Here is a 40900-nt window from a genome sequence, read left to right on the forward strand (position 1 = left end):
AGCACGTGCTGTGCGAAAAGCCGCTGGCGGAAAACTACGCCAAGGCGGCGGAAATGGCCGATGCCGCCGAGCGATCGGGGCTGGTGACCATGGTCAACCTGACCTATCGCAATGTCGCGCCGCTGCAGAAGGCGCGGGCGATGGTGCTGGCCGGCGACGTCGGCAAACTGCGTCATCTGGAGGCGTCCTATCTGCAGAGCTGGCTCGTCTCCAAGGCGTGGGGCGACTGGGCGACGGAATCGCAATGGCTCTGGCGGCTGTCGACCAAACACGGCTCGAACGGTGTGCTGGGCGATGTCGGCATCCATATCCTCGATTTTGCCGGTTATGGCGCCGGCACCGAGGCCGAGCGGATCTTCGCGCGGCTGAAGACCTTCGACAAGGCGCCGGGAAACCGCATCGGCGAATATGACCTCGACGCCAATGACAGCTTCGTCATGACGGCCGAGTTCGGCAACGGCGCCATGGGCGTGATCCATGCCAGCCGCTGGGCCACCGGCCATCTCAACGAGCTGCGGCTGCGGCTGCATGGCGACAAGGGGGCGCTCGAAGTGGTTCATACGCCCGATGGCTCGACGCTTCGCGCCTGCCTCGGCACGGATGTTGAAACGGCAACCTGGCGTGATGTCGATGCCGGCACGGTGCCGACCAACTACCAGCGCTTCGTCGCCGCGGTTCGGGATGCCAAGACGGTCGAGCCCGGCTTCCGCCATGCGGCAAACCTGCAGAAGGTGCTCGATCTGGCGATGGAGACCGAGGCGGAAAGGCGCGAACTCTCGGTCTGATAAACGCCTCAGCCGGCCGGCGGGGCGGTGGAGTTGCGCATGACCAGCTCCACCGGCCAGACCTCGTTGAGGTCGGCGGCCGGCGTGCCCTGAAGCAGATCCAGAACCATTTCGGCGATCCGCGTTCCCGCAGCGCGGATTGACGAGCGTGTGGTGGTGAGCGTTGGGATCAGGTTCTCGGGGCTGAGATACGGAAAGACGTCGTCGTGGGCGATCAGCGAGATATGTTCGCCGACCGTCATTCCGGCGCTGCGGATTGCCCGCATGGCGCCGAGTGCCGACATCATCGAGCCGGCCAGCACCGCCGTCGGCCGGTTCTCCTGAGCCAGAAACCCCTGCATCAGGCGAAAGCCCATCTCGTCGGTGAAATCGCCGTTGCCGAGCAGGTTGGGATCGATGCCGATGCCGCGAGCGCCAAGCGCCGCCGCATAGCCATCCTGGCGGTGTTCGGTAAAGGTATAGCCGCGATGGCCGTTGACGAGCGCGATGCGGCGATGACCGAGCGCGGTCAGTAGGTCGGTTGCCTGGCGGATCGCGCCGTAATTGTCGATGTCGAGAAAGGCGAAATTGCCTGCCGTCTCGGTTCGTCCGTGCAGGACGAAGGGCAGCCGCAGGTCTGTCAGCAGAGCGATGCGGGGATCGTCGACCGCGGGCGAATGCAGGATCACCGCATCGACGCGCTTGCTGGCTGCAAGCCGGCGATAGGTCGCAAGCTCCGCTTCCCGACTGTCGACGGTTGAAAGCAGGATATCGACGTCGGCCTGTTGCAGCCGGCTACCGAGCCCACCCATGAACTCGCTGGTGTGCGGGCCGAAATCGCCGCCGCCGCGAAAGACGATGCCGATGGTGCCGACGCGTCCGGTCGCAAGCCCAAGCGCGCTGGTGTTCGGTCGGTAACCAAGTTCGGCCGCCGCCTTCAGCACCCGTTCGCGCGTCGCCTTCTTGACTTCCGGATAGCCGCTGAGCGCGCGGCTGACCGTCGTTTGAGATAGCCCCAGCCGGCCTGCGAACTCCTTGAGATTCATTTCATTTTCCCGTTGCCGTGGAGATCATAGCCTACCGGGCTTTGCCCGTGCAACAAGGCATGGCGTCAGGGGGCAACAGTCGAGCCGACGGTATTTTCCACTGATTGGCCAAGACGACGGACCTGATTGCCGTAGTTGGCGCGGGTACGCGGGTCGAAGATCATGATCGGCGTGGACACCGCGATGCTGGCAGCACTGCCGACGGTCTGGGCGGTGCCCAGCGCCACCGCGCCGACGCGTTCGCCGAGGCCGACATCGGAATCGGTCACCGTCTGCCCGGCGATCAGCCGGTTGCCGAGCAGTTGCACAACCTCAGGGCTTTCGGCGAATTTTCCATGATTCAGCTTGTCGCCGCCCTTGAGTGCCGTCAGGTCGAGAACGGTGATACCGGCCTGTTCCAGCTGGGTGCGATAAGGCTCGACCGTCGGGTCGATCTGCCCGAGCCGATCGATATTGCCGGAGATCCGGCGCGAGAGGTTGAGCGCGCGGTCGTCGCGTGACACGAACAGCGTGAATTTCGGCCGTGCCTTGCCCATCGCCTGGATCTGCTTGCCGAACACGTCGACGTCGAGATCCGGCGAGGCGAGAATGACGTCGGTAATCTTCGGTGCAATGCGGCCGTCGCGGATTGCCATCTGTCTGAGCGCCTCGACCGTGACCCAGGATCCCATCGAGTGGGCCATGACGGTGATTTCGCCGACCTTCGGGTCGCGGGAAGCGCGGCGCAGCAAATCTTCCAGCGCATCGCGGGAATAGTTGGTGCTTTCCTTGTCGTAATTGTAGTCGAAGACGCTGGCGCGCGACGGCCAGGTGAAGATCACCGGCGCGACGTCCGTTCCTGAATCGTGGACGATCTGGGCATAACGATAGACCGCATCCTCATAACGGTTGTTGAAACCGTGAACGAAGATCAGCACGCGCCGGCTTTTCGGCAGGTTGCCCTTCAGCCAGGACTGCGCATCATCCTTGCCCTTGAGCGGCGTTACGCTGACCGTTGAAAACTCGCGTTCGGGATTGGCCGGCAGTTTCTTCGGCCATTGAACCTGACCGACCTCGCGGTTCTTGCCCGGCGGGATCGAGACGACGATTTCCGTCAATGAGAGTTCGTCCGAGCGCTCACCGCTGAAAAGCACGCCCGGCTCAGTAGAGGGCGCGCGGGTGGTGGCGACCAGCAGGTCGACCTCCGAAGCGCCGCCGGCCGTTCCCGAGGGAACGAGCACGCCGACGGGCCGGCTGGCGCAGGCTGCGAGAAAGGATGCCAGGAACAATATGCTGGCGACGCGGCTGATTTGGCCCGGTCGGCCAGCCAGAGAGAACAAACGCAGCAACAAAACCCCCAATGCCGCATCATGCGGCGTGCCGATCCGTCATCGGGACCAGGCAATTCTCTTGCCTGAGAAATGGCAGGATTTCTGCCCTCGGAATAGCTTTTCGGCCTGTTCGGGACCTTTCTGGCGTCGCACGTGCGGCAAACATGCAACATTTCGCGACAGGCGGCCCTGGGTAAAACCCCTCGATATTCATTGAAAAGGGTTTGACCTTTCAATAGCATCCGATCTTCCTTCTTTCGGTGCGGCATCGCATGCCTCATCTGATCTCCCTGAAAACATAAGGAAATCCGGAATGCAGGCGGTTTTCGATGGCCATAATGACGTGCTTCTGCGGCTGTGGCAGAACGCACGCAAGGGAAGCGACCCCGTTGCCGAGTTCGTCGAGGGTACCGATAAGGGGCATATCGATGCGCCACGTTCGAAAGCCGGCGGTCTCATTGGCGGTCTCTGCGCCATCTACGTGCCCTCCGGCGATCTGGTGCTGGCGGGGCCGGACGAGAACGGCCACTATGTCACGCCGCTCTCGGCACCGCTCGAGCATTTGCCGTCGCTCGGCGTTGCCGTCGAGATGGCCGATATTGCGGTTCGTCTCGACCGCGCCGGTGCCTGGAAGCTTTGCCGGTCGACGGCGGAGATCCGCGATGCAGCCGGGCAGGGCACTTTTGCATCCGTTCTGCACATGGAAGGCTGCGAAGCCATTGGTGCCGATCTGTCCGCACTCGAAACCTTCTACGCCGCTGGCCTGCGTTCGCTTGGACCGGTGTGGAGCCGCCACAACGTCTTTGCCCACGGCGTGCCCTTTGCCTTCCCGATGTCGCCCGATACGGCGCCTGGCCTGACCGAGGCCGGCTTCGAACTGGTGAAGGCGTGCAACCGCTTGGGCATCCTGATCGATCTCGCCCACATCACCGAGAAGGGCTTCTGGGATGTCGCCAAGACGAGCGACCAGCCGCTGGTTGTCAGCCATTCGAACGCCCATGCACTGACGGCGGTTGCGCGTAATCTCACAGACAAGCAGCTGGATGCCGTCAGCGAGAGCAAGGGGCTCGTCGGCCTCAACTACGCAACCACGATGCTGCGCGCCGACGCGCAGGAAAATGCGGCGACACCGCTTTCCGATATGGTCCGCCACATCGACTACATGGTCGAGCGCATGGGCATCGACTGCGTCGGGCTCGGTTCGGACTTCGACGGCGCGACGATACCGGAAGACATCGCCGACGCTGCGGGCAGCCAGAAGCTCGTTGCCGCGCTTAGTGGCGCCGGATATGGTGACGCCGAACTGGCAAAGATATGCCGGGAGAACTGGCTGAGAGTTCTGGGGCAGGCTTGGCACGAGGCCGCCTGATCCATGAAGAAGAGCCCCCAAAGGGCACAAACGAGGGAACTGCAAAAAAATGATGCACAAGCTCAATGGACGTCTTCGTCTTCTGACCGCTTCGGCAGCGCTGGCCATGGTGATGGCCGCGACCGCACCGGCCTTTGCCGAAACGCCGAAGGACACGCTGGTCGAAGCCTTTGCGATCGACGACGTTATTTCCATGGATCCGGGCGAAGCCTTCGAGCTGACCGCGGCCGAAATCACCGGCAACACCTACAGCATGCTGGTGCGCCTCGACATCAACGACACCACCAAGATTGTCGGCGATCTCGCCGACAGCTGGACGGTTTCCGATGATGGTCTGACCTATACGTTCAAGCTGAAGTCCGGCCTGAAGTTCGCCTCCGGCAACCCGGTAACCGCTGCTGATGTCGCCTGGTCGTTCGAGCGCGCTGTCAAGCTCGACAAGAGCCCCGCCTTCATCCTCACCCAGTTCGGCCTTACCGGCGACAACGTGACGGAAAAGGCCAAGGCCGCAGACGATACGACCTTCGTCTTCACCGTCGACCAACCCTATGCGCCGAGCTTTGTCTTGAACTGCCTGACGGCGACCGTTGGTGCCGTGCTCGACAAGAAGCTGGTGCTCGAAAACGTCAAGCCGGTCACGCCAACGGATGACTACAAGTACGACAACGACTTCGGCAACGAATGGCTGAAGACCGGCTATGCCGGTTCGGGTCCGTTCAAGCTGCGCGAATGGCGCGCCAACGAAGTCATCGTTCTCGAGCGCAACGACAACTACTATGGCGAACAGGCCAAGCTCGCCCGCGTCATCTATCGTCACATGAAGGAAAGCTCGGGCCAGCGCCTGGCGCTGGAAGCCGGCGACATCGACATCGCGCGCAACCTGGAGCCGGGCGATTTCGACGCCGTTGCGAAGAATGCCGACCTCGGCACGACCAATGCGCCGAAGGGCACGGTCTATTACATCAGCCTCAACCAGAAGAATGCCAACCTTGCCAAGCCCGAGGTGCGCGAGGCCTTCAAGTATCTGGTCGATTACGATGCGATCGGCTCGACGATCATCAAGGGCATCGGCGAGATCCACCAGAGCTTCCTGCCGAAGGGCGTGCTGGGTGCCCTCGACGAGAACCCCTACAAGTTCGACGTCGCCAAGGCGAAGGAACTCTTGGCCAAGGCCGGTCTCGCTGACGGCTTCACCGTCACCATGGACGTGCGCAACGGCCAGCCGGTCACCGGCATTGCCGAATCCTTCCAGCAGACACTCGGCCAGGCCGGCGTGAAGCTGGAGATCATCCCCGGCGACGGCAAGCAGACGCTGACGAAGTACCGTGCCCGCAACCACGACATGTATATCGGTCAGTGGGGCATGGACTATTTCGACCCGAACTCGAATGCCGAAACCTTCACCAGCAACCCGGACAACTCCGACGAAGGCAAGAACAAGACGCTTGCCTGGCGCAATGCCTGGGACGTTCCGGAACTGACGAAGAAGACCAAGGATGCCCTGCTCGAGCGTGACAGCGCCAAGCGTGCGGAAACCTACAAGGAACTGCAGAAGACCGTTCTCGGCGAAAGCCCGTTCGTGATCATCTTCCAGCAGACCGAAGTTGCCGGCTACCGCGGCAACGTCAAGGGCCTGAAGCTCGGCCCGAGCTTCGACACCAACTTCGTTGCTGGCATCTCGAAGGAATAACCCGAAAGGATAGTTCCCTTGAGCATGAGCGGAACAGAACGGATGGGCGGGCGCCGACGCGCCCGTCCGGCGAAGATCATGGGCGCCGTGTTGCGCTTCCTCGTGATCGTCGTCACCACCTATCTCGGCCTTCTGGCCGTGACCTTCTTCATCGGCCGGGTGATCCCGATCGACCCGGTGCTCGCCGTCCTCGGCGACCGGGCGCCGACGCATGTCGTCGAAAGGACGCGCGAGGCGATGGGGCTGAACCTGCCCCTGTACCAACAATTCTTGATCTATGTGCGCCAGGCGCTGACCGGCGACTTCGGTATTTCAGTGCTGACGACCAACCCTGTGATGACCGATATCCGCCGCGTGTTCCCGGCGACCATGGAGCTTGCGACGCTCGGCACCCTGCTCGGCGCCATCTTCGGCGTGCCGCTCGGTGTTCTCGCTGCCGTCAAGCGCGGCAGCATCGCCGACCAGATCGTGCGCATTATCGGCCTTGTCGGCTATTCCGTGCCGATCTTCTGGCTGGCGCTGCTGTCGCTCCTCGTGTTCTACGCCCGGCTGAAGTGGGTCGCCTATCCCGGCCGTATCGATATCGTTTTCGAATACACCTTCACGCCGATCACCGGCTTCTACCTGTTCGACGCGCTCTGGCAACGTCAGTGGGATGTGCTGTGGGACGTCTTCCGCCACATCATCCTGCCGGCATCGCTGCTCGGCTATTTCTCGCTGGCCTATATCAGCCGCATGACGCGCAGCTTCATGCTCAATGAGTTGCAGCAGGAATACATCGTTGCCGCCCGCGCCAAGGGGCTCTCGGAATCCCGCATCATCTGGGGCCATGCGCTGCGAAATGCCGCCGTGCCGCTCGTGACCGTGATTGCGCTTTCCTATGCCGGGCTGCTCGAAGGTTCGGTCTTGACCGAAACCGTCTTCGCCTGGCCGGGCCTTGGCCTCTACATCACCAATTCGCTGCAGAATGCCGACATGAATGCCGTTCTCGGTGGCACCATCGTCATCGGTTCGGTCTTCATCGGCATCAATCTGCTGTCCGATCTTCTCTATCGGACGCTTGACCCAAGGACGCGCCAGCGATGAGCACCGTCACTGAAACACGCCCGATGACACGCCGCGAATGGCTGTTGTCCGACCGGCCGCAATCGCGCACCCAGGCGCGCCTCGGCCGCGCCTACATGACCTGGCAGCGCTTTTCCGCCAACAAGCTGGCCGTTCTCGGCCTGTTGATCCTGCTGGCATTGGTGTTCGTCGCCGCTTTCGCCAACGTGCTGGCACCGCATTCGCCCTATATCGGCGACCTCGCCAATGCCCGCTTGCTGCCGCCCGGCACCCAGGGTTATCTGCTCGGCACCGATGATCTCGGAAGAGACATTCTCTCTCGGCTCATCCACGGCTCGCGGCTGACGCTTGCCGTCGTGCTTTTGGTCGCGATCATCGCCGCACCCGTCGGCCTCATCGTCGGCGCGGTCGCTGGCTATGCCGGCGGATGGGTCGATGCGGTGCTGATGCGCATCACCGATATCTTCCTCGCCTTTCCGAAGCTGGTTCTGGCTCTCGCTTTCGTGGCAGCGCTTGGCCCGGGCATCGAGAATGCCGTCATCGCCATCGCCATTACCTCCTGGCCACCCTATGCCCGCATTGCGCGCGCCGAGACGCTGACGGTGCGCAATTCCGACTACATCGCCGCGGTGCAACTGATGGGCGCGTCGCCGACCCGCATCGTCTTCCGGCATGTGATGCCGATGTGCATGTCGTCGCTGATCGTGCGCGTCACACTCGACATGGCCGGCATCATCCTGACGGCCGCGGGCCTCGGCTTCCTCGGCCTCGGCGCACAGCCGCCGCTGCCGGAATGGGGCGCGATGATCGCATCCGGTCGCCGCTTCATCCTCGACCAGTGGTGGGTTGCCACCATGCCCGGCGTCGCGATCCTGATCGTCAGCCTCGGCTTCAACTTGCTTGGCGACGGCCTGCGCGACGCGCTCGACCCGCGGGAGAGCGGACAATGAACCCGCTTCTGACCGTTGACGACCTGAAGGTCTCGTTTCCAACCCGCACAGGGGTGGTTGAGGCCGTGCGCGGGGTCTCGTTCACGCTCGGCCGCGAGCGCCTCGGCATTGTCGGCGAGAGCGGCTCCGGCAAGTCGCAGACGGGGCGGGCGATCATGGGTCTGACGCCGGCGCATGCGCGGGTCACGGCCAAGACGCTTTCCTTCGAAGGCATCGACCTGCTTTCGGCCGCGCCGAAGGTGCGTCGGGATTTGCGCGGCAAGCGCATCGCCATGATCCTGCAGGACCCGAAATACTCGCTGAACCCGGTGATGAGCATCGGCCGGCAGATTGTCGAGACCCTCAAACGCCATGAGAGCGTCAGCCGCGCGGAAGCGCGTGAGCGGGCGCTTGACATGCTGGAGGCCGTGCAGATCCGTGATCCCGGGCGCGTCTATGATCTCTACCCGCACGAAGTCTCGGGTGGCATGGGGCAGCGCGCGATGATCGCGATGATGCTGGTGGCTGGCCCGGAACTTCTGATCGCCGACGAACCGACTTCGGCGCTCGACGTGACGGTCCAGCTCGAAGTGTTGTCGATCCTCGACAAGCTGGTCGCCGATCGCGGCATGGGCCTGATCTTTGTTTCGCACGACCTGCGGCTGGTGTCGTCGTTCTGCGACCGCGTCATCGTCATGTATGCCGGAAAGATCGTCGAGGAATTGGCCGCTTCCGACCTCGCAAACGCCAAACATCCCTATACCCAGGGCCTGTTGAACTGCATGCCGGCCATCGGTTCCGATCGCCATCCCCTGCCGGTTCTTGATCGCAAACCGGAGTGGGCCCTATGACGACCGCCACCGTATCCGTCGAAAATCTTGTCGTCACCTATGACGAGTTCAAGGCGCTGGACGACGTCAGCATCGACGTCGCGCCCGGTGAATCCTTCGGGCTCGTCGGTGAATCCGGTTCGGGCAAGTCGACCTTGCTTCGCGCGGTCGCCGGCCTTGCGCCGGTGACGTCAGGCAAGGTCCGCGTGCATGACCGGGTTCTGATCGGCAACCGCCGGGACAAGGCGTTTTATCGCGACGTGCAGATGGTGTTCCAGGACCCCTATGGTTCGCTGCATCCGCGCCAGACGATCGACCGCCAATTGCTCGAACCTCTCGCCATTCACGGCGTTGCCGATGGCGAACGCCGCATTCTGAAGGCGCTCGATGAAGTCGGCCTCGGCTCGGGCTTCCGCTTCCGCTACCCGCATCAGCTGTCCGGCGGCCAGCGCCAGCGCATTGCCATTGCCCGGGCGCTGATCCTCGAGCCCTCGATCCTGCTTCTCGATGAGCCGACTTCGGCGCTCGACGCCTCCGTGCAGGCCGAGGTCCTGAACCTGCTCGAACAGGTTCGACGCGACCGAAAGCTCACCTTCATCATGGTCAGCCACGACCTCGGCGTCGTCACGCACATGTGCGACCGCCTGGCGGTGATGCAGAACGGACGGGTGGTCGAACGCCTGTCCTCGGCGGATCTTGTCGCCGGGCGGATCGGCGAAGAGTACACGCGCAACCTGATGGTTGCGAGCAAGGGCTTCCAGCGCAAGGGTGCCGCTGCCTGACTTCAAGGGTTGCACAGTTGGGCCTGACAGGGCCCGACTGTGGTCCAAGGACCCTGGAATAGTTGGGCCTCTCGTTGAGGCGCGCAGCGCGCGACGAGGAGCGCGCGTCACATATGGACGCCATGGCGCCTTTAAGCACGTGGCATTGATTTCTCCCGCAACCGATTCCGATTTTGGAAGAAAAATAAGGCGTTAGCTTGCCTTCTCCCAGATCGATGTGGCGTTGGCAATGACCTTGCGGATGTTGCGCTGCTCGCGCCACTCGCGTCCCATGTCGCGAATGACCGGCTTTCTTTCCGGCGAGAAGATGTAGTTGCGGTAGCCTGCGACGTAGCCTTCCAATGCCGGGTTGACGCCGGAATAGAACTGCTTCTCCGGGTCGCGCGACAAGTCCATCATCTCGGCGCAGCGGCGCGCGAACGTCCCGCGCAGGATAGATGGCGAGGTCGTGAATTTCGGGAAGGTGCGGAAGAGCGGGATCTTGATCCCAAGCAGGCGGCCATACTCGTTTCGCTGATGGAAGTGCCCTTTTCGGCGGATATCCCAGTTCTGATCGGCGGTGTGAAACGACACCTGCATGATCGACGGATCGGCAAAGGGGGCCAGCAGATCCTCGCCCACGTCGCGCAGCGCGACCCAGTCGTCTTCCAGATGGAAGACATAGTCCGACGTGGTCGCGGCCCATACTCTTGCGACTGCGGCGCAAAAACCCGGATGCTGCGGTTCGGAGATCGTCGCGTCGGGGAAATGGCCGCGAACGATGTCGACGCAGGCGGCATGATCCTCCGGCGAGCCGAAGACGGGATCGAGATTGAGATGGGCGATCCCCACATCAAAACGGCATAGGACCTTTTCACGGAAGCTGTTCAGCGTTGCTGAAAGCAACTCCGGTCGCCTGGTTGCGACAATGCAAAGATCGATCCTGGACATTGTGCTCCTGCCCGATGCCGTTTCCTTCGCCGTTATCGCGGATTTTGATGAAGAGTTGGCCTAAATCAAGCGGACGAATGGTATGGCGACGACGAAACGACCGCCCCAGGCGCGGATGGTGGCATTGTCAGCGACGATCTCGTCGGTCAGGTTCCAGGGAAGGATAACGAGATAGTCCGGCTTGGCCACCTCCAGGTGGCTCGGCGCATGCACCGGGATGTGGGTGCCGGGCAAAAGCTTGCCCTGCTTGAGGTCGTTGCGATCGACCGCAAAGGCGATCTCGCCGGGCTTCACGCCGCAGACATTGAGGAAGGTATTGCCCTTCGCGGCTGCACCATAGGCAGCGACCGTCTTGCCCTCGGATTTGGCGAGAGCGAGGAAGTCACGGAATCCCTGGCAGACAGCGGCGATGCGCGTATCGAATTTCGCGTAGGTCTCCATCTGCGTGAGGCCAGCGGCCTCTTCGCTCGCACGTATCGATGCCAGGCGCTCCGTCGCCGGGCGCGTGCCGGTTTCGGTCTGGGCGAAAACCCGTAGCGAGCCGCCGTGGGTCGGCAACTCTTCCACATCGAAGACCTTCAGGCCGGATGCTGCAAAAATGCGTTCAACCGCCGCCAGTGAGAGATAGGAATAGTGTTCGTGATAGATCGTGTCGAACTGGACGCCTTCCATCAGGCGCAGCAGATGCGGAAACTCGAATGTTGCGACGCCATCCGGCTTCAGCAGAATTGCAAAGCCGGCGACGAAATCGGCGATGTCGGGCACGTGCGCCAGCACATTGTTGGCGGCAGTCAGGTCCGCACGGATGCCGCGGGCAACCAGGTCCGTTGCCGTCTTCCGGCCGAAAAAGGCGACCTCGGTCGGAACGTTGCGGGTCTCGGCGATCTTGGCCGCGTTGGCTGCGGGCTCGATGCCCAGAACCGGAATATCCTTGGCGACGAAATATTGCAGCAGGTAGCCGTCATTGGACGCGATCTCCACCACCTGCGAGGCTCCATCGAGCTGGAAGCGCTCGGTCATGGCATCGGCGTAGCGACGGGCGTGATCGAGCCAGCTGCTCGAAAAGGAGGAGAGATAGGCATAGCCATCGGTGAAGATTTCATCGGCCGGCACGGTTTCCGTCGTCTGAACGAGCAGGCACTCGGAACAGACCATTGCCTTTAGCGGGAAGGCGCGTTCACGCGCGATCGCTTCCTCGGTCGGCTCCAGGAAGGAGTTGGACCAGGGGGTCGATCCCAGATCGGCGACGACGGTCTTAAGCGGGGTCGAGCAGAAGCGGCAGTTGTGGGACATTGGGTCGTCAGCCTTTCATGAATGCGTCGATCTGGTCGAGCGTCAGAGCGCGAGCGTCGCCGCCCTTGCGCCAACCGTCGTACCAGTTTGCCGTCCACGCGATCGCTTCGTCTTGCGAAAGTCGGGAGGCCCAAGAGAGAGTCATGGCGGCAAGCGCCGGATCGAGCCCGAGCGTCTGCATTTCCCGCGGCTGGTCGGTCGAGGAAACATCGCGCCATTGCGGCGGCAGGCCCATCGCGGCCTGGACCGCTGAGGCGACGTCACGGACGGGGATCTGACGCTCGGCAGGCGAGGGGCCGAAGTTCAGGGCATCAACGGCAGTCTCGCCGGCATAGAGCGCTTCGGCATAGACGAAATAGCCGTTGAGGCAGTCAAGCACATGCTGCCACGGCCTCGTCGCCATGGGGCTGCGAATATCGAGCGCCTTGCCGGACAGAGCAGCGCGGACAATGTCGGGCACCAGTCGGTCGGTCGAAAAATCGCCGCCACCGAGCACGTTGCCGCCGCGTGCTGTCGCTACCCGGATGCCGCGCTCACGCAGGAAGGCATCACGCCAGGTCGAGACGACCAGTTCACAGGCGGCCTTGGAGCCGGAATAGGGATCGTGCCCGCCGAGCGTCGCATCTTCGGGAAAGTGCCTTCCGCTTTCGTCGTTGCGGTAGACCTTGTCGGTCGTGACCACGACGATTGCCTTCAATGCCGGAGCAATGCGTGCTGCCTCGAGCAGGCGCACGGTGCCCATGACATTGACATCGAATGTTTCGGCAGGGGTTCTGTAGCTTTCTCGCACCAGCGGCTGTGCCGCCATGTGCAGGATGATCTCGGGATTGCTCTTTTGCACCGCGGCCGCGAGCGCATCGGCGTTGCGGATGTCGCCGAGATGCTCCTTGCCGTCAGCCTGTCGCAAAAGGGTGTGCAACGACGGCTCGGCGAGCGGCGCCAGCGCATAGCCGGTGACGTCGGCACCCATTTGCCTGAGCCACAGCTGCGCCCAGCTTCCCTTGAACCCGGTATGCCCGGTTAGAAAGATGCGCTTGCCCGCCCAGAAGTTCCGGTTTGCCAGGCGGCTCATGCCCAGATTTTCCACGGCGCCGAGCCCTGCTGCCAGAGCTCTTCGAGTTGGGTCTTGTCGCGCAGGGTATCCATCGGTCGCCAGAAGCCATCGTGGGGGAAGGCCATCAGTTGCCGGTCTCTGGCAAGGCCCTCCAGTGGCTTGCCCTCGAAGGACGTGCTGTCGCCCTCGATGCGATCGAGAACGCTTCGGTTCAGCACGAAGAAGCCGCCATTGATGCGGCCGTTGTCGCCGGCCGGCTTTTCCGTGAAGCTTCGCACCTCGCCGTCATGGGTCGCCAGCGCACCGTAACGCCCCGGCGGCATGACGCTGGTAACCGTTGCTTCTCTGCCGTGGCGAAGATGAAAGTCGGTCAGCGCCTTGATATCGACATCGGCAACGCCGTCCCCATAGGTCAGGCAGAACGTATCACCCAAGTGGTCCGCCACGCGCTTCAGCCGTCCACCGGTCATCGATTCCGTGCCCGTATCTACCAGTGTCACGCGCCAAGGTTCAGCCTTGTTGGAGTGAAACAGCGTTTCACCCGTCGCCATGTCATAGGTCACGTCGGATGAGTGGAGGATGTAGTTGGAGAAGTACTCCTTGATCATATAGCCACGGTAACCGAGGCAGATGACGAAGTCCGAGAAGCCATAGTGGCTATAGATCTTCATGATGTGCCAGAGGATCGGCCGCCCGCCGATCTCGATCATCGGCTTCGGGCGCAGATGGCTCTCTTCCGAGATGCGGGTCCCGTAGCCACCCGCAAGAATGACAACTTTCATACGACTGCCCCTTGACGCAGTTTACGATATAATACCGTGAAGGATTGCTCCAATAGCGCTATCTGCCGCGGACGGCCCCTCTATATCAGCAGCCGCTTGCCCGATCTACATCTGCAATCGCTTACGCAATTTCGGTTTATTGGCAGCGAGAAATCGCTTTTTTTGACGCACACTTTCGATCGATACGCTGACGAGTGGGTTCTCCAACGGGCTGCTAGGCCCTGAGAAGAAAGCCCTCCGGAGCCACGGTCACCAGAAGCTTGCCGTCAATTTCGCCATTGACGCTGAATTCGGGATGGTCCGCCAGATAGGCGCGCACGGCCGTCTTGGGGTTGTCGCCGACGTTCCACGGACGGTCATTGAAGAAGTCCCGTGGGAGGTCCTCGACGAATGTATCGAACACCACGCAGTAGCATCCCGAGGTGACGAGGGGGGCATAGGCTTCCAGTTCGGCGAGCACGTGATCGTGCGTGTGCATGGAGTCGAGGCACACCATTACCCGTTCGTATCCCTGCGCCGCCTGTTGAACCTGGTCAACGACGTCCTTGGCGATCGAGGAACCTTCGATCAGCTGGATTCTCGACGCCATTGGATGCTCTTCAATGGCCTTGCGATTGTGCTTGCGGATGTCGATATCGATGCCGATCACCTTGCGGTTCGAGACCTTCGGATCGATCGTGACGCCTTTTTCGATCGCATCGCACATATCCAGCATCGCCAGCAGCGAGGCGCTCAGAACGATCGAGCCGCCATGCGCGATACCGGTCTCGATGATCAGGTCCGGCTTTGTCGCCCAGACCAGTTCCTGCATCGCCTGGATGTCCTGCGGATACTGGATGATCGGGCGCCCCATCCAGTCGAAATTGTAGACGTAGCGTTTGTCCATGGACATCTGCCGCCATTGCGACGACAGCGCGGTGAACGCCTCGTCGGTGCCGTAGCCGGCAATGGCAGCCATGCGCTCTGCGGAGAATTGCTTGATCGGGTCCATCCGAAGTCCTTTCGGTCGATGCTGAGGATCGCCAGCGTGTTTTAAGGGGCAAACGAGAGTATGTCCGCAATTCTGTCGATAACGCGCTCTGGTTTAAACGCGAACTCGGCCCGTATGCGGTCGATGTCTATCGGTGGGAATGTGATTGTCGGAGCATGGTCGGCGACGTCAACCCGGCAGCCCGTGTGGCGAGCGAGCCCAGTCACCCAGTCAGCATTGCTGGTCTGTTGACCGCTCGCCACGTTGTAGATCGTTTCCTGTCCATTTTCGGCAATTTGCGTCAAGAGTTTAACCGCGTCGTCGATCCAGATATAGTCCTTGGCCGACGCCATACTGCTCCGCAGCGTGATGTGACCGGCCGCTGCTTCCCGACAGAGATCGCCGATGAAACTCTCCGATGTGGCCGATGCCGGCCCGACGACGTTGGACAGGCGGGCGATGCGCACATTCGGCCTGCCGGACGCATTGCAGATTGCCTCACCTGAAAGCTTGGAGAGATTGTACAGATCCGATGGGTTGCCGGGGCGAACGGTCAAAGCTGCCAATTCGTCCGTGTTCGTGCTGCCGGCATAGACCCGCGTCGACGACAAATAGAGAAACGACGTGAAGTCGCAGTCTCGCAGCAGTTCGGCGGCCAAGCTGACATGCGCCTCGATCGTATCGAAAGGTCTCTGCCGAAAGTCGGCCGTAAGCCCTATGGCGTAGATCACATGCGTGCCATGGCAGGCCTCGGTCAGGCGGGCGTCGCGTGCAGGGGCGATCACTTCGTGGCCGAGTGACGTCAGATAGGTCAACAGGTGGCGCCCGACAAAGCCGCGGGCGCCGAGCAGGGTAAATCTCAAGATCGATATCCCAGGGTTCTCAATGGATTCCCGCCGGTGATCGAATAGGCCTCGACCGTGCCGCGCACGATGCTGCCTGCCGCGATCACGCAGCCCTTGCGCAGGATAGTTCCATCGAGAAGCACACAATTGGCCCCAAGCCAGACATCGTCCTCGATGACGATACCGCCTCTGCTTTCCTGGAAGCCCTGCTCACGTATCGGGCGGCTCTTGTCGCGGAATTCGTGATTGACGGGTGCAAGCGTACAATTCGCGGCGATCAAGACATTGTCGCCGATGGTGATGCCGTGACCGCTGTAGAAAACGCATCCACTGTTGATCGTGCAGTTGCGGCCGATCACGATGTCGCCACTGCCGCCGGCCGGCTTGAACTTCACGAAACTGTCGATGACCGAGTTCTCGCCGATCACGTATTTCGAACCGCGCACGGAGGCTTCCAAATCAGCCAGGTCGCTTATCCGCGCCGTGAGGTGTGCCTCGATCATTGTTCAAGCCGTTCGCTGTGCACGGCCTGCACCAGTCGCACCCTGCAGGGTCACACTACGCTTGTCCGTGCTTGCATTTCCGCGCGTCTTATGTCCTGAGAATTTGTTGGCCGTCAATATCTGCGGGCTGGAACACGACCCTTGTTCTGCCCACCGACCCGTTCCACGAGAAAGCCGATGTCGCGTTTCAATCGTATCGCCACACCTATCCCCGATCTTTTGGTCATCGAGCGTCTGCGCTTTGGCGACGAGCGCGGGTTCCTCTCGCGCTTCTTTTGCCGCGAAGAGCTTGCCGATTTCGGCGCCGATGGCACGATCGCCCAGATCAACCACACGATGACGCACCTCAAGGGCACGATCCGTGGGATGCATTTTCAGCGTGCGCCGCATGACGAGGCCAAGTTCGTGTCCTGTCTCGCCGGCTCCGTCTTCGATGTCGCCGTCGATCTGCGCCCGGGTTCGCCCACCTACCTGCAATGGCACGGCGAGGTTCTGAGCGCAGAGAACGCGCGATCGATGATGATCCCCGGTGGATTTGCGCATGGATTTCAGACGCTCTGCGAAGACTGCGAACTGATCTACCTGCATGACAAACCCTATGCGCCGGAGGCGGAGGGCGGGCTCAATGCGTTCGATCCGAAGCTGGCGATCGGCTGGCCGTTGCCTGTCGCCCAGATGTCGGCGCGCGACCAGGCATTCACCTATATATGAAGCGATTGCTAAAATAGCGTCTGCTGCCTGATCCCTTGCATTGTGCTATCCTCTCGCGCTGGCGGCCGAGTGTCGGCGAGGCGATGGAGATGCAGCGCAAGCTGGTTGCGATCATGGTGGCGGATTTCGTCGGGTCGACCGCGGCGATGGAATCCCATGAGGAAGAAGCCGTCGAATGCGTCTCTGCGTGCCTGAAGGCCGTGGGCGACACGGTCGCGCGCCATGATGGCCGGGTCTTCAACACCGCCGGCGATGCCGTGCTTGCGGAGTTCACGAGCCCGGTCAACGCCCTTCGCGCAGCCATGGAGGCGCGCAGCTCGCTTGCGGCCATCCCCGATGCCACGCCCAACCACATGCGCTTCGGGTTGCATCTTGCCGATGTGCTTGCCGTCGGCGACGACCTCAGGGGCAACGGTGTCAATCTCGCCGCCAGGCTGCAATCGAGTGCTGCCGCCGGCGAAATCGAAGTTTCCCAAGCTCTGTACGAGCAGGTGCGGCGGGTCTCGCCCTGCGCCTTCGAAGAGATCGGCGAGCGTCGCTTCAAGGGTGTCAGCGAGCCGATGCGTGTCTATCGGGTCGGGACGACGATCGACAGGCATCGGTTTCTCTCGGCGCCGACGCGCGAGGCGCCGCCGGCTGCGATGCGGCCCAATTCGGTGATCGTCACGCCCTTCGTCGCCTTCGCTGCCGGTCAAGACGACCAGTCCTTCCTGACGGAGGGGCTGACCGACGACCTCACGCTGGAGCTCGGCCGGCTGAAGAGCCTGTTCGTCAGCTCGCGGTCGGCCTCCGTGGTCCTTGCCATCCGTGATCCCGTCGAGGTGGGGAGGGCACTGGGGGTGCGCTATGTCGTTTCGGGCTCCGTGCGCAAACTGGGTAGCCTCGTGCGGCTCAACGTGTCGCTGTGCGAGACGACCCACGGGCATCTGGTCTGGTCCGACCGGATCGAGCGGCCGTTCGAGGAGCTGCTTGCCATCATCGACGAGGTGACCGCCCGCATCGCCGCAACAGTGGCAGGACGGATAGAGCAGGCGGAGCTGGTCGCCGCGCGGCTGAAGCGGCCGGACAACATGTCGGCCTACGAGTACTACCTGCTTGGCCTCGACCACCATCGCCTGATCGGTGTCGCCGATCGGCATATCGGCGAAGCCATGCACTGGTTCGAGCGCTCGATGGATGCGGATCCAACCTTCGGACGGCCGGTCGCCATGCATGTGTGCGCCTGGAGCAACCTGCCCGATTTCGACCTTTCGGCCGGCGAGCAGCAGGTCGCACACGCGCTCGATCTCGATCCTACCGACCCGGACTCCCATCGCATCATGGGTGCGATCAAGTGCATGGAAGGCGACTTCGCGGCATCGCGGCATCATCACGAGCGGGCGATAGACCTGGCGCCCAACGATGCCTACATCGCGGGCCGTTGTGCGGCTTTCTACACCTATGCGAACGAGGCGGAGCGGGCGCTCGAGCTGCTCGACCGGGCGGAGATGCTGGACCCGTTTCTACCGGTGTGGATTGTAGAGGAGCGCGTCGCCTCGCTCTATGTGCTCAGCCGGCATGACGAGCTTTTTGCCGTGGCGCGGGCGCTTCCCTATCAGACCCGGCGCACGCTGATCTATCGTATCGCCGCGCGGATGGCGCGCGGCGATATTGATCGGGCGCGCCAGTTGGTGGCGCAGATCCAGGCGCTCGATCCAAAACTGACGGCCGGCTATATCCGCTCCCAGGAGTTCTTTAGGGATCGGACGATCACCGAAGCGCTTGTCGATCGCGTGCATGCCGCGGGCTTGCCATTGGCCTGATGGCGCTGTCGGCGGATGACGCCGCCCTCGGTTTCAGCTCGCGCGCGCCAAAGCCACGGCGTCGGCCCCCGCCGGGAAATGCAGCTGTTCCGACGTATCATTTGCAGCGCGCCATACCGCGTCCGCCACATCGCTCTCCGTGGTAATCAGGGCCGGGTTTGCAAAAGCGGCAAAGATCGGCTGCGCGAAGGCCGCATAGGTTTCAGGGATCAGATCTTCGATGCGCACGCCGACATTTTGCGAAAACCGCGTGCTCGGAGCGTAGCCGGGCTCGACCAGTTTGGCGCGCACGCCGAAGGCGCGAAGCTCGTGGGTAAGCGACCCGGTAAACCCCTCGATTGCCGTCTTGCTGGCGGTATAGGCGGCGGCAAGAGGCATGGCGGCGAGCGTCACGCTTGATGTCACATTGACCACGACGCCGGACCGCCTGCGGCGCAATTGCGGGATCACCGCCTGTGTCATTGCCATGACGCCGAACGTGTTGGTCTCGAAGATCTTCCGCACATGAGCCATCGGCGTTGCCTCGAAAGCCCCGACCACGCCGATACCGGCATTGTTGACGAGCGCATCAATCGGACCGCTTACCTCCAGTGCCACCGAAATGCTGTCGGGGTCGGTGACGTCAAGCTGCACGATACGCATGCGCTCCGACCGGGGCAGGATATCCTCGCGCGGCGTGCGCATGGTCGCGACCACGTTCCAGCCGTTGGCGTGAAAGAGGCGGGCGGTTTCGAGGCCGTAGCCGGACGAGCAGCCAGTGATCAATACGGTTTTCATGACAATTTCCTTGTTCGGTTCAGATGGTGTCATGATACCGAGCGAAAACCGGACGATATATAATTGAAAGTCCGTATTTGATTTGCGATAGTCCGGAAATGATCGATCCACTCTCGGAAATCATCACGCTGCTGCGACCCCGCGCAGTGTTTACGAAAAGCATCAGCGGTGCCGGCCGCTGGGGCGTGCGTTATTCCGATTTCGGTCATCCCGGCTTCTGCACCGTTCTCGAAGGTGCCTGCCGTCTGGCGGTCGACGGTCAGGACGTGCTGGCGCTTGAGGCGGGCGATTTCGTCCTGCTGCCGACAACGCCGGGCTTCACCATGTCGGGCTTCGAGCCGGTTACCCCTGAATTCATCGACCCGAAGGCAACACCTGATCCGGGCGACGAGGTTCGCCACGGCGACCTCGATGGACCGCCAAGCGTGCGGCTGCTCGGCGGCTACTTCGTCTTTGCAACGGAGGATGCGGGATTGCTGGTGTCGCTGCTGCCGGCGCAGGTGCATGTGCGCGGCGCCGAGCGACTTTCGATCCTGGTTCGGCTGTTGACAGAAGAAGCCGCCGAACAGCGCGCCGGTCGCGATCTGGTACTGGCGCGCCTGGTCGAAGTGCTGCTCATCGAGGCGCTGCGGCTGACCCAGCGGCCGGACGCTCCGCCGGGATTGTTGCGCGGGCTCGCCGATCAACGGCTGGCGGAAGCGATCAGGGTGATGCACGGCAACCCGGCGCGCTCCTGGACAGTGGCCGAGCTTGCGAAGGCGGCCGGGCTCTCTCGTTCGGCGTTCTTCGAAAGGTTCACGCGCAATGTTGGCCTGGCGCCGATGGAATACCTGCTCGCCTGGCGTATGGCGATGGCAAAGGACCTGCTGCGCAGCCACAACGCCGAAATCGCCGATGTCGCCGAACGGGTCGGCTACGGCTCGGCCAGCACCTTCAGCACCGCCTTCAGCCGGCACGTTGGACAGGCGCCGGGACGGTATGCGCGGGCGGGTGCAGAGGGGTAGTCGCTCGGCGCCAGCCGATATGCTGTGCCAATCTCCCGATGCGTATCGATAGATTTGTTCTGCCCTTGAGTGTTTTGGCTCGCTATAGCCTTGGGTGTCGTGCAGCGCGGCTCAGTGTCGGAGTAATCGGGACGGCAGAAGGGATTTGGTTTCCAACGTTACTTGGAAATCAACTCGTTGCGCGCTTCCTGGTGTCCTGCTGACCATGGCCACGATGATCTCAAAGAGTTCGTCTTGCGCCTGCTGAGCGGTGTTTTCTGCTGTCGCTGCGGCATGGGACAAGGCGTCGGCGGCGCCCAGCATCGCCCAGAAGCTGGACTGCATGATACCTCTAGGCTGAAAGCGTCGGATGCCCGGTGCTTTCTCCCGCGCAGAAAGAAGATCTCGTAGAACTTTCCCACGGCGAACGCTCTGTTTTAACACCGCCATGACGCGACAGGGCAAGCCCTTTAAGGCGCAGGCGACACACATCGCGCTAACACGATGAGGGGGCTCTTTCGCGCATTCCTGAAAACGTACACGCTAACCAGTGGTCGCTGAGCCAAAGTACGCTCCACCCTCAGTCGTCCAGAGCATTCATGATACTCCGGCCCCGCAGGACGATGGGCCGCCAAGGAGGGGGCGAACGCCGTAAGTTACCGTAACGTACTTGCTACTACGGAGCTTTGCGAAAAGGCTGCCTCGGGCGGGCATCACCCACGTGAGCCGTTAAATAAAGCAACGGGAGAACACCATGAACAGGCACGTGATCGGTCTGTCCCTAGGACTAGTTTTAGGGCAGTCAGCGATGGCTCAGGCCGCGCAGCCCGCTCTTACCGAGGCAGAGGCGCACTCTATTGCCGTGGACGCCTATGTGTATTTCTACCCGCTGTTGTCCATGGACATCAGCCGAAAGACATTCACCAACGTCGAACCCGGCAAGGAATTCGGGAAGGGTCCGATGAACGTCTTCACCAACGTTCCCGAGTATCCTCCGGCGGATTTCAAGGGTGTGGTCCGCCCAAACTTCGACACGCTGTATTCCTCCGCGTGGCTCGACATGACGAAGGAGCCCGTAGTCATCAGTGCTCCGGATACCGACGGACGCTATTACCTGCTTCCGATGCTGGACATGTGGACGGATGTTTTTGCGTCGCCGGGTTGGCGGACCACGGGCACAACCGCAGGGACATTCCTTGTCACGCCGCCGGGCTGGAGACCCGACTTGCGCGACAAGTTCATTGAGGAGTTCAAGCTCCCCGAGAACACCCAGCGAATTGAAGCGCCGACGACGCATGTCTGGGTTATCGGTCGGACAAAGACCGACGGCCCGGCTGACTACGATGCCGTACACAAGATCCAAGCGGGGTACAAGGTTACGCTCCTATCGGACTGGGGCAAGTCAGCGAAGCCGGTTGAGGTTAAAATCGATCCCAGCGTCGACATGAAGACACCGCCAAAGATCCAGGTCGATACGATGGACGCTGGCAAGTATTTCGCATATGCCGCCGAACTGCTCAAGGTCGAGCCGCCCCACCTGACCGATCAACCGATCCTCGCGGAGATGAAGAAGATCGGCATCGAACCCGGCAAGAGCTTTGACATGAGCAAGCTCGATCCGACCGTACAGAAAGCCTTGGAGAGCGCGCCGCAAGTCGCCCAGAGACTGATGGAATGGAAGCTGGCGACGTTGGCGAGGGTAGAGAACGGCTGGTCGATGAATACCGATACGATGGGAGTATACGGCAACTACTATTTGAAGCGGGCCATTGTTGCGCAGCAAGGCCTTGGCGCGAATCTGCCGGAAGATGCCATCTACCCTCTCAATCTCGCCGACGAGTCAGGGCAGCCGCTCGATGGCGCGAATAAATACACGATAGCGTTCGAAAAGAATGCCATGCCGCCCGTCAACGCTTTCTGGTCGATCACGCTGTACGACGCAGCCGGATTTCAGGTTGGCAACAGCCTCGAACGTTTCGCACTCAGTAGCTGGATGCCGTTCAAAGACAACGCAGATGGCTCGCTTGATCTCTACATTCAAAACGAGTCCCCCGGTCCGGATAAGGAGGCCAACTGGCTGCCTACACCGAAGGGAGCGTTCACTCTGACGATGCGCATGTACGCTCCGAAATCCGAAGCGCTGATCGGAAAATGGAATCCGCCGCCCGTCAGGAAGGTGCAGCTTCCGGCCCTGGCTACTCAGTGAGTTTTCGAACAGCAAACCTCGGCTGGGAGACAACTCGGGCTTGAGATGTGTTTTGCCAGTGGCCGTGTGAACGGCTACTGGCAAAAACCTAGTTTGTGGCAATCCGCAACTCTTCAACCAACAGCTCGAATTTTCGGCGGTCTTCGTCTGACAACCGAAAAGCGCTGGCAGATAGTCAGCAAGACCTTTTTCGACTACAGTTGATTATAGCGTGAGCACAATCCACGAAGTTCGATGGAGCCACTGGGCAGGAAAATTTCCAAATGCCAGCGGGCGATTGCTTGAGCCCGACTCGATCCCGGCCTCCTTTTCGGCGTCCATGGAACTCGGGAAGGAGCGCCCGCTTTGCCGATGCAAAATTTGTGAGTGGGGCACAGAGGTGGAACAGAACTCGGAGATCGGCCCAGCCGGGCCTGACGACTTCCCTGCCATTCGAGCCTTGTGCAACAGCTTCATCGACTGGTGCCGGTCACGCTACGGCGAAAACGCTTGGTTCGTCGACCGCTATTACACACCAGAAGAATGGGCCGCGCTCCTGGACAGCCTGCCGAGGATCCACTCGGCTCCACATGGCGAGATCCTTGTTGCCCGCCTGAACGGAAAGGTGGTCGGTTGTGTTATGATGCAGCGGATCGATGAACACACATGCGAGATGAAGCGCATGTTCATCAGCCCCGAGGGCCGAGGCTTAGGGCTGGGCCGCCGTCTCGCCGAAAACATCGTGCGCGTGGCTGCTGAGCGGGGCTACGCGACCATGCGGCTGGATACCGGCCGCAACCACGATGAGGCGCTGAGCCTCTACCGCTCTCTCGGATTCCAGGAGATCGCGCCTTATTACGACGCACCTCCTGAACTGTGCAACCATCTCATCTTCATGGAAGCCCCTCTGGCGGGATAGCTTCTTGGCACGCCATGGCCGCAGATACCGCGTTTGTATCAACTCGGCGACAACACGAGGACAAATGGCAGCGGCTGGCGGTAACGAGCGGGCTCGCAGAGGATCGTCTTCTTGAGGGGGTGAGGATGCTCAAGGCGCGCGAGCCACGTCAGCCTGTCACGGACATACTGGCTGGGCAGTTCATGACGTCTTCGGCGGAAATACGGCCCTGGGCAACTGATAGAAGGAAAACGTCCGGTCGGCGGCGGGCGCGGACCTAGCACCATCATTGTTCTGGAATGGTGGAAAGATGGCGCACCCGACAGGATTCGAACCTGTGACCTTTGGAATCGGAATCCAACACTCTATCCAGCTGAGCTACGGGTGCATCCGTTTGCAGCAAGGCCGCCGAAGCGGACTGTGAGCGGTTCATAGCTTAGCTTGCGCGTCGCTTCAATGGTGAAATGACGGAGTTCGCAGGGGAATTTGCGAGCGGCTCACAAATTGATGCGGAAGCCAGCCGATGGTCGAGCTTTGGAATGGGCCTGATGTGGCTGCCGGGCGGGGCGGGACAAGCTGTGCCCTTTGTGTCAGGCATGGCGGTGCGGGTGAGGGGAAAGGTCGGGCATGCAGAATGGATCAGTGGGGATGTCGAGGTGGTCTGCACCGGAGTCGAACATGACTCGTAAAGCGAGCTGAAGCCCTTGAAGCTTGCTACTCGGTTCCGCTTAAACCGATGAAACACATGGCCCGGCGATTGCCGGGCCATGTGGCGTCGTTGGTTAGGCGGTCTGCATGGCGCCGGGGCCGGGGATCGCCTTGGGCGGGACCTTGCCCATGATGATCATGCCGAGCACCTCGTCCTTGGTCACATCCTCTGTGCGGGCCTGGCCGACGACCTGGCCGTTCTTCATCACCGAGACGCGGTCGGCGAGGTCGAAGACGTCGTGGATGTCGTGGCTGATCAGGAAGATGCCGATGCCTTCGCGCTTCAGCTGCTTGATCAGCTCGCCGACCTGGGCGGTTTCCTGGGGCCCGAGGGCTGCCGTCGGTTCGTCCATGATCAGGATGCGGGCGTCGAACAGGATCGCGCGGGCGATCGCCACCGACTGCCGCTGGCCGCCCGAAAGCGCCTTCACCGGTTCCTTGAAGCGCTGGAAGTTGGGGTTGAGACGCCCCATGACTTCGCGGGCCTTGGCCTCCATCGCCACGTCGTCGAGCGTGCCCCAGGGGGTGCGCAGCTCGCGGCCGAGATAGAGGTTGGCGGCCGCATCGACGTTATCGGCGACGGCAAGCGTCTGATAGATCGTCTCAATGCCGTATTTCTTGGCGTCGCGCGGGTTGCTGATGTCGGCGGCTTCGCCATTGATCAGGATCTCGCCGCCGTCGCGCTTGTAGGCGCCCGACAGGATCTTGATCAGCGTCGACTTGCCGGCGCCGTTGTGGCCGAGAAGCGCCACGACCTCGCCGGGGTAGAGGTCGACGGAAGCGTTGTCGACCGCATGGATGCCGCCGAAGGAGATGGAAATGTTCTTCATTTCCACGAGCGGAGTGCGTTGGTCTTTCATTGGTCGGACTCCTTCTTACTTGGCACGGGCGCGGTAGATCGTGTCGAGCCAGACGGCGACGACAAGAACCACGCCGACGACGATGCGCTGGAACGGCGAGTCGATCCCCAAGAGCACCATGCCCGACTGCAGCGATTGCATGACGAGTGCGCCGATCATCGCGCCGGCGATCGTGCCGACGCCGCCGGCAAGCGACGTGCCGCCGATGACCGCGGCTGCGATCGTGTAGAGCTCGTCGAGCTCGCCTTGCGCGTTAGTTGCGGCGTTGAGGCGGGCCGTCGAGATCGCCGCGGCGATGGCGCAGAGCACGCCCATCAGCATGAAGATCTTGACGGTGACCCAGCGGGTCTTGATCCCCGCCAGTTCGGCTGCCTCAGGATTGCCCCCGAGCGCAAAGACATAGCGGCCGAAGCGCAGGCGAGTGGCGATGAATGTCATGACGATGCCGACGGCGATGGCGACCAGCACGGGGATGGCGATACCGTGCGAGATGAGCAAGCCGCCGTCCGGCCAGGCGATGCCGTTGGCGTCGGCATATTTGCGAGCAATGTTGACCGGCCAGTAATAGTGGTTGGCGATCGCCACCGCGCCCATCACCAGGATGCAGCCGAGGATGCCGAGGAAATATTCGGCCCAGACCGGGCGCAGCGGAAAGCCGAAGCGCTTGCGCTGCTTGCGCGAGTTGAGGATGGCCCCGACGATGGCGATACAGGCGATGATGCCGACAATCCAGCTGGCTGTCGCCCCGATGGACCCCTCGGTGCCACCGCCCATCAGGCGGAAGGTGGAATTCATCGGTGCAACAGTCTGGCCGCTGGTGACGAACCAGGTGGCACCGCGCCAGACGAGCAGGCCGCCGAGCGTGACGATGAAGGCCGGCACGTTGAGGAAGGCGATGATCGAGCCCTGGAGCGCGCCGATCGCGGCGCCGACGGCGATGCCGCAGGCAAGCGTGATGATCCAGATGGCGGGATGCTCGAGCCCGAGATATTGCGGCAGGACCTTGACCTGCATGACCGCCATGATCATGCCGCAGAAGCCAAGCACGGAGCCGACCGACAGATCGATGTTGCGGGTGACGATGATCAGTACCATGCCGGTCGCCATCACGGCGACGGACGAGGTTTGAACCGTCAGGTTCCAAAGGTTTCTCGGCGTCAGAAACAGGCCGCCGGTCATGATCTCGAAGCCGAGCCAGATGATGGCCAGCGCGCCGACCATGCCGAGCAAGCGGGTATCGATCTCGGTGGCGCGGAAGAAGCGCTTCACCGGGTTCTCGTCCGCGTTGCGGGCACGGTTGGCCTGGCTCTGTGTCTGATTGCCTTGTGTGATGTCGGCCATGGACGTGCCTTCCCCCCACTTTCTGTTGATGTCACCGCATCCGCCGGCGCCAAAGACCGGAATGGGACGCGACAAGTCTGATGATGAAGACAGTTGTCGAGCGCTTCTCTCGTTCGTGCCAACGCGTGCCTGAAGGTCTTACAGCGCCGCGTGTGAAATATGACGCGCTAAGGACGCTGTAAAACTTCAAGCATGCTTCATGATCCTCTCCTCAGATCGCTTCCGATTTAAGGGATCATGCAGCGGGCATTGTCCGCCCCGGTCACACCTTGCGCAAGCGCCGCAACGGGTTGCGTTGCGGCGCTTGTCGAAGGTTAGAGCTCAACTCTGTCCGGGCGGCTTATTTGCACGCAGCGACGTCGCCCTTGACGCCCTGGCAAGCTTCGTCCTTGGAGATCCAGCCGGCGTCGATGACGACGTTGAGGTTCTCCTTGGTGATCGGAAGCGGTGCGAGGAAGACCGACTGCATGGCGACGCCCTTGGGGCCGCCATTGAAGGCCGTCACGCCGGCGATTTCTTCCATCTTCTTGCCGCTCGCCAGTTCGGCGGCGATTTCGGCTGCGCGCTTGCCGAGTTCACGCGAGTCCTTCCAGACCGAAACGGTCTGGGTGCCGAGGGCGACGCGGTTGAGGGCTGCCTTGTCGGCGTCCTGGCCGGAGACCGGAACGGAGCCGGCGAGGCCCTGGGCATCGAGGGCTGCAATCGCACCGCCAGCGGTGCCGTCGTTGGAAGCGACGACCGCGTCGACCTTGTTGTCGTTTGCGGTCAGGAACTGCTCCATGTTCTTTTGGGCATTTTCCGGCTTCCATCCGTCGGTGTAGGCTTCACCGACGCTCTTGATCTTGCCGGCGTCGACAGCTTCCTTCAGCACTTCCATCTGTCCGGAGAACAGGAAGTCGGCGTTCGGGTCGGCAGACGAGCCCTTGATGAAGACATAGTTGCCTTCCGGCTTGACCTTGAACACTTCGCGAGCCTGCATGCGGCCCACTTCCTTGTTGTCGAAGGTGATGTAGAAGGCGGCCGGATTTTCGATCAGGCGGTCGTAGCCGACAACCGGAATGCCTTCGGCGGCAGCCTTTTCGATGGCCGGGCCGATGGCGTCGCTATCCTGTGCAAGCACGATCAGAGCGTTGGCACCCTGGGCGATCAGCGACTCGACGTCGGTCAGCTGCTTGGCAGCGGAAGACTGGGCGTCAGCGGAAATGTACTTGTCGCCGGATGCCTCAAGTGCTGCCTTGATGGCGGCTTCGTCGGTTTTCCAACGCTCTTCCTGGAAGTTCGACCAGGAAACGCCGACCACCAGATCCTTGGCGATGGCTGCGGAATGCATCGACGCGATGATGGCAGCCCCTGCCATCAGCTTCAAAACGGATTTCATTTCATCCTCCCGAGTGGCGGCCGGCTGAGCGTGCGAACCTCCCGCACCATCCTCGACCAGCCTTGCAACGCTGTCGAAATGCCACCGTAAACATCGTCCGGTTTTATTTTCTCGACAGTCGAGAAAATGAATGTCAGAGAATCCACGGCCTGTCAACACGGCCGACCCGGTTGCGTATGGACTGCCGATGCGCCGGTTTCCTGGGCTCGTCACCGGGGGTGCGGTGAGGGTCCGGGTGAAACGGACGCAGGCGGGAAGGGGATTGTTGTGTCATTTCAACAGTTCCGGCCGCCAAGCTCGGGTCGGGTGCCGCGTGATTTGCCGGCGACCCCGCTCGGTCTTGATCAATGGCCGTGCGTTTCAGCTCTGATGACAGCCTTCTCGCTCAGCGCCGAGCAAGTTCATTGCCACTCATCGCTGCCGGAAAGGGTCTGTGGATTATTTCTCGACAGTCGAGAAAATCAATGGCAGAGATTGACGAGGTGTCGACAAGGCGATCAGTGCCTTGCCTCGCCGTGCAACAGATGCTTTGGGAGGGCATGTGTTCGAAGGACCCGCCACCGGCAAGGACGTATGATGCTGACCAAGTCCAGCACTGAGCTCGTGCGTCAGCAGAACAGTGCGCTGGTCCTTGCCGCGCTCCGGCGCGCCCGCAATCTCTCGCATACCGAAATTTCCGCCGCAACCGGGCTCGCCTCGGCGACGGTGTCGGCGATCACGGCCGAGCTCGAGCGCGCCGGAGTGATCGCCAAGGCGGAACAGCATGTGCAGGGCGGACGAGGGCGCCCGCGCGTCCTGTTCACGCCACGTCGCGACTGCGGTTACATCGTCGTCGTGCGTATCTCTTCGGATGTGGTGCAGTATTCGCTGACCGACTATGGCGGCACGCTGCTCGACCGCTTCGAGGAGGGCCGCAATCACGACCAGCGCGGCACGGACGCGTTTGCGCGCACCTTCGTCGAGGCGCTGGAGCGCCTGCTGCAGCGCTCGCGCCTGACGCGCGACCGCGTGCTGGCCATCTCCATCAGCAGCAAGGGGCTGGTCGACGCCGATACGGACGCGGCACGGCTGCTCTGGTCTCCGGTGTTCGGCAGCGAGCAGCTCGACTTTGCCGCGTTGCTTGCGCCGGAATGGCGAGCGAGGGTGATGCTCAACAATGAGACCCTGCTGGTGGCACAGGCGCTGGCGGCCGAAGCGGAGCGCGCGCCGGACGGCGGATTTCGATCGCTTGCCGCCATCTCGCTCGGCCACAGCATCGGCCTCGGCGTTGCCCGCAAGGGCAGGTTCGGCGAGATCGACGTGACGGCGCCGAATTTCGGCCACATGCTGCATGCGCCATCGGCCGGACTGTGCCGTTGCGGCGCCTATGGCTGCATCGAAGCGGCTGCCGGTTTCTACGGCATTCTGCGGGCCGCCTTCGAAGTGCCGGCCGACACGATCCCGGCGAAATTCGTGCCAATTGCCGAAATGGACAAGATCGCAGCGAGTGCGCGCCAGGGGCATCGCATGGCCGGCTATGCCTTTCGCCAAGCTGGCATCGCGCTCGGCAACGGCGTCTCGCGCATGCTCAGTCTTTACGAGCGTATGCCGATCTACGTTACCGGCCCCGGCACGCGCTACTTCGATCTCTTGCGCGGCGGGTTGGAGGAGGGCGTATCCCAGTCACTCCAGCTCAGGCTTCAGGGCGCGCCCGAGATATCGGTCGTGCTCGACGAACAGCGGCTCGTGTTCGACGGCCATCTCGAGCGTGCTCTGGGCAAGATCGACAGCGAGATTGCTACGGCCGGATCGCACTAAGGAACAGCCGCTTTGGCGAGACGGGCGAGGCAACCATTTTTGGGGTTGCATCAAGGGCGAACAAACCAGCTAATACAATTTACAGTTATTTAGCAACTCCTTGTCAATGTGACATTGACGCGGGAGACGATGATGTTTTCAGTGATTGCATGCATACGCGATGATCACGATTGGCGTCTGGTGCTGGTGGCGGCCGTGGTTTGCCTGGCCGGTTGCGTCGCAACCATGCTGTTGCTGCTGCGTGCCCAGCGAAGCGAAGGCAGTCAGCGCGGTCTTTGGACCGCCGTCAGTGGTTTTGCCTGCGGCATCGGCGTCTGGTCCACTCATTTCATTGCCATGCTCGCCTATGATGGCGGGATGACGGTTTCCTATGGCGCCTGGGGGACGACGCTTTCGATCGTTCTCGCGATCGCGGCCGCCTGGGTTGCTTTCACGGTCGGGCTTGGCGCTCGCTCGCACTACGCCCTTGCATCTAGCGGTGTCATCCTGGGCGGCGGCATTGCCGCCATGCACTTTACCGGCATGCAGGCGCTCGAGATGCCGGGACACATTGTCTACGATGCAAGGTTCACGGTTTTCGGCATCGTCGCCGGCACCCTGCTGGCGATGGCAGCGCTGCATGCGTTTCATGTGCTGCGCAACGCCCGCAGGCTTGTCGTCTCGACGCTGCTGCTCGTCGTTGCCATCTGCGTCCTGCACTTCACCTCGATGAGTGGCATCACGCTGGTACCGGCGCCGGATATTCCGGCAGCCGATACCATCCATCCGGCCTGGCTTGCCGGCGGGGTCATTGCTGCCTCGACCATGCTGATCATCCTGGCCTTCGGCGCGCTGTTCGTCGATCGGCATCTGACCGACCTGCGCGGGCTTGCCAATGCATCGCTGGAAGGCATGGCCATCGTGCATGAAGGCCGCATCATCGACACCAACGAGCGTTTTGCGCGCCTGACGGGATGGAAGGTTTCGGAGCTCACCGGCCGAGAACCGGCGGAGGTTTTCGCCTTCGGTGAGGAAGGGCTGCAGAGCCATCATCGCGGCGACGGCCCCGGCGAAATCGATCTGATCAATGTGGCCGGCCAGTCCGTGCCGGTCGAGTTCATGTGCCGGACGGTCGAGTATCGCGGCCGCGAATGCGAGGTGATCTTCGTGCGCGACCTCAGCGCGCGCAAGGAAGCCGAGCGCACTATCGAGCATCTGGCCCACCACGATGTGCTGACCGATCTTCCCAATCGTGGTTTCTTCGACCGGCGCCTGGCCCAGGTCATGACGGTGGCGGCGGCGAAGAACGAGCAGCTTGCCATCCTTTGCCTCGACCTCGACCGCTTCAAGGCCGTCAACGACATTTTCGGCCATGGCGAGGGGGACCGCATCCTCATGAAGGTCGCCGACATCCTGCGCAAGGCGGTCGGCGAGGGGGATACCGTCGCCCGGCTGGGCGGCGACGAGTTTGCCATTCTTCAGGTGGGTGGCGAACAGCCCGACGCGGCGCGTCACCTGTCGGACCGCATCCTGACTTATTTTGCCGCCGAGATGGATACGAACCGCGATCCGACCGCCGTCGGCGTCAGCATCGGTGCTGCGATCTACCCTGCTGATGGCGACACGGCTGACCGGCTGCGCAACAATGCCGACACCGCTCTCTACCGCGCCAAACAATCGGGCAAGGGGATCGCCTGCTTCTTCGACACGGAAATGGACGAGACCGTGCGCACGCGACGGCAGATCGAAAACGACCTGCGCCATGCCGTGCTTCGCCGGCAGCTCTTCCTTGAATATCAACCGCTTGTCGATCTGCGCGGCGATCGGATCCTGGGCTACGAGGCGCTCTTGCGCTGGATGCATCCGGAGCGTGGCCTCATCAGCCCCGATGTCTTCATCCCGATCGCCGAGCAAAGCGGTTCGATCATCCAGATCGGCGAATGGGTGCTGGAGCAGGCCTGCAGGGAGGCGGCGAAATGGAACGAGCCTCTACCGGTTTCGGTCAATATCTCGCCGGTGCAGTTCCTGCTTCCCAATCTTTTCGATCAGATCTTTGGTATCCTGCGGCGAACGGGGCTGGAGCCGCGCCGGTTGGAGCTGGAGATCACCGAGGCGGCCCTTCTGCACAATCGCGAAGACGTTCTCGCCACCCTCGGACGACTGAGGATACATGGGGTGCGCATCGTCATGGATGATTTCGGCACCGGGCATTCCTCGCTCAGCAACCTGCAGACGTTCCCGTTCGACAAGCTGAAGATCGATTGCAGCTTCACTGCCGTGATCGACAAGGACCCTTCGGCGCACGCGATCGTCAGGGCGATCATTGCGCTTGGCAACAGCCTCAACCTGCCTGTCGTAACCGAAGGCGTGGAAACGGAGCGGCAAAGGCAGATCCTGGTCGACGAGGGCTGCCTCCAGGTTCAGGGCTTTCTCACTGGCAGGCCCGGCGTTGCCCCGAGCACCGGGCAGGAGGAGCAGTCAGGCGGATGGGAGAATGCGCCATTGCGCGCGGACGGCTGAGGCAATGAACTGAAACACGAAACGGCCGGGCGTGTCGCGCCCGGCCGTTTGTCTTTGCCAAACGGAAACCCGCTTCGCACTTTTCCTCGAAATGCTTTACGCGACGCTGATCTGGCGCTTTTCGATGACCGACTTCACGGCTGCGTCGGCAAGCGCGAGCGCTGCCAGGCCATCCTTGCCCGACGGGGTGATTTCCGTGCCCTTTTCGATCGCGGAGATGAAGCTCTCGATCTCGTTGGCATAGGCTTCGGTGTAGCGGGTCATGAAGAAATCGTGCAGCGGCGGGCGGGTGTAGCCTTCGCCATTGGCGATCTCGATCGACACCGGGCGCTGGTTTTCCGCCGAGACGACACCCTGGGAGCCGTGAACCTCGATGCGCTGGTCGTAGCCGTAGGTGGCGCGGCGCGAGTTGGAGATGATCGCCTGTTTGCCGGAGGCGGTCTGCAGGATGACGGACACACTGTCGTAGTCGCCGGCTTCGCCGATTGCCTTGTCGACGAGGACGGCGGCGGTCGCCGTTACCGATACGGGCTCTTCGCCGAGCAGGAAGCGCGCCATGTCGAAGTCATGGATCGTCATGTCGCGGAAGATTCCGCCCGAGCGCTTGATGTAGTCGACCGGCGGCGCGCCGGGATCGCGCGAGGTGATCGTCACCATCTCGACGTCGCCGATCTTGCCGGCGTCGATTGCCTGCTTGACGGCCATGAAATGCGGGTCGAAGCGGCGGTTGAAGCCGACCATCAGCTTGCCCTTGGTCTCGGCCACCACCTTCATGCAGGCCCGCACGCGATCGACATCGAGATCGATGGGCTTTTCGCAGAAGATCGCCTTGCCGGCGCGGGCGAAACGCTCGATCAGGTCGGCATGGGTATCGGTCGGCGTGCAGATGACAACGGCGTCGATATCGGCCGATTTTTCGATTGCCTCGATGGTGCGGACCTCGCAGCCATAGGCCTTGGCGATGGCATCGGCGGCGGCCGGAAAGGCGTCGGCCACGGCGACGAGCACGGCATCGGGATTGCCGCTGACGGCCTTTGCGTGAACCTTGCCGATGCGTCCGGCGCCCAGAAGACCAAATCTCACTGTCATCTCTGTCTCTCTCGAAATCCGGTCCTCGACCGGGAAGGTGCGTGATGATCGGCGCTCATCGCGCAAAGGCGCCGCGGAGGGGCAATTCCGCGATTGGGTTGCAAGGTGGTTGTCAGCGATGGTGCCCGAGCGGATGCCGCGCGCTTTCCTCTCCCTTGCCCGACCGTTTCTTCCGTGCGGGCGTCCGGCGCCATCTGTTCGGAATGAAATGGTCGAAGAAAACAATTTCGGAATTTTTATTCTATTTTCATGGTGCCCGTCAAGGGCGTGATGCGGTCGCGGGCTTGCGGCGGCCGGTGGATTTCCCCTACAAGACATCCGTTGCCGATCACGAGCGCAAGCACCCAGAGGACAGGATGATCAAACTCATCGACCCGGACCACGCCTTTTACCGTCCCTTGTGGCGGCGGGTTTTGATCTTTTTAGTCTGCGCCGGCTGGGCGGCGCTCGAATTCTATCACGACCAGCCGTTCTTCAGCATCATCGCTCTGGCGATCGCCGCCTATGTCGGGTCCTCTCTGCTGCTGTTTTACAAGCCGACAGACAAGACTGCCGGTGCTGAGGGCTCGGCGTCAAAAGACGAGACGCCCAAGGCTGACAACGACGCGTGAGCGGCGGTCAGGCCGCCTGCAATTGGCGCGACGCCTCGTCGATGAGCATGTTGGCGAGTTTCATCCGGACCGTCGCATTGGCGCGGTAGTCCTGCGGCAGGCGATCGGGATGATTGGCGGCGGCGAAGCTTCGCCGCTTGGCAGCGAGCGTCGTCAATGTCTCCCCTTCACCAAGGTCAAGTTCCTCGGCGACTTCGGCAAGGCTGATGCGGTTGAGAAATTCCGGCATCGGCTCTATCGGCGGCGGCTCGACGAAGGACGCATCGAAATAGGCTCGCTCGACGGCGCTGCGCGCAGCAGACGCGCTGTCGGCGCCGCCGGCGACGAACGTGGTTGCGAACAGAGGCGTGCGCGACGTCGCGAAAACCTCCGCATTGGCGGTCTCTTCCTCGTCTTCTTCCGTCTTCAGCCGCTCGAGCACGGACTGAAACACCGACATTCCGAACATGCAGCCTCCGCTATCCCGGCGCAAAATGCCGGATGGAGATTATCCCAGGCTGATCAACTTGATCATGCCCAGGCTGATCAACCAATGCTGGCTGATCATGCTCGTCCCTGTTTGAGAATGAGGTCGTAGAGCAGCTTGGCGCTCGGCGGCAGCGCGCGTCCCTCGGCGGTGATCAACCCATAGGGCTTGATGCGGATCGGGATCTCGGTTTTGAGGATGCGGATCTCGCCGGCCGGCGTGCCGTTGTCGGCGATCAGGTTGGCGACATCGAGCGCCACCGGCGCAATCGCATTGGTGTTGCGCACGATCGACAGCGTCAGGATGATCGACGAGGTGTTGATGACGGTCGCCGGTAGGCGCACACCCGCGGACATGAAGCTGTCTTCGACGGCGCGGCGCAGCAGCGTTCCCGGCGGCTGGAACACCCAGTCGTAGGCGGGCAGATCTTCGGCGCCGGCAATGGGCTTGTCGAGCAGCGGATGGCCGTCGCGCACGATCAGGCAGACCTCCTCGTAGCCGATCTCGACCATGTTGAAGAGCCGCGGGCTGAGATCGTCTGGGATGCGTCCGACGACGAAGTCGTGGCGGGCGGCGAGCAGCTCGCGCGTCAGCACATTGCTGTTTTCGATCTGGATGTTGATCTCGATGCCGGGATAGGCGGTGATGACCTGGCGGATTGCCGGAACGGCGAGGTTGAGCGCCGGCCCGGTCACCGAGCCGATCGACACCGAGCCGCCGCTGCCGGTCTTCAGTTCGCTGATCTCGCGCGAGGCCTCCCGCAGTTCCAGAAAGATCGTGCGCGCCCGCCGCGCCAACGCCTGGCCGTAGCGGGTCAGTTCTACGCCGCGTGCCACTCGCTCGCAGATCGGCGCCTTCAGGATCGTCTCGATCTCCGCCAGCATGCGCGAGGCGGCGGGCTGGGAGATGCCGAGCGTCTCGGCGGCCGCACTGATGCGACGATGATCGTCGATCGCCAGGATCAGCCGGAGGTGATTGATCTTCAGCCCTGAGCGAAAGAGCCCGCTGTCGAACTGTTCGGCGGCAATCCCTGTCGTGCCGGGCTTTCCTTCTTTCATCATCGTGGGCAATCCAGTTTTCAGGATGTTTCAAAAATCACACTGTTTTCGAGTAGTATATCAATATTGGTATGGTAGCAAAGCGATATTGTATTTGACAGTTATGGCTTTTGATTCCAGTTTTTCCCCATGTGCCAGTGCATGTGGGAGCATGCGGGCGGGGAGGACTTCCTTCACCTGGATCCACCGCCGGAGACGCGATCTCCGGGCCGGTGGATCGCTGCGCATAGGACGGGGAGGCTGCGGGCCTGCCGGCTTCAACACTTTTGGGAGAGACCAGATGAAATTGATTACTTCGCTTCTCGCAGCGGCCGCGATCTCCGTCGCGTCGTTTGCTGCGCCCGCCTTCGCACAGGACAAAGGCACGGTTGGCATTTCCATGCCGACGAAGACCTCGACCCGCTGGATCTCCGATGGCGAGACCATGGAGAAGCTGTTCAAGGAAGCCGGTTACACGCCGGACCTGCAGTTTGCCGACGATGATATTCCGAACCAGCTCGCCCAGATCGAAAACATGGTGACCAAGGGTGCCAAGGTTCTCGTCATCGGCGCCATCGACGGCACGACGCTTTCCGACATCCTGCAGAAGGCCCATGACGCCGGCGTCAAGGTCATCGCTTACGACCGTCTGATCCGCGATTCGGGCAATGTCGACTACTACGCCACCTTCGACAACTTCCAGGTCGGCGTGCAGCAGGCAACGTCGCTGGTGCAGGGCCTGAAGCTCGACGGCGCGACCGAGCCGAAGAACGTCGAACTCTTCGGCGGTTCGCCTGACGATAACAACGCCTTCTTCTTCTACGACGGTGCGATGTCGGTCCTGCAGCCGCTGATCGACAGCAACAAGATCGTCGTCAAGTCCGGCCAGAAGGGCATGGACCAGGTCGGCACGCTGCGCTGGGATGGTGCCGTTGCCCAGGCCCGCATGGAAAACCTGCTGTCCTCCAACTACACCGATGCCAAGGTCGATGGCGTTCTGTCGCCCTACGACGGCCTGTCCATCGGCATCATCTCGGCGCTGAAGGGCGTCGGCTATGGTTCCGGCGACATGGCGATGCCTGCCGTTACCGGTCAGGACGCCGAACTGCCTTCGGTCAAGTCGATCCTTGCCGGCGAACAGTATTCGTCGATCTTCAAGGACACGCGCGAACTCGCCAAGGTCACGGTCGGCATGGTCAATGCGATCATGGAAGGCAAGGAGCCGGAAGTGAACGACACCAAAACCTATGACAACGGCGTCAAGGTCGTTCCGTCCTACCTGCTGAAGCCGGTCGCGGTCGACAAGTCCAACATCAAGGATGTGCTGGTCTCCTCCGGTTACTACACCGAAGATCAGATCAACAACTGATAGGATGACGCACCTGAGGGTCCGCGATCCATCGCGGACCCTTTTATCCCGGTGAGGGAGCCTGTACTCTCTTGCCGACTGCCGCTGGAATGACTGAACATGGACAATATCATTCTCGAAATGCGTGGCATCACCAAGACGTTTCCGGGCGTCAAGGCGCTGGACAATGTCAGCTTCAAGGTTCGCGAAGGTGAGATCCACGCTCTGGTCGGTGAAAACGGTGCCGGCAAATCGACGCTGATGAAGGTACTGAGCGGCGTCTATCCCGCCGGCACCTATGACGGCGAGATCTACTACGACGGCGAGCCTCGCCGCTTCTCGACCATCTCTGACAGCGAACATCTCGGCATCATCATCATCCACCAGGAACTGGCGCTGGTTCCGCTGCTGTCGATCGCCGAAAACATCTTTCTCGGCAACGAGATCGCCACCAATGGGGTGATCCATTGGCCGCAGACCTTTGCCCGCACGCAGGAACTTCTGAAAAAGGTGGGCCTGAGCGAGCCGCCCGCCACGCTGATCACTGACATCGGCGTCGGCAAGCAGCAGCTGGTCGAGATCGCCAAGGCGCTGTCGAAGAAGGTGCGGCTGCTGATCCTCGACGAACCGACCGCCTCGCTCAACGAAAACGATTCTGACGCGCTCTTGAAGCTCTTGATGGAGTTTCGCGCGCAGGGCATGACTTCGATCATCATTTCGCACAAGCTGAACGAGATCCGCAAGGTCGCCGACCAGATCACCATCCTGCGCGACGGCGGAACCGTTGAAACGCTCGACTGTCAGACCGAGGATATCGGCGAAGACCGGATCATCAAGGGCATGGTCGGTCGTGCGATGGAAGATCGTTACCCGCCGCGCGAGCCCAAGATCGGCGAGACGCTCTTGGAAGTGAAGAACTGGAACGTCTTCCACCAGCATCACCGCGACCGGCAGTTCCTGCACGACGTCAATTTTACCGTGCGCGCCGGCGAAGTCGTCGGCATCGCCGGCCTGATGGGGGCGGGGCGAACCGAAACGGCGATGAGCATCTTCGGCAAGTCCTGGGGGCACAAGATCACCGGCGACGTCCTGATGCGCGGCAAGCCGGTCGACGTCAGCACCATCCCCCGCGCCATCGACGCTGGTCTCGCCTATGTCACCGAAGACCGCAAGCAACTGGGTCTCGTGCTGATCAACAACATCAAGGAGAACACCACGCTCTCCAACCTGAAGGCGGTGGCGTCCAACGGCGTCATCGACGATCGCAAGGAGGTCAAGGTCGCCTCCGACTATCGTTCGAAGCTGCGCATCCGCTCGCACTCGATCTATCAGGAAACGGTCAATCTTTCCGGCGGCAATCAGCAGAAGGTGGTGCTGTCGAAGTGGCTGTTCACCAATCCGGAAGTCCTCATCCTCGACGAGCCGACACGCGGTATCGATATCGGCGCGAAGTATGAGATCTACACCATCATCAACCAGCTTGCAGCCGAGGGCAAAGGCATCGTGATGATTTCATCGGAGATGCCGGAACTGCTTGGAACCTGCGACCGCATCTACGTCATGAACGAGGGCCGCATCGTCGCCGAGCTTTCAAAGGCCGAAGCGAGCCAGGAATCCATCATGCGTGCCATCATGCGTTCAGGGGAGAAACACTAATGGTCGCCGATACGAGCACCCAACCGAACAAACCCTCGATCGGGGACTATCTCAAGAACAACATCCGCGAATACGGCCTCCTGGTCGCGCTCGTGGTCATCATGCTGTTCTTCCAGTTCGTCACCAACGGCGTGCTGTTCCGCCCGGTCAACATCACCAACCTGGTGCTGCAGAACTCGTTCATCGTCATCATGGCGCTGGGCATGCTGCTGATCATCGTCGCCGGACACATCGACCTTTCGGTCGGCTCGATCGTCGCCTTCATCGGGGCGATATCGGCGATCATGCTGGTCAAGTGGGGCCTGCCGGCCTTCGTCGTCATTCCTGCCTGTCTTGTTGTCGGCGGCATCATGGGGGCGGCGCAGGGTTACTGGGTCGCCTATCAGAAGATCCCGTCCTTCATCGTCACGCTTGCCGGCATGCTGGTCTTCCGCGGGCTCACCTACGTGGTGCTCGGCGGCCGGCCGATCGGTCCGTTCCCGAAGGAGTTTCAGCTGCTTTCGACAGGCTTCGTTCCGGATTTCCTCTACTTCCTCAATCCGAGGCCCGACCTCATCCAGAACATGGTGGCGCTGGTGGCGGTGCTGGCACTCGTCGGCTACGCCATCTATGCGGGCGTGCGCAATCGCCGGGTCAACGAGCAGCACGGTAGCGAAAACGAGCCCTTCGTCTTCTTCGCCATCCAGATGGCGGTCATCGCCGTCGTTGCGCTGTTCATCGGCTATCAGCTTTCGACCTATCGCGGCCTGCCCAACGTGCTGATTGCCATGGGCGTGCTGATCGCGCTCTATACCTTCGTCACCACGCGCTCGACGATCGGCCGTCGCATCTATGCCATGGGCGGCAACGTCAAGGCGGCGAAGCTCTCCGGCATCAACACCGAGCGGCTGACGTTCTACACCTTCATCAACATGGGTGTTCTGGCCGCACTTGCCGGCATGATCATCACCGCCCGCCTCAACTCGGCAACGCCGAAGGCCGGCCAAGGCTTTGAACTCGACGTGATTGCGGCCTGCTTCATCGGCGGCGCCTCAGCGTCCGGCGGCGTCGGCAAGATCATCGGCGCGGTGATCGGGGCCTTCATCATGGGCGTGATGAACAATGGCATGTCGATCATGGGCATCGGCATCGACTACCAGCAGCTGATCAAGGGTCTGGTGCTGCTCGCTGCCGTCTTCTTCGACGTCTACAACAAGAACAAGGGCTGACCAGCGACCGAACGGCCCGGATCGAACCAGTACCATTGAACGGGCAGCTCCGGCTGCCGGGAGTGACAGCCCGGACTGTCAGGATTGGGTGGCGAGAGCCACCCGAGGGGCCGCGGTTTGCCTGAGATCAGGCGCGAGCAAGGCCCGAACGATGCAAGGAAGGACAGGATCGTGCTGATTTCTCAGATCAGGAACGAAGACGGATCGACAACGGTCGCGGTACGCGCGCCGGGCGAGGTTGCCCGCGCAGTCAACGGCGCGGCGAGCGTCTATGCACTGGCGATGGACGCGGCCAATGCCGGGCGTAGCCTCAAGGACACGATCGAGGCAAAGGGTCTTGGTGCTGCCGTCGATCTCGAAAAGGCCTATGCCGAAGGCCGTCTTCTGCCGCCGATCACCCACCCCGACCCCGCGCACCTGCATCTGACCGGAACGGGGCTGACGCATCTTGGTTCAGCCGCGACCCGCGACGCCATGCACAAAAAGACGACCGAGGCGGCGGAGGAGACGCTGACCGACTCGATGAAGATGTTCCGCATGGGCCTTGAAGGCGGCAAGCCGCAACCGGGCGAAACCGGCGTGCAGCCGGAATGGTTCTACAAGGGTAACGGCACCTCCGCCGTCGCGCCCGGTTCGGCGCTCGTCTCTCCGGCCTTTGCCGAAGACGGTGGGGAGGAGCCGGAGATGGCCGGCATCTACGTGATCTCTGACAAGGGCATGCCGTTCCGTATCGGCTTTGCCGTCGCCAACGAGTTTTCCGATCACAAGACCGAGCGGGTCAACTATCTCTGGCTCGCGCATTCGAAGCTGCGCCAGGCGAGCTTCGGGCCGGAAATCCGCGTCGGCGCAGCACCCGACGATATCAGAGGCACCTCGCGTATCCTGCGGAGCGGCAAGGTTCTGTGGGAAAAGCCGTTCCTATCGGGCGAAGCCAACATGTCGCACAGCTTTGCCAACCTCGAGCATCACCATTTCAAATATGGCCTGTTCCGCCAGCCGGGGGACATCCACGTCCACATGTTCGGCACGGCGACGCTCTCCTTCGGCGATGGTATCCGCACGGAAGAGGGGGATGTCTTCGAGATCGAGGCTGCCGAATTCGGCCTTCCCTTGCGCAATCCGCTCGCAATCGCCGCCGCCGAACCGGTCGCCATACATCAGCTCTGACATATGCGGTATGCCAGTGGCAGGCCGCGACAGGCGCGGTTGCCCGCGAAAAGTAGATGAAGGAGGCTGAGGCCCATGACATTGCACCAAAACCTGATTGCCGGCGAATGGGTTGGCGGTGATGGCGTTGCCAATATCAATCCGTCCGACACCAACGACGTGATCGGGGAATATGCCCGCGCCTCGGCCGAGGATGCGAAGGCGGCGATTGCTGCGG

Annotated in this window: 35 protein-coding genes, 1 tRNA gene and 2 pseudogenes; 20 read left to right on the forward strand and 18 right to left on the reverse strand. The window is 61.8% G+C overall.

The features are described from left to right. On the forward strand, positions 1–785 hold a 785-nt coding region (locus C6558_RS37405), incomplete at its 5' end, for a Gfo/Idh/MocA family protein (protein WP_107028717.1). 8 nt (positions 786–793) lie between these two features. On the opposite strand, the gene C6558_RS37410 is transcribed toward C6558_RS37405, so the two are convergent. Further along, positions 794–1810, reverse strand: a complete 1017-nt coding sequence (locus C6558_RS37410; protein WP_025428077.1) for a substrate-binding domain-containing protein — start codon at positions 1808–1810, stop codon at positions 794–796. Positions 1811–1875: 65 nt separating this feature from the next. After that, a complete protein-coding gene (locus C6558_RS37415) occupies positions 1876–3099 on the reverse strand; it encodes an alpha/beta hydrolase (RefSeq protein ID WP_239637579.1) in 1224 nt (407 codons plus the stop codon). 334 nt (positions 3100–3433) lie between these two features. On the opposite strand from C6558_RS37415, the gene C6558_RS37420 reads away from it, so the two are divergent. From C6558_RS37420 to C6558_RS37445, 6 genes are read left to right on the forward strand one after another with little or no spacing between them, the layout of a single operon-like run. Further along, complete coding sequence (locus C6558_RS37420; RefSeq protein ID WP_057205801.1) at positions 3434–4489, forward strand: dipeptidase; 1056 nt, start codon at positions 3434–3436, stop codon at positions 4487–4489. Positions 4490–4538: 49 nt separating this feature from the next. Beyond that, the gene (locus tag C6558_RS37425; protein WP_057205798.1) at positions 4539–6179 is read left to right on the forward strand and encodes an ABC transporter substrate-binding protein; all 1641 of its coding nucleotides are present in this window, start codon (positions 4539–4541) and stop codon (positions 6177–6179) included. A 42-nt stretch (positions 6180–6221) separates the two neighbouring features. Then, positions 6222–7265 carry an ABC transporter permease gene (locus tag C6558_RS37430; RefSeq protein WP_025428073.1) on the forward strand — a complete coding sequence of 348 codons (1044 nt, stop codon included), beginning with the start codon at positions 6222–6224 and terminating at the stop codon, positions 7263–7265. Further along, the gene (gene nikC, locus C6558_RS37435; RefSeq protein ID WP_025428072.1) at positions 7262–8194 is read left to right on the forward strand and encodes a nickel transporter permease; all 933 of its coding nucleotides are present in this window, start codon (positions 7262–7264) and stop codon (positions 8192–8194) included. The genes C6558_RS37430 and nikC overlap by 4 nt, the downstream gene beginning before the upstream one ends. Beyond that, the gene (locus tag C6558_RS37440) at positions 8191–9024 is read left to right on the forward strand and encodes an ABC transporter ATP-binding protein (protein ID WP_025428071.1); all 834 of its coding nucleotides are present in this window, start codon (positions 8191–8193) and stop codon (positions 9022–9024) included. Before nikC ends, C6558_RS37440 begins: the two co-directional genes overlap by 4 nt. Then, positions 9021–9785, forward strand: coding sequence for an ABC transporter ATP-binding protein (locus C6558_RS37445; protein ID WP_025428070.1), 765 nt, complete (start codon positions 9021–9023; stop codon positions 9783–9785). Before C6558_RS37440 ends, C6558_RS37445 begins: the two co-directional genes overlap by 4 nt. Positions 9786–9977: 192 nt before the next feature. Here C6558_RS37445 and C6558_RS37450 read toward each other — a convergent pair whose 3' ends face one another. From C6558_RS37450 to C6558_RS37480, 7 genes are all read right to left on the reverse strand, one after another. Continuing rightward, positions 9978–10715, reverse strand: coding sequence for a hypothetical protein (locus C6558_RS37450; RefSeq protein WP_038576354.1), 738 nt, complete (start codon positions 10713–10715; stop codon positions 9978–9980). Between the two features lie 60 nt (positions 10716–10775). After that, a complete protein-coding gene (locus C6558_RS37455) occupies positions 10776–12008 on the reverse strand; it encodes a class I SAM-dependent methyltransferase (RefSeq protein WP_025428068.1) in 1233 nt (410 codons plus the stop codon). Positions 12009–12015: 7 nt separating this feature from the next. Further along, on the reverse strand, positions 12016–13080 hold the full coding sequence (gene rfbG, locus C6558_RS37460) for a CDP-glucose 4,6-dehydratase (protein WP_025428067.1): 1065 nt from the start codon (positions 13078–13080) through the stop codon (positions 12016–12018). Continuing rightward, positions 13077–13844 carry a glucose-1-phosphate cytidylyltransferase gene (gene rfbF / locus C6558_RS37465; RefSeq protein ID WP_025428066.1) on the reverse strand — a complete coding sequence of 256 codons (768 nt, stop codon included), beginning with the start codon at positions 13842–13844 and terminating at the stop codon, positions 13077–13079. Before rfbF ends, rfbG begins: the two co-directional genes overlap by 4 nt. Before the next feature lie 214 nt (positions 13845–14058). Next, positions 14059–14835, reverse strand: coding sequence for a cephalosporin hydroxylase family protein (locus tag C6558_RS37470; protein WP_025428065.1), 777 nt, complete (start codon positions 14833–14835; stop codon positions 14059–14061). 41 nt (positions 14836–14876) lie between these two features. Continuing rightward, a complete protein-coding gene (locus tag C6558_RS37475; RefSeq protein ID WP_025428064.1) occupies positions 14877–15677 on the reverse strand; it encodes an NAD(P)-dependent oxidoreductase in 801 nt (266 codons plus the stop codon). After that, positions 15674–16105 carry a DapH/DapD/GlmU-related protein gene (locus C6558_RS37480; protein ID WP_239637559.1) on the reverse strand — a complete coding sequence of 144 codons (432 nt, stop codon included), beginning with the start codon at positions 16103–16105 and terminating at the stop codon, positions 15674–15676. The genes C6558_RS37475 and C6558_RS37480 overlap by 4 nt, the downstream gene beginning before the upstream one ends. A 234-nt stretch (positions 16106–16339) precedes the next feature. Between C6558_RS37480 and rfbC the strand changes: the two genes are divergently transcribed. After that, on the forward strand, positions 16340–16873 hold the full coding sequence (gene rfbC, locus C6558_RS37485) for a dTDP-4-dehydrorhamnose 3,5-epimerase (protein ID WP_084814549.1): 534 nt from the start codon (positions 16340–16342) through the stop codon (positions 16871–16873). A gap of 89 nt (positions 16874–16962) precedes the next feature. Beyond that, positions 16963–18675, forward strand: a complete 1713-nt coding sequence (locus C6558_RS37490; protein WP_084814563.1) for an adenylate/guanylate cyclase domain-containing protein — start codon at positions 16963–16965, stop codon at positions 18673–18675. Between the two features lie 33 nt (positions 18676–18708). On the opposite strand, the gene C6558_RS37495 is transcribed toward C6558_RS37490, so the two are convergent. Then, positions 18709–19452, reverse strand: coding sequence for an SDR family oxidoreductase (locus tag C6558_RS37495; protein WP_025428061.1), 744 nt, complete (start codon positions 19450–19452; stop codon positions 18709–18711). A 98-nt stretch (positions 19453–19550) separates the two neighbouring features. Here C6558_RS37495 and C6558_RS37500 point away from each other — a divergent pair, with 98 nt between their 5' ends. Continuing rightward, positions 19551–20456, forward strand: a complete 906-nt coding sequence (locus C6558_RS37500; RefSeq protein ID WP_025428060.1) for an AraC family transcriptional regulator — start codon at positions 19551–19553, stop codon at positions 20454–20456. A 192-nt stretch (positions 20457–20648) separates the two neighbouring features. On the opposite strand, the pseudogene C6558_RS41870 reads toward C6558_RS37500, so the two are convergent. Next, positions 20649–20789 (reverse strand): annotated as a pseudogene (locus C6558_RS41870) (TetR/AcrR family transcriptional regulator); the annotation flags it as partial. A 400-nt stretch (positions 20790–21189) separates the two neighbouring features. Between C6558_RS41870 and C6558_RS37510 the strand changes: the two are divergent. Together C6558_RS37510 and C6558_RS37515 are read left to right on the forward strand one after the other, a co-directional pair. Further along, a complete protein-coding gene (locus C6558_RS37510) occupies positions 21190–22641 on the forward strand; it encodes a DUF1254 domain-containing protein (protein WP_025428058.1) in 1452 nt (483 codons plus the stop codon). A gap of 379 nt (positions 22642–23020) precedes the next feature. Then, positions 23021–23539 carry a GNAT family N-acetyltransferase gene (locus C6558_RS37515; RefSeq protein WP_081788909.1) on the forward strand — a complete coding sequence of 173 codons (519 nt, stop codon included), beginning with the start codon at positions 23021–23023 and terminating at the stop codon, positions 23537–23539. Between the two features lie 290 nt (positions 23540–23829). Here the strand turns inward: C6558_RS37515 and C6558_RS37520 are convergent. The 4 genes from C6558_RS37520 to xylF form a co-directional block, all read right to left on the reverse strand. Then, positions 23830–23906 (reverse strand) — tRNA-Arg (locus C6558_RS37520). 394 nt (positions 23907–24300) lie between these two features. Then, a complete protein-coding gene (locus C6558_RS37525) occupies positions 24301–25086 on the reverse strand; it encodes an ATP-binding cassette domain-containing protein (RefSeq protein WP_025428054.1) in 786 nt (261 codons plus the stop codon). 15 nt (positions 25087–25101) lie between these two features. After that, the gene (locus C6558_RS37530; protein WP_025428053.1) at positions 25102–26427 is read right to left on the reverse strand and encodes a sugar ABC transporter permease; all 1326 of its coding nucleotides are present in this window, start codon (positions 26425–26427) and stop codon (positions 25102–25104) included. A 340-nt stretch (positions 26428–26767) separates the two neighbouring features. After that, a complete protein-coding gene (gene xylF / locus C6558_RS37535) occupies positions 26768–27805 on the reverse strand; it encodes a D-xylose ABC transporter substrate-binding protein (protein ID WP_025428052.1) in 1038 nt (345 codons plus the stop codon). Positions 27806–28381: 576 nt separating this feature from the next. Here xylF and C6558_RS37540 point away from each other — a divergent pair. Together C6558_RS37540 and C6558_RS37545 are read left to right on the forward strand one after the other, a co-directional pair. Further along, positions 28382–29602 (forward strand): ROK family transcriptional regulator, encoded by a 1221-nt coding sequence (locus tag C6558_RS37540; protein ID WP_025428051.1) that lies wholly within the window; start codon positions 28382–28384, stop codon positions 29600–29602. Between the two features lie 132 nt (positions 29603–29734). Continuing rightward, positions 29735–32101: an EAL domain-containing protein gene (locus C6558_RS37545; protein ID WP_057221388.1), complete on the forward strand. Its 2367-nt coding sequence runs from the start codon at positions 29735–29737 to the stop codon at positions 32099–32101. Positions 32102–32197: 96 nt separating this feature from the next. On the opposite strand, the gene iolG is transcribed toward C6558_RS37545, so the two are convergent. Then, positions 32198–33190, reverse strand: coding sequence for an inositol 2-dehydrogenase (gene iolG / locus C6558_RS37550; RefSeq protein WP_025428049.1), 993 nt, complete (start codon positions 33188–33190; stop codon positions 32198–32200). A gap of 44 nt (positions 33191–33234) precedes the next feature. On the opposite strand from iolG, the gene C6558_RS41875 reads away from it, so the two are divergent. Continuing rightward, entirely contained in the window at positions 33235–33801 is a 567-nt protein-coding gene (locus C6558_RS41875) for a hypothetical protein (protein WP_309141689.1), read from the forward strand. Between the two features lie 7 nt (positions 33802–33808). On the opposite strand, the gene C6558_RS37560 is transcribed toward C6558_RS41875, so the two are convergent. Then, positions 33809–34249, reverse strand: coding sequence for a hypothetical protein (locus C6558_RS37560; RefSeq protein WP_025428047.1), 441 nt, complete (start codon positions 34247–34249; stop codon positions 33809–33811). A gap of 95 nt (positions 34250–34344) precedes the next feature. Further along, positions 34345–35325, reverse strand: a complete 981-nt coding sequence (locus tag C6558_RS37565; RefSeq protein ID WP_025428046.1) for a LysR family transcriptional regulator — start codon at positions 35323–35325, stop codon at positions 34345–34347. A gap of 280 nt (positions 35326–35605) precedes the next feature. Here C6558_RS37565 and chvE point away from each other — a divergent pair, with 280 nt between their 5' ends. The 5 genes and pseudogenes from chvE to C6558_RS37590 form a co-directional block, all read left to right on the forward strand. Continuing rightward, the gene (gene chvE / locus C6558_RS37570) at positions 35606–36673 is read left to right on the forward strand and encodes a multiple monosaccharide ABC transporter substrate-binding protein (RefSeq protein WP_025428045.1); all 1068 of its coding nucleotides are present in this window, start codon (positions 35606–35608) and stop codon (positions 36671–36673) included. Positions 36674–36772: 99 nt separating this feature from the next. After that, on the forward strand, positions 36773–38308 hold the full coding sequence (gene mmsA / locus C6558_RS37575; RefSeq protein ID WP_025428044.1) for a multiple monosaccharide ABC transporter ATP-binding protein: 1536 nt from the start codon (positions 36773–36775) through the stop codon (positions 38306–38308). Then, the gene (gene mmsB / locus C6558_RS37580) at positions 38308–39516 is read left to right on the forward strand and encodes a multiple monosaccharide ABC transporter permease (protein WP_025428043.1); all 1209 of its coding nucleotides are present in this window, start codon (positions 38308–38310) and stop codon (positions 39514–39516) included. The genes mmsA and mmsB overlap by 1 nt, the downstream gene beginning before the upstream one ends. Positions 39517–39687: 171 nt before the next feature. Next, positions 39688–40683 (forward strand): AraD1 family protein, encoded by a 996-nt coding sequence (gene araD1, locus C6558_RS37585; RefSeq protein ID WP_025428042.1) that lies wholly within the window; start codon positions 39688–39690, stop codon positions 40681–40683. A gap of 75 nt (positions 40684–40758) precedes the next feature. After that, positions 40759–40900, forward strand: a pseudogene (locus tag C6558_RS37590) (aldehyde dehydrogenase family protein); the annotation flags it as partial.

This window comes from Ensifer sp. NM-2, assembly GCF_003024455.1.
Lineage (GTDB): Bacteria > Pseudomonadota > Alphaproteobacteria > Rhizobiales > Rhizobiaceae > Ensifer > Ensifer canadensis.

Excerpts from the sequence above, each read along its gene's own strand:
- C6558_RS37410 (WP_025428077.1), bottom strand. The coding sequence starts at position 1,810 with ATGAATCTCAAGGAGTTCGCAGGCCGGCTGGGGCTATCTCAAACGACG.
- C6558_RS37420 (WP_057205801.1), top strand. The coding sequence starts at position 3,434 with ATGCAGGCGGTTTTCGATGGCCATAATGACGTGCTTCTGCGGCTGTGG.
- C6558_RS37425 (WP_057205798.1), top strand. The coding sequence starts at position 4,539 with ATGATGCACAAGCTCAATGGACGTCTTCGTCTTCTGACCGCTTCGGCA.
- C6558_RS37430 (WP_025428073.1), top strand. The coding sequence starts at position 6,222 with ATGGGCGGGCGCCGACGCGCCCGTCCGGCGAAGATCATGGGCGCCGTG.
- nikC (WP_025428072.1), top strand. The coding sequence starts at position 7,262 with ATGAGCACCGTCACTGAAACACGCCCGATGACACGCCGCGAATGGCTG.
- C6558_RS37440 (WP_025428071.1), top strand. The coding sequence starts at position 8,191 with ATGAACCCGCTTCTGACCGTTGACGACCTGAAGGTCTCGTTTCCAACC.
- C6558_RS37445 (WP_025428070.1), top strand. The coding sequence starts at position 9,021 with ATGACGACCGCCACCGTATCCGTCGAAAATCTTGTCGTCACCTATGAC.
- C6558_RS37450 (WP_038576354.1), bottom strand. The coding sequence starts at position 10,715 with ATGTCCAGGATCGATCTTTGCATTGTCGCAACCAGGCGACCGGAGTTG.
- C6558_RS37455 (WP_025428068.1), bottom strand. The coding sequence starts at position 12,008 with ATGTCCCACAACTGCCGCTTCTGCTCGACCCCGCTTAAGACCGTCGTC.
- rfbG (WP_025428067.1), bottom strand. The coding sequence starts at position 13,080 with ATGAGCCGCCTGGCAAACCGGAACTTCTGGGCGGGCAAGCGCATCTTT.
- rfbF (WP_025428066.1), bottom strand. The coding sequence starts at position 13,844 with ATGAAAGTTGTCATTCTTGCGGGTGGCTACGGGACCCGCATCTCGGAA.
- C6558_RS37470 (WP_025428065.1), bottom strand. The coding sequence starts at position 14,835 with ATGGACCCGATCAAGCAATTCTCCGCAGAGCGCATGGCTGCCATTGCC.
- rfbC (WP_084814549.1), top strand. The coding sequence starts at position 16,340 with ATGTCGCGTTTCAATCGTATCGCCACACCTATCCCCGATCTTTTGGTC.
- C6558_RS37490 (WP_084814563.1), top strand. The coding sequence starts at position 16,963 with ATGCAGCGCAAGCTGGTTGCGATCATGGTGGCGGATTTCGTCGGGTCG.
- C6558_RS37495 (WP_025428061.1), bottom strand. The coding sequence starts at position 19,452 with ATGAAAACCGTATTGATCACTGGCTGCTCGTCCGGCTACGGCCTCGAA.
- C6558_RS37500 (WP_025428060.1), top strand. The coding sequence starts at position 19,551 with ATGATCGATCCACTCTCGGAAATCATCACGCTGCTGCGACCCCGCGCA.
- C6558_RS37510 (WP_025428058.1), top strand. The coding sequence starts at position 21,190 with ATGAACAGGCACGTGATCGGTCTGTCCCTAGGACTAGTTTTAGGGCAG.
- C6558_RS37525 (WP_025428054.1), bottom strand. The coding sequence starts at position 25,086 with ATGAAAGACCAACGCACTCCGCTCGTGGAAATGAAGAACATTTCCATC.
- C6558_RS37530 (WP_025428053.1), bottom strand. The coding sequence starts at position 26,427 with ATGGCCGACATCACACAAGGCAATCAGACACAGAGCCAGGCCAACCGT.
- xylF (WP_025428052.1), bottom strand. The coding sequence starts at position 27,805 with ATGAAATCCGTTTTGAAGCTGATGGCAGGGGCTGCCATCATCGCGTCG.
- C6558_RS37540 (WP_025428051.1), top strand. The coding sequence starts at position 28,382 with ATGCTGACCAAGTCCAGCACTGAGCTCGTGCGTCAGCAGAACAGTGCG.
- C6558_RS37545 (WP_057221388.1), top strand. The coding sequence starts at position 29,735 with ATGTTTTCAGTGATTGCATGCATACGCGATGATCACGATTGGCGTCTG.
- iolG (WP_025428049.1), bottom strand. The coding sequence starts at position 33,190 with ATGACAGTGAGATTTGGTCTTCTGGGCGCCGGACGCATCGGCAAGGTT.
- C6558_RS41875 (WP_309141689.1), top strand. The coding sequence starts at position 33,235 with ATGATCGGCGCTCATCGCGCAAAGGCGCCGCGGAGGGGCAATTCCGCG.
- C6558_RS37560 (WP_025428047.1), bottom strand. The coding sequence starts at position 34,249 with ATGTTCGGAATGTCGGTGTTTCAGTCCGTGCTCGAGCGGCTGAAGACG.
- C6558_RS37565 (WP_025428046.1), bottom strand. The coding sequence starts at position 35,325 with ATGAAAGAAGGAAAGCCCGGCACGACAGGGATTGCCGCCGAACAGTTC.
- chvE (WP_025428045.1), top strand. The coding sequence starts at position 35,606 with ATGAAATTGATTACTTCGCTTCTCGCAGCGGCCGCGATCTCCGTCGCG.
- mmsA (WP_025428044.1), top strand. The coding sequence starts at position 36,773 with ATGGACAATATCATTCTCGAAATGCGTGGCATCACCAAGACGTTTCCG.
- mmsB (WP_025428043.1), top strand. The coding sequence starts at position 38,308 with ATGGTCGCCGATACGAGCACCCAACCGAACAAACCCTCGATCGGGGAC.